This window comes from Tahibacter amnicola (assembly GCF_025398735.1).
In the GTDB taxonomy this organism is placed as follows: domain Bacteria; phylum Pseudomonadota; class Gammaproteobacteria; order Xanthomonadales; family Rhodanobacteraceae; genus Tahibacter; species Tahibacter amnicola.
Genome location: NZ_CP104694.1, coordinates 1,722,711 through 1,779,616 on the forward strand (window position 1 = coordinate 1,722,711; position 56,906 = coordinate 1,779,616).

Here is a 56,906-nt window from a genome sequence, read left to right on the forward strand (position 1 = left end):
AGAAGGGATTGGTGGACAACCCGGCCACCTGTGTGCCCCAGCGTGCCTGCCCGGCCTGGTCGGCGTAACCGGCGGTTTCCAGGGCGAAGAGGAATTGTGCGGGAATGCCGATCGACGTGGGTGCGTACTCCATGCCCTCCTGTGGCAGACCGCCGCGGCTGTCGTGGCGCAGAAGGTAATCCTGTACGAATAGCCAGCCGCCGAGCACGTCAGTGAGCAGTCCGCGCAACGCGCCGGGCCCGGATTCCAAGGGCACTTCGACGATGTTCCCGGCGCCATTCCGGCGCAGGTAGGTGGCCGGCGTCAATGCATCGGGCACATCGTCCGCAGGATCGATCGCGATCGCCCGCAAGCCCATGTTGCGCATGTGGCCGGCGAAATAATTGTTGCCGGCAAAACGCAGGCGATGCCGGCGCAGGTCTGTTCCCAGGCGCAGCAGCGGCTCGCCGATCGTGCCGACGGGCAGGCTGAACTCGGGCGGATTGTTGTAGGGATTGGGATAGGCCTCCAGGCTCAGTCGCGACCACACCAGGAACACCCGGCGCAGTGTGGCCCGGTCGGCGGCGCTGAGTACGGGTTGTCCGCCCGCGGTTGTCGCGGCCTGCAGCCAGTCAGCCGCGAGCGGGAAGGCGGCACCCGTCCAGCGTGAGCGATCTGAGACGCTGAACGCGATGGTGCAGAATGCGCCGCTTTGTGTCGGCGGTGTCGCGCGCATGCAGGTATCGGCGCGGCCAATGGCATGGAGGAGCAAGGTGCGACCGCGCTGGGCCCACTGCGGCCGCGCGGCGGGATCCGGGTCGACCAGGGCCATGAACGCGAACAGTGCGGCGTATTCCTCGGTGTTGATGGCGCTCCAGGTCGAACCGCCGTTGTCGTCGTCGGGAATGTCGTGGTTGTCCATGGCCTGCGCCGCCCACGTCGCGAGCTGGCGCAATCCTTGCGTATACACCGGATTCTGGGGCGAAGCCCATTGCCGAAGGCGCGGCAGGTCCTCGCTGGTGATCCATAATCGCGGATGCGTCGACAGCGGTTCGGCCGCGAGGCGCAGCCCGGGCAGGCATGCCAACAGGACAACCGTGCACAGCATCCACCACCGCTTCATGAGGCGCGTTCCGAGAAGCCATCGATGGACACGGGTACGCTGGTCGCGGCGCGCATCCGCCACGGCGCCGACGAACGGCGCGATTGCCCGTGCCGATGGGGGGCGTGTGCCGCCGGTCGGGCGGTGGCACCCACGAATCGGCCGGTGCTGGGAAGCGCGTGGTGACGTCGCTACCGTGCGACGCCGCAGTTGTTGGGGGAGTGATGGAACCTGGTGAATTCACCCAGACCTTGGCGCGCTGCCGCGAAGGCGATACACAGGCGCAGCAGCGCCTGATCGAGCTGGTCTACGCGGATCTCAAGCAGGTGGCGCGCCGGCATCTGGGCCGCAATCGCTGGATCGGCACGCTCGATACCACGGCGTTGCTGCATGAGTCCTACCTGCGCATCGCGGGCGACACGCCAGACGTCGCCAATCGGGCGCACTTCCTGAATCTCGCCTCGCGCATCATGCGCCAGGTGATCTGCGACCACGCGCGCAAGCGCCTGCGCCAGCGCGCCCATGCCGAAGTCACGCCGATGGATGAGCTCAGCCTCGCTGTCGCGCGCGAGGCCCGCGAAGTGGTTGCCGTGGACGACGCACTGGCTGACCTCGCCCGGACCGAGCCGCGCCAGGCCCAGGTGGTGGAATGCCGCTTCTTCGGCGGCCTGTCGGTCGAGGAGACTGCCCAGGCGCTGTCGATCTCGGTGCGCACGGTGGAGCGGGACTGGACCCAGGCACGCCAGTGGCTGGCGGAACACCTGGTGATCGACTGACTCCGCAGAAAACCGGCCCGGACTGCGTACTGCAGGATGGTTTCGCGGAACGGGGTCTTGTCATGTGGATCGGTGGAATCGTGCTGCTGGGCAGTGCCTTCGCCATGGCCGGCGCCGGCGAGGGGCGCTATGACAATGCAGTCGGGATAGTCGAGGTGACGCAGGTCAGCAGGGATGGGTTCCATTTCCACGTCAACACCGTGGTCGACGTCTATCCCTGCGACGTCGAAGGATTCGCCACCGGGTCAGCCAGCGCGCACGCGCGCTTCCACATCGAAGAAGGCGCGCTCTCGTGCACCATGGAATTTTCCTTCCACGATGACCAGCTGACGCTGGACACCCGCGGTTGCGACGGCTATTGCGGGATGCGCGCAGCAGGTTCGATGGACGGCACCTACCGGCGTGGCAGCGCCGCGGCTACTTCTTCTCGGGACGGTGAATGGGCAGATGCACCGTGAACTGGGTGCCGCGGCCCAGCGCGCTCTGCACCTCGATCGTGCCACCGTGTTTCTGCACGATGCCATAGGAAACGGATAACCCCAGGCCGGTTCCCTTGCCGACAGGCTTGGTGGTGAAGAATGGCTCGAAGATCCGGTGCATGTGCGCCTCGCTGATGCCCTTGCCGTTGTCGGCGATGCTCACGCGCACTTCGTGTTCATCGGCCTCCGTGTGAATGCGGATCTCGCCCTGGTCTTCCATGGCCTGCGCCGCATTGACCAGCAGGTTCATGAAAACCTGGTTGAGCTGGAAGGGCAGGCATTCGATCTTGGGAACCGGCGAATATTCCTTGATCAGTTTCGCCTTGTACTTGATCTCGTGCGCGACGACGTTCAGCGTGCTCTCCAGGCAATCGTGGACGTCGGCCATCTGCCATTCGGCTTCGCCGACATGGGAGAAGTCCTTCAGGTCGCGAACGATCTTCTCGACGCGCGCAATGCCGTGCAGTGATTCGCTGAGCAGGTTGCCGATGTCCTCGCGGAGGAATTCAAGCTGGATGCGCTTGCGGTGCGATGCCAGCTCGGCTGAGATGCTGGCCTGGGCGCCGGGCTCGGCGCCCTCGTACTCTTCGTAGTAGTCCAGCAGTTCCATGATGTCGCGCACGTAACGCTCAAGGCTGTTGAGATTGGAGTGCACGTAACCGATCGGATTGTTGATCTCGTGGGCGACGCCGGCGGCCAGCTGGCCCACCGATGCCATCTTTTCGGACTGGATCAGCTGGTTCTGCGTGCCCTCGAGTTTGTGATTGAGTGCCAGCAGGTCGTTGTTGCGGCTCTGCAGGGCGCGCTCGGCGGCCAGGCGTTCCTCGATCTGGGTCGCCAGTTGCGTATTGGAATCATGCAGCGCCTGGTTGGCCTGGCTCTGGCGCACGTTTGCTTCAAGCAGCTCACGCGTCCGCGCCTGCACCAGGGCCTGCAGGTGCATGTCACGCTTGCGATAGCGCTCGCGCAGCACGAGCGGCACGGCGGCGGCGAGCAACAGCAGCAGCACCACCGCGGCGCCCTGGACGCTGCGCCGCTCGAACCAGCGTGGCACGAAGTCGAAGTCCATGCTCGACTTCGCGCCCGACCCGCCAGTGCCAAAGCGCGAGCGCGCATTGCCGGTGCGTGCCTCGACCCGGAACGTGTAGTGCCCGGGCGGCAGGTTGGTGTAGTAGGCGGACCGGCGATTGCCGACGTCGTGCCATTCATTGTCGTAACCATCGAGGCGGTAACGGAACAGCACGTTGCGCGGTTCGCGAAAGCTGAGCGCGGTGAATTGCACCTCGATGTCGCGGCGCGGACTGTCGATACTGACGATATCGCCCGGCTGGTAGGTGCGATCGCCGTGGCGCAACCGTTCGACCACGACCACCGGCTCAAGCGGCGGCGGGGCAATGGTACGCGTCTCTACCCGCACTGCGCCGTGTATGGCAGGCAGCCAGACGCTGGTGCCGTCAGCCACGATGCGCGCCCGCGCGCCGCCGTTGCAGCAATGGATGTGCTGCATGCTGGTGGAACGGCCGAGTACCCGCTCAGGCGCGAGTGTGGTATGTTCGCCGGGGGCGATCGGATCGGGCAGCTCGCTGATCGGAACACGCCAGACGCCCTCGATGCTGGTGGCGTACAGATAACCGTTGAGGACCAGCATGGCCCAGCTGTTATTGGTTGGCAGGCCATTGCGGTCGTCGAGCAACAGCAGTTTTTCGTCGCTCATCAGGCCGATGCCGGCGTCGCGCGTGGTGATGCCGAGCAGGCCCGGGCGAATCGTCGTGATGGACGATACGAACAGCCCTTCCAGCGGCTTGGCCCAGGCGGGTGCCACCAGCTTGCCGTCTTCGAGGCGCCGCACGCCGTTCTCGGTCGCAATCAATACCGTGCCGTTGGCGCCAATGTGGATATTGCGCACGGAAGCGGGCATCACGCCGGCGGCGTAGTCGATGCGGCGCAACTCGGCGTCATCATAGCGATAGAGTCCATCCTGCGTGCCGAGCCAGATGGTGTTTTCCGAGTGCGGGACGATGGCATTGATCTGGTAGCGCGACAGTTCCTGGAATACGGGCGGCGTGACGACCTTGCCGTTGTCGAACACCGCCAGTCCCGAGCGCGTGCCGACCCAGAGGCGGCCGCGCTGGTCGTAGTTGAGTTCGTACGCGGCGGAGTTGTGAATGTCGGTCGGCCTGACGATTTCCTGCAATGCGCCATCGGTCAGGCGCATCACGTTGGAATTGGAGCCGAACACCACATTGCCGGACGGATCGCGGATCACGCTCCAGATCACCGGGTCGATCAATCCTTCGCGCACGCCCAGCCGGGATGCCCAGCCATTCCAGAGCCGGAACAGGCCTTCCGTGCGGCTGCCCAGCCAGAGGTTGCCTTCACGGTCTTCGAAGGAGCTGACGACGTACGGGTTGCGGACGAAGTCCTCCGGCCGGATCTTTTCGACGCTGCCATCAGCGCGGCGGCGATAGAGTATCGGCGGCGTGCTGATCCATACACTCTGGTCGCGGTCCACGTACAAGTGCTCGACACGGACCGCCAGCGGGCTTCCGTCCGGGCTGGCGTCCACATGGATCGGCACGATGGCTTCACCCTTGCGGGGCAGGAGGTACAACCCCGCGCCGGTTCCGATCCACAGGCCGTCGGGCGAAACCGCCAGGTGGTTCACCTGGTGCGACACTCCGCCGGGCAAGTCAAAGCGCTTGTCACCGGTCAGGGCGTGTCGCGTGACCTGGCCGGCCCCGCCGATCCACAGGTCCGCGTCGTCTCTCACCAGGCTGAAGGCCGGCCCCGCCACGCCTGCGGCGACCATCGAATGGCCGTCGTAGCGGAGCGGCCCTTTGGCGGTGGCGACCCACACGTCACCGTCGAGGGTTTCCACGATATCGATCACCGCAGTACCCGACAACGCGGAAGGAATCGTGCGGAAGCGGCCGTTCTCGTGCACGACGACGCCGGTCGGTGTTCCGAACCACAGGCGTCCGTGGCGATCGGTGAGGCTGGCGCTGGCATTGGATGGGTCGGCGCCATCGCTGTTGCGCCGGTCGAACACTTCAAAGCGCAAGCCGTCGAAGCGGGCCAGGCCATTCTGCGTGCCCACCCAGATGAACCCGGTTGGATCCTGCGTGATGCTGATGATCGACACCTGCGGCAGGCCCGAGTCGACGTTCCAGTTGTCGATGGCGTAGTCGCCGAAGCGCGACGTTGGCTCCAGGGCGTGGAGCGGGTGACAGGCGATGAGGAACAGGAGCGCCAGCAGACGCGGCAGCCATGACGCCGAAGTACGGGTGTTGCGATCGTGTCCGATGCCCGGCGTCCTACCCACGGCGGCCTCGAAAATGCCCATAAGCGCTGGCGTTGATCTTAGTCGACCAGTACAGCCACGCAACCGCCGTGCCACGGTGGAGTGGTGCGCATCAGGTGTCTCCGCATGATGGTTGGAATGGCTGGCTTTTGACGCAGCGAACGGTGAACGTGCTGTGCTGAGCGGTCCAGAAAAAAACCGGGCCGGCAGTGCCGGCCCGGACGACGGGGCGCAGGGATGACCCGTCGTGTGCTTCGCCGTCCCGGCGATTGCCGCTCCCTGGTACATCGTTCCGTCGATGACTCTGCGTCCTGAGTGAGACGGGGCAATCCGCGTGCCAACGCGGCGAGTAGGGCAAATGGGGCGGTTTCCCACGCGTACGAGGCGTCGCGGCATGCGGAATGCCCGACCCGTCGGCGTCGGCCCGACAACTCGCATGACGGTCGGGGCCGACGTGCCGTGGGTGGGGGCGTTAGTGCGTGGTTTCCGGCGTGACGTGCGCGGCGCGGGCTGCGTCTGCGGCCAGCGGGCCCGTGGCCGTCACCTCGCAAACCAGGGGGCGTGCCGGCATGGTCAGATCCACCTTGCACTCGATGCGGTTGTTGCCGGGGCTCGGCGTGCCGACAATGCGCGCGCCGTTGCGGGCCATCTGGTCGAGCAGGCGTTGCAGGTGGGCGTGATGTTCCTTCGCGAACAGCCAGATGCCACCGGAACTCAGTTCGTTGCGTGTCGGAATGGCATTGCCGATGGGGTCGCGGAAACTGTCCTTGCGGAACTGCAGTGCGCCGTGCAGCGACAGGTTGTACTGGACGCTGGACCCGTCATCGAGGATGACGCGGTAGTTGCTGCTCAGTTTCGGCGTATAGGCGCGCGCGTCGGCGGCGTGAGCCAGGGCATGGGCCCAGGCCTTTGCGAGCGGGTCGTCGCTATTGGCGAGTGCGTCAGGGCGACGGATATGGTCTTCCAGCTCTTTGCGAAGGGTCTCGTCGCGAATGAGGTCGTAGACCGTCGCCGAATGCGCGGCGTAACCGGACCACGACTGCGCACCGACGGGCACGTCCAGCTGGAAGGACATCGCCTTGCCGACCAGGATAGTGCTCAGCGCGCGCGTGAGTGCGGCATGGTGCGCAGGCAGGGGTTCCTCGGTGCTCTGCCATTGGGCGCAGAGCGGGCCTGCGTGCGGTTCCGGTGCCGGAAGCTCACTGTTGCTGGCGTTCTTGATGCAGGCGACACGGTAGCGATGGACGTCGCCCGAGAGCGGGTCCCAGACATGTACGAGCCCTGGCCCGCTGGTGCGCGCCGTGAAACTCATTTTCTCGGGGGCGCAGGCCATGCAGGCGGCAACGCGATAGTCCGGCGCGGTGTTGCCATCGAGGCTCACGGCCAGGCCCAGGCAGAGGAGGAGCGTGCGAAGTGTGTCGAGGGGATTGGGACGCATGGAAGTTCCGGAGGTGATGGCCCGAGGACGTGATCGGTGGGGTCTACAAAGCGCCGCGTCAGATCCTTCGTGCGAGCAGGATCGATCGAAGGGCGATGTCGCCGACAGCGACGCTCGGGAAACAGAATGACGCGCGGCTGGTTCCACAGAATCGGAACGTACGCGCCGGGTGATCAGGGGCCCCGCTGTTGGTGACCATTCGTTCGGCCGTGCCGGTAGCCGGGCGTGTGCCGCGGATGCGGCACACGCCATCGGATTACGGTCCGATCGTGCAGATCAATGTGTTGGAGGCGGGTGTCCAACGGCAGCGGACCGTGCCGCTATTGCCGCCGTTGTACTGGCCGGTGATGGGGATGCCCAGTGATCCCAGCTGGTTGAGCAGTTGTCCGAGGCTGCCGGCCGGGCTGTTGCTGGAGTAGACCCAATGCCCTTCGCCGCCGGCTGAATTGGAGAGTGGAATCGGGTGGCCGGTCGAGTCTTTCGCCGTGTTCATCTGGATCTCCACGGGCAGGTCGAAATCCTGCGTGGCGGTGACTGACGAGCCATCGGCGAAGTACACGGTGAACGTGGCGTGGACGCCATCGGAGTACCCCATTGCGGCGTCTGCATGGCTGAGTGCCAGGTGGAAAGCCGAGGCCAACGGGCTGCGCACCAGACTCCACAGGCTGTCACTGTTGTTGAGCAGTGAATTGATGCGGCTCTGCAGCGGCATGTCGTGGACGAAGTCGTAGATCGACGGTGGTCGCGGCGAATAGCCATCGAATGTCTGGCCCGTGAGATCAACGTCGAATGTCGTGCGGTAGCTGCCATTGGTGGCGCGGTAGATCTCGCTCAGTGCGCGGGTGACCTGGTGGTGAACCGGCTCGAGGGTGATCTCATCGGTCAACAGGGCAGGGCAGCTTCCGCGTACGCCATCCGGGCCCACGTCGAAGGCCTTGTCGGCGGCCTCGCCGGGACGCGGATTGCCGCATTGCGAACGGTACTTGTGCACGTCGCCGTTCACGGGATTCCACACGGTGACGGTGCCCTGGCCGTAGGAACGGGCCATTGCGCGCATCTGCGATTCAGTGCAATTGAGGCATTGTTTTGCCCGTGCGGCCGAGGCGGCCGGGGCGAACAGTGATGTGGCCAGCAGAACGGCCGGCACAATCCATTTCCTGACGAACTCCATTTCCACTCCTGGTGATGATCGCGCCGGCGACGTCGCCGCCGGGCACGTTGCGTTTTGCTTTCCCTGGTTGCAAGTCTAAACAAAGGAAAGTTGGAAAATGAAATACGTGGGCGAATGTCCGGAGCGGGCGGCGGTGGTCCAGGCCGTTCGTCGGTCGGGCGGCGTCAGTGCGACGCTCACCCACGTGGCGGCGTCTGTAGTCGGGAGTGCGACGCGGCGTTACCGGCCTGGTCTGGTGCCGCTGCGGCAGGGCGTACGCGAATGCCTGGGGAAAGTCTGAGCAAGGGGCCGTTTTCGGAGCCCCGTGAGTCGAGGGAACCGGCAACGTGTGCAGATCTTCCCGAGTATCCACCGACGTGATCCGGAGTGCGTCCATGAACCGTCTGAATGCCTTTGTGTGGCCACTGCTGGCGATTGCCAGCGGCGCAACATCCGCAGCCGACATCGTTCCACCCGTGCCGGCGCCGTTCGAGCGCGTCAATCTGCGAATGACCGTGGATTCCTGCGTCTTCAATGACGAAAGCGTGCGTGTCGAGTTCGTCGGCGGTGTGATCCGCGTGGCGCAGCAGCCCAACGCCTGTTTTGTCCCCGGACCGCCGGAGGTTGTGGATATCCAGCTCGGCGCTTTCCCGGCCGGGCAATACACCGTGGCCTATTACGAATCACTGCAACCCACGGCGGAACCCGTCGGGCGTTGGCAATTCCAGGTGGTCTCACCGTTCGCCGTCGCCTTCGTGCCGCCTCAGCCACGGCCCAATACCGACTATGCCGGGCTGTGGTGGAGTCCCACCCAGAGCGGCTGGGGTCTTTCGATCCTCCAGGGCACGATGCATTCGCTGTTCGGTGCGCTGTATGTGCACGGCGCCGGCCACCAGCCCGAATGGTTCACCATACAAAATGGAAAATGGACCAGTGAGACAAAGTGGGAGGGCGTCGTCGTCAGGACGGTCGGACCCCTGTGGTCTGCGCCGCAATACGACGTGAATCTCGTCAGCTCGACCATCGTCGGAACCGCCACGCTGGATTTCACCCAGACCCCGTCCCGCACCGGCGTGGCACGCTTCAGCTACACCATTGACGGCAAGAGCGTCTCGGCCGACATCGTGCGGATCTCGCTGCTGTAGCGGCACCGCAACCGGGCGGCCGCGCGCCCTGTAGGCGGCAAACCTGAAGGGTGGCCGGTGGTGCATTTGCTACGTCGTCGCGATCCGTGCGACCGGGCCCGGCTATCATTCTTTCGTCACGGGCAGAGCCTGTCCTGCGACAACCCCCGCTGGGGCCGCCGTGCCACATCCGTTTGTACTGTGGAACGGGATGTGTAAAATGCGCGGCCGCAGCGGGGGCTGCATCAGCGACTGATGGCGAGCGATTCCTTCGCCTGCCATCCAGTCGTGCATTCAAACGACTTGCTCTTGGTGTGACGGCAACAGACCGTCGAAGCCAGTATCCCCGTGCCCCAGGTGTAGAAGTGCCGTGCCGAAGAATATCCTCCTGGTATCAATTACCGTTGCCGCTCTGGCGCTCGGTTTCCTTGCTGGCCGGTCGGATCTCGCTGACCTCAATGGCGTAGATGCGAAAGCGCCTGGCGGCACTGCCAGCACTGGCCGCGATCGCAGCGACAAGCCGGACACTCAAGCGACAGCCGAGCTGCCGCAGAAGGTGACGAAGTCGGCGCCTGGTGTCGCGCCAAAGGGGATGCGTCTGGTCGGCGGCGCGTATCCAAACGCATTCGAGTACGGCGATCAAACTCAGGCGCCGACTGGTCCTGTGGAAGACGCCTGGACGAGACTTGAGCCTTTGGCCAGGGCTGGCGATCCAGACGCAGCGCTTCAGCTGCATGCGGCGCTCTACCGCTGCCTCAATGCGGCGGACTCGGCCAACATGATCGAGTCCGTCAACGACGCTGTGCTCGCCAGCATTGAGCAGGATCTGCGCGATTGCAAAGGGGTCGACAAGCAGAAGATTGCCACCGCCTTCGACTGGCTGCTGCGCGCCGCGAACGCCGGGAGCATCGAAGCGGCAATCCGCTACGCGTACATCGGCGACGAGTCTCTCGGTTCCAAGGCCGAGATGATTGCAAATCCCGAGGCCACCATTCGCTATAGGGAAAACGCGCTCCGCCTTCTGCAGTCGAGCGCTGCACAGGGTAGCGTGGAGGCACTTAGCATGCTATCGGATGAGTATCGTAGCGGCGGGCTCGTCAAGCAGAATCCGGTGCTGGCATATGCCTACAAGTACGCGCAGTCGTTAGTTTCTCTTCCAAACGCAGCACGCGAAGAAATTCTTGCGAACCTCGGTCAGGGGCTGAGTACTTCGGAGATCGAACTGGCCCGCGATAAGGGCCGCCAAATCGCTGAGCGCTGCTGCCGCTGACGCTTAGCGCATCCAATTTCTCCATAACAGGAAGTTACAATGAGAAACCTATATTTGGCAGCGGCCGCGCTGCTGACGGTGGTCTGCGCCTCCTCGAACGTCCAGGCGCGCGATCTTGGCGGGCTTACTTGCGATATTCATCGCTGTACCGGCCCGATGGGGCATCCGCTTCCAGGCCCCACTGTCATTGAGCTTCTGAATCAATCTGAGGCAGAAATCGCCGGCGAATATGAGCCTGGTGATGTCGTGCTTGTGTGCGCTGTTGCGACTGCCACATGCATTACTTACAAGCGGAGCCACAATGGGAGATGGACAGCCCAGGGAGCTGAGTTTCCATACCGTCCAGGTGCAGGGGGCAACGGCGACTTTGGCGGGGCCGCCAACGCCGGCGGCGGTCCGGGTGGACGGTGGACACCAGTTTCCGGCGGAGGTGGTCTCTGGCGCTGTGGACGGGTCCAGGGCGGCAATGGATCGAGCGTTCGCTGCCTGATCGTCTGAAGCAGCTGCGTTGAACAAGAACGGCGCGGGCCAGCGATGGTGCCGCGCCGTTTTTGTGTCAGGTCTCCGTAGCGCTACCCAGAACAGACAAGGTTGCTGCCCGGCCTCAAATCGAGAGAGTGAAAAACTGCAATTCCTCTCCACCGAACCCCGGGAAACGAAATCGGCGAGGTGCTCCGGCCACGCGTTCCTCTTCCTCAAAGACGAAGCGGTAGCCACAATCAGGGCACGGGAGATATACGCTGCCTCTATCGTCCTGCATCAACTCGGAAAACCCGAGTCGGCTGGCAAACAGTACGCGTTTTGAGCACCGGCCGTTCATGAGGCTCAATTCTTGGCCGCATTTACACTTTCCACGAACGTCGCGCGGACCAGAGCACGCCACGCTGACGCCGAACCAGTTCAATGCGCCCGCCCATACTTCGCCGACGTTGTCAGGTAGCGGCTCATCAGGGAAGTCGATCTCGAACTCCGGCATCGGATTGTCGATCACCGCATCGTGCTGGAATTCAAGCCCAAACTCGCCGCAGAACCGATGCACTGCGTTGAGCGCATCAGTGGCGGCATCATTGGTCGACAGGAAGCCGCGTGGTGTGGAGTTGTCCCGCTCAAGGACGTAGTGGACCTTCATGGCCATCTCCGCGCGCGCCGGGATAGGCGCCGGGCCAACATACTGATCGACTTTTCGCTGTCAATAAGGGATAGGTGGAGACGTATAACCGCTGTGTAATTCCTGTGTAACTCTGCCGGCAAAACCCGGCGATCTGGTGCTACGCCGTACTACGACGTGTGCAACCAAAAGCGAGGAAATACAAGGGGAAATGGTGGCCGGGGACGGAATCGAACCGCCGACACGGGGATTTTCAATCCCCTGCTCTACCAACTGAGCTACCCGGCCAGAGAACGTGCTGTGCGGTTTCTGATGAACCGCAGCGCGAAGGTCGCGTATTAAATCGACTGAGGCGGTCGGAGTCAAGCGGAATGTTCAGGCTGCTTGCACTGGGTGTCGCAAGGGCCTTCCATGACTTTCAGCCCGTTGCGCGCCCGTACCGCGTTTACTACAACTGTAGTACGACAGCTGTAGAGACGTGGCATGGCCGGGAAAAAGCGGGACATCGCGCTGAGTGAGTTGCAGTGCGCGGTGATGCGGGTGCTGTGGCAGCGCGGCGAGGCGAGCACGGCCGAAGTGGCCGACGTGCTGCAGGCCGAGCGGGGCCTCAAGCACACGACGGTGGCCACGTTGTTGACCCGGCTGGAGAAGCGGGGGGTCGTGGAAAGTCGGCGTGATGCCCGGCAGCTGCATTACCGGGCCACCGTGACGGAGCCGCAGGTGCGCCGGTCCATGGTGGCGGGATTGCTGCAGTCGTTGTTTGGCGGTGATGCGAAGGCACTGGTGTCGCATCTGGTAGATGAATCGGCGATTGAGTCCGGCGACCTGGATCGTTTGCGTCGGCGCTTGAAAGGAGGGAAGGACCATGTCTGAACCCTGGACTGCCGCCGCGCTGTTCGGCGCGACAGTACTCCTGCATGGCGCTGTGTTGCTGGTCGTGGTGTGGGCGCTGGCGCGGCTGGGCGTTATTGGTCGCGATGGTACTGCCGAGCGCCTGTGGCGAGCCGCGGTGTTTGGTGGCGTCGTCACGGCGACGCTGCAGACCCTGCTGCCCCAGGCGCCGCTGCTGGGCCAGTGGACGGTGCCGGCGACGCCCGTGGCGGCACCGCACACGTCGCCGGGAGCCGTGGACGAGCGCGCGGCGGTTGTGCTGGAGCTGCCAGTCGCGTCGGTTGCCACCGTGGTGCCTGCTGCGCAGTCGATAGCGGTGTCCGCACCGTCGCGTGCGGACGGGCCGGAGCGCTGGTCGACCGTGGACCTGCTGCAGGGGCTGCTGGCGCTCTGGGCGCTGGTTGCCCTTATGCGCATCGGCGGCCTGCTGCGCAGCCTGCGCGCGGTCAGGCGTCTACAGGCATCGGCGGTTCCGGTGACAGACGCCGCGGTGCTGGATGAGGTTTCGCGGCTGGCCGGCGACCTCGGTGTCGCGCCGGTGCGTATCGGCCTGGCCGCTGGCATTGGCAGCCCGCTGGCTGTTCCCGGCGGATGCATCCTGCTGCCGGACTGGGCGCTTTGCGCGCCGGTGCCCGAACGCCGCGCCATGCTGGCCCATGAGCTGGCACATATCGCGCGGCGTGATCCGCAGTGGCGCCTGGCCATGCAGGCCTGGCGCGCGCTGGCCTGGCCCTTGCCGCTGCTGCCGATGGCACAGCGCGAGCTGGATGTGATCGCCGAGTTCGACTGTGACGCAACCGCGGCGCGCCTGGTCGGCGACGGTCGTGCACTGGCGCAGAGTCTGGCGCGCGCGCTGGAGCAACGCACCGCATTTCCCTTGCCGGCCCTGGCACTGGCCATGGCCGCCGAACCTTCCCCTGTACTGCAACGCGCTGAGCGCCTGCTCGAAGGAGTTCCGATGACTGCCCCGAAGCGTTCACTTCTCATCCGCCTGTTGCCAATCGCGGCGCTGGTGGCGGCGACGTTCGGACTGCCGGCGCTGATCGCCCGGTCGATCGGCGAAGAATTGCGTTCCAGCAGCGAATGCACTGGCAGCGGGGCCTGCACGGTGACCCAGGTGCGCCGCACCGGCAACGTGCTGACGGCGCACCTGGAGCGCGATGGTCGCGAACTGACCTACCAATCCACCGGCGAAGTGCGGTTTGCGGACGATGAATCCGACATTGCCTCGCTCGCCAGCGGCACCGCGTGGATTGAAGAGGTCCACAAGGGGGTGAAGCGCCGCATGGAATACACCGCGGGATCGGGCGCGCCGGCACGTCGCTATCTGCGCGATGGCAATGAAGCCCCCATCGACGCGGACGCGCGCGCCTGGCTGGCGGCTGCCATTCCCTTCGTGCTGCGCGAGGCCGGCATTGATGCGAAGGCGCGCGCCGCCCGCATCTATGCCCGGGGTGGCGCACGCGCCGTGTTCGACGAAGTGGCACTGATCCACTCGGAGCACTCGCGCACCGAATACCTGCTGCACCTGGCCGATCATCCCGACCTCAAGCCGGCAGAGCTCGACGCCGTGCTCGCGGCGGCCAAGGCCATCGAATCGGAGTACGAGCAGCGCAACCTGCTGTCTGTGGTCATTCAGAGGCCGTCGATTTCGGATGAACAGCTCGCAGCAGCGATCGGGGTGGCGGCTGAGATGGATTCGTCCTATGAGCGACGCGAACTCCTGGCGTTGGTCGCGCCCCGCGTGGCGAACCAGCCGCGGCTGCGTACGGCCTGGCTGGCCGCTACCGCGTCGATGGATTCGGATTTTGAGCGTCGCACGGCGCTGGAGGCCCTCGTCTCCGCCATCAAAGGGGATGCGGCGCTCGCGGATGTGCTGGCGACCCTCAAATCTTTCGATGCGGATTTCGAGAAGCGCGAGGTGCTGACGGACATCGCGAAGAAGGTGCAGGACGTGGACGGTATCGCACCGGCTTATGCGGAAGCCGCGCGCACGATCGAGTCGGCCTTCGAGCGGCGCGAGGCCATCACCGCACTGCTGCGCCCGACCGCGCTCAAGGCACCGGCCGTAATGGCCCTGCTCGACGCCACGGCCGACATCGATTCGGATTTCGAACAGGTCGAAGTGCTGGTGAAGCTGGCCCGCGTCATGCCTGACGATGAGGCGGTGCGCCGTCGCTATCTGGAAGTCGCTTCGAAGCTGTCGGATTTTCAGCGCGAAGAGGCCGAGGCGGCTGTCGGGGTGCGGCGCGAATAGGTCTGTCCAGGGCGCTGAGCGGACCGCCTGCACGCTGTCGAAACGATCGGCTGCCGCTGCGGAGGCGGGTGTGCGACCCTGGTCGGGTCGCGATCGTCCCCTGACTATCGACCGCTTCGGGAGCACGCCGATGTTTCGTCCATTGTTCGCTGGAATTGCCGCTGCCATGGCGTTGTGCCTGGCGCTGCCGGCCCAGGCCATCACGGATCGCGAAGCGGCGCGGTTGGCCGAATACGAGCGATTTGCCGGCGATCCCGTCCAGGACATGCCGTACTGGCGCCTGCAGGGCTACGAGTCGCTGGGCGATGAGGCGGTGGTGGTCTGGACGGCCGTGAACAAGGCCTGGCTGATCAAGGTGCGGCCACCGTGTACGGAACTGGCCTGGTCGCATTCGATCGGCCTGACCTCTTCCCTGCACAAGGTCAGTGCGAAGTTCGATCATGTCCTGGCCGGGCGTGACCGCTGTTTCATCGCCTCGATCCAGCCGGTCGATTACAAATCACTCCGGGCCGAGCGCAAGCGCCTGCGCGCCGAGGCCAGGTCAACGCGTTGAGGTGCCCGCGTCACGCTGCCGCGGCGACACGGCCCGGCAGCGACGCTACAGTCACCGGGCCGCGCGCACCGTCTGCGCGTGCAGCCGGGGGGCTGATTGGATATCGCCATCGTGGGTTATGGCACGGCGGGGCAGGCCGTTTCGCTGTTCCTCGCGCAGCAGGGGCATCGGCTGGAAATCTTCGAGCGGGCGCCCGAGCCGGGGCCGGTCGGCGCCGGCGTGCTGCTGCAGCCGACGGGTCTTTCGGTTCTGGCGCAACTGGGACGGTTCGAGGCCGCCATCGCCTGCGGCGAGCGCATCCACCGGCTGTGTGGCGAAACAAGCGGTGGCCGTCGCATCCTCGACATGGCCTATGCGGGGCTGGATCCGGCCTGGTTTGGTCTTGGCATCCAGCGCGGCGCGCTGTTCGAGCTGTTGCGGGATCCCTCGCTGACGCCCGCACTGCGTGCGGGAACCCGCATCGAACGCGTCGATTCGTCAAGTGGCCTGTTATGGGACGACGCCGGTCGGAAACACGGCCCCTACGACCTCGTGATCGTGGCTGGCGGCGCCGCATCGACGTTGCGATCCGGCGCGGTTGTCCGGCGCGACCGGCCGTATCGGTGGGGCGCCTTGTGGGGCTTGTGCGTCGACGCGGAACGCCGCTTCCATGGCCGCTTGCAGCAACGCTACGCGGCAGCGCGGCGAATGGCGGGCGTGCTGCCGGTGGGCCGCCTTCCGGGTGAACCGGAATCCGCGCGCCGCGTGGCGCTTTTCTGGAGCCTGCCGGAAGACGCGATTCCGGCGGCGATGGCCCGGGATGTGTCGCTGTGGCGCCACGAGGTCACGCAGCTGTGGCCCGAAGCACGGCCATTGGCGGATTCCATCGGTGACATGCGCCAGCTGGCGCCCGGCTGCTACCGCGACACGGTGCTCGCGCGTTATTACGAAGGACGTGTGGCGTGGCTCGGTGACGCGGCTCACTCCATGAGCCCACAGCTGGGCCAGGGCGCCAACCTGGCCCTGCTCGACGCGGCGGCCCTGGCGCGCTGCCTGGCCGGCACGCCGAACCGGGCCTCGGCACTGGCGGCGTTCGATCGCGAGCGCCGCAGCCACGTGTGGATCTACCAGTTCATCAGCCGCTGGCTGACGCCGCTGTTCCAGTCCGACCTCGACCGGGCAGCGGCCTTGCGCGACCGGTTCTTCGACCCGCTGGCGCGAATGCCCTTCCTGCGGACGGAAATGCTCAAGGTGCTCGCGGGCGTCAAGCGCGGCCTGTTCGGCACGACGGGCGTGCCGCCGCTGCCCGCGACGTCGGCCGAGCTTCAATCCCCGGTTGAATCGGGCGCCACGTAGCCGGCCGGCTTCTGCGAGCCTTCTCCAAAAAAATACTTTTCCATTTCTCCCTGGAGAAAGGCGCGGTGCGCCGGATCCAGCGGCGAAAGACGGTTCTCATTGATCAGCATGGTCTGGTGCGCCAGCCACGCAGACCAGGCCTCCTTCGACACCGATTCAAACACGCGCCTGCCCAGTTCGCCTGGCCATGGCGCAAACCCGAGTCCTTCGGCTTCGCGTTGCAGCTTCACGCAGAAAACGGTGCGGGGCATGTCGGCGCTCCTTGTCGAAAACAGCGATTATGCCCCGTCCGTGGGATTCACAAATTCCGGAACGCCTATTCGGCGATGTAGCGCCACGGCGAGGCGGAGTCTGCGCGGCGCCAGATGGTGAAGAACGGGATCGGCTGCCGGTTGCCGTCCGGCGCGGCCTGATTCGGTTTCAGGTAGCCAATGGTGACGCCCAGGTCGCCGCTGCCTGAAACGATGACGCGATCCGGAGCCCACGTGACGGGGCTGGTGTTGGGCGGCAGTCCTTCGCCGACCAGCTTTCCGATCTCCTGCGCGCCGACGACGAACGTGGCGTTTTTCGGTCCGCCCAGGTTGATGGCGTCGTCGCTGCCGTATTTGACGAAGGCGGGGCCAAGGCCGATCTTCTGCGCCTCGTCCGAGAAGGCACGTTCGATCGCATCCAGGCTTTCCCGGTATGTCTCGAGCTGGCTCGCGTCAGCCGTCGCCACGCTCTTCTCCGGCGCCAGGCTGGCCGGCAATGGTGCGCTGATATCGCCGGCCGGGCGCTTGCCGCGCTTGTAGACGGCGACGCGCCAGCCGGACGGGCCGTGCACCCAGTAGGCGAGATACTTGAGGGGAACAGCCTCCGCGCCATCTCGGTGCAGTGTCATGTAGCCGAACGTGAATCCGTGCTGCCCGTCCGCTGACACCACGCCGCGCGCCGGTGTCCAGGACAAATGCCCCTTGGCGTTGTCCGGGTTGGCCTTGAGTGCTTCGAGCACGGCAGCCTTGCCGTCGACGAAGCCCTTGCCCGGGACCGGCATGGCGACATCGTCCGCGAAGAGCGGTGCGAGGCCGTCAACGACGTCGTGCGACTTCGCGGACTCACCCAGCTTCTTGTCGGTGGCCAGCAGCGCTTCCAGTGCGGCCTTGGTGGAAGGTGCCGAGGCATCGACTGGTGAAGATCCCACGATCGAGGCGCAGGCGGCCAGTGTCAGCAAGACCGCACCCAGGAATTGTCGGGCCATGTGATTCCCCTTTGGCGCCAGCCGTTGGCGCATCGCCGGCTATATAGCAGGCGAGGTGTCGGAGCGTCGGCAAGACCTGTCCAACGCGCCGGGCCGGCAACGTGGAAGTGCTACAGGTACAGGGACGCCTTTGCGCGGCTTCCGCCAGACTCAGTCGGCGAACAGGCGCAGCGGTTCGCCCAGGGGCTGGCCCTCGACCAGCACGCCGCTGTCTCCGAGGGTGATGCGACCGGCGGCGATCTGGGCGACACAGTGGCAGAGCAGCCGGTGCTCGTGCCGCAGCAGGCGCTCGGCCAGGGCATCGGGTGTATCGCCAGGCAGGATGGGCAACTCCACCTGGGCGATGACGGGCCCGCCGTCGAGCTCGGCCGTCACGAAGTGAACACTTGCGCCATGCACGGTGTCGCCCGCGGCGATCGCACGCTGGTGCGTCTTGAGGCCGGGGTACTTGGGCAGCAGCGACGGGTGGATGTTGATCATCCGGCCGTGCCAGCCGGCGACGGCGGCCGGGTCGATGATCCGCATGAAGCCGGCCAGGACGATCAGGTCCGGCCCGCTCGCGGCCACCCGGCTGAAGAGGGCATGGTCGTAGCTTGCCCGGTCCGGATATACGGCCGGATCGAGGGCCAAAGTCGGGATGCCGGCCGCCTCGGCCTTGCGCAGGCCTTCGGCCGTGGCCTTGTTGCTGGCTACCAGGAGGATTTCCACCGGCAGTGCGCCCGCCTGCTGCGCATCGATCAGCGCCTGCAGGTTGCTGCCGCGGCCGGAGATCAGGACAGCGATGCGAAACGGTGCGCTCACGGGCAGGTCCGATGAATCAGAGCGGGAAGTCAGCAGGCAGGCGGACGGGCCGCGCGCCATTGGACGAATGACGGACAGCGCCGCGCGGCCCGGTCGGCACGGCGCCGTCGCATCGGGTCAGGCGATCTGGACGCGGTCGTCGCCGGCCGCGGGCACGATCTGGCCGATCTGCCGGGCGTCCAGGCCCAGCGCCGCCAGGGCGCCCAGCACGGCCGCGACATCCTCGCGCGACACGATCACCGTGTAGCCGATGCCGCAATTGAACGTGCGCCACATCTCTTCCCGCGGCACCGCGCCTTCGCGCATGAGCCAGTCGAACAGCGGCGGCAGGGTCCAGCTGCGGCTGTCGAGCGTGATGCCGAGGCTGTCAGGCACCACGCGGATGATGTTTTCCTTCAGTCCGCCGCCGGTGATATGGGCCATGCCCTTGATCGGCTGTTCGGCCAGGAGCGTGAGGATGGGCTTGACGTAGATGGTGGTGGGCGCCATCAGTGCGTCGGCGAGCGTGACGCCACCGATGTCCAGGTCGAACGGGTTGCCGGCGCGGGCGACGATGCGCCGGATCAGGGAATACCCGTTGGAATGGGCGCCACTGGAGGCGATGCCGATGATGGCGTCGCCGGCGCGCAGATTCTCGCCGTCGATGAGCCTGGCCTTTTCCACCGCGCCGACGCAGAAGCCAGCCAGGTCGTATTCGCCGGGCGGGTACATGTCGGGCATTTCAGCCGTTTCGCCGCCGATCAGCGCGCAGCCGGCCAGTTCGCAGCCCTTCGCGATGCCGCCGACCACGGCCACCGTGGTGTCGACGTGGAGTTTGCCAGTGGCGAAATAGTCCAGGAAAAACAGGGGCTCGGCGCCCTGGACGAGCACGTCGTTGACGCACATGCCGACCAGGTCGATGCCGATGGTGTCGTGGCGGTTGAGGATCTGGGCCAGCTTCAGCTTGGTGCCGACGCCGTCGGTGCCGGATACCAGGACCGGATCCTTGTACCGGCCGGCCAGCTCAAACAGGGCGCCGAAGCCGCCGAGGCCCGCCATCACCTCCTTGCGGAAGGTGCGCGCGACCAGCGGCTTGATACGTTCGACCACTTCATTGCCGGCGTCGATGTCGACTCCCGCGTCGCGGTAGGTGAGGGCTTGCTTGTCGGCGGACATGGGGCAACCGGGACGGAAAAAAGGGGCGCAATGATAGCAGCCGCGAAGGCCGGCCGGCTGGCGGCGCATGGACGCCGCCGCAGGGTTTGGGCAGACTTGAGGCCGATATTGGGCCATGTGCTGCCCGCCGACCAGGGAATGTCCGTGCGTTACGCCCGATTGTTCGCCCGTCTCGCTGCCGTTCTTCTCGCCCTCGCCAGCGGGCTTGCCATGGCCCAGTCGCCCGCCCTGAGCCTGTACGCCGGCGAGGTGCCCGTTCCCGACCAGTCCGACGAACAGCGTGTGGAAGCCCTGCGCAACGCGCTGGCCCAGGTGGTCGTGAAGCTGACCGGCGACAAGAGCGTCCTGGCGAACGAGTCGGTTGCCAAGGCAGTGGCAGACGCCGAGCGCTATGTTCAGCGGTACCAGTACCAGCAGGAAGTCGTGACCGAAGGCGACCAGCCGGTCGCCCGCCTGTCCCTCATCGCCACCTTCGACCGCGCCGCGGTTGACCGTCTCGTGCGCGAACGCGGGCTGCGTGTCTGGGCCCCGGCGGCGCGCGCGCCGCTGCTGGCCTGGGTGGCGATTGACGACGGGGCAGGGCCCCGCCTCCTGGCCGGTGGCGACGCCGGCGCGCAATCGATGCAGCATTCTGCCCAGATGCGTGGGTTGGGGCTGGCCTGGCCGGCCCGCGGCGACGCGGACTGGGAGGCCCTGGCGCTGCAGTCCGTGTGGAGCGGCGACCTCGCCGCACTGAGCGCTGATGCGGCGCGCTACCAGACCGACAGCCTCTTCGTCGCGCAGCTGCGCCGCATCGGCGACAGCTGGAGCGGCCGCTGGACGCTCGTGCAGGGTGGCCAGGTCGTCGGCACCTGGGATACCAAGGACGGCGACATGGCCGGCCTCCTGGCGGCCGCCGTGGACGAGGCGGCCAACCGGATCGGTACGCGCAGCGCGCAGGTGCCGGAAGAGCGCCGGATCACCTCGGCCCGCGTCTGGATCAGCGGCATCGCATCGGCGTCGGACTACGCCCGTGTCTTCGACGTGCTTGGCCACAACAACCTGGTCCGCGATTTCACCCCCGAGCAGGCGCGCGGAGACGGCGTGCTGATGAAGCTCACCCTGAATCTGGCCCTGGACCGCTGGCTGGCCTATCTGCCGCCGGAAGGCGATCTGCGTCTGGTCAATGCGGCGCCGCCGCTGGAAGGCGTCGAAGCGACGCTGGCCCTGACGCACTGACCGATGCTGCGGCACATACCCAACGTTCTGACCATCCTGCGCATGTTGCTGACCGTGCCGCTGGCATGGATGCTGCGCAATGGACGCTACGACGCGGCGCTGCTGCTCGCCCTGGTGGCCGGAGCCAGCGACGCGTTGGACGGGTACCTGGCCAAGCGGTTTAACTGGCAGAGCTGGCTGGGCGGCGTGCTCGATCCGATCGCCGACAAGCTGATGCTCATGATCTGTTACATCTGCCTGGCGATGGCGGGGGCGTTGCCACCCTGGCTGGCCTGGCTGGTCGTGGGCCGCGACCTGGTGATCGTCGCGGGCGCGGTCGCGTACCACAACCTGGTCGGTCCGCTGACCGCCAGTCCCACCACGATCAGCAAGGCGACCACCTGCCTGCAGATCGGGCTGGTCCTTGCCACGCTGCTGCACCTGTCGCGCTTCGCCGAATGGCCCGACTGGATCAACGCGACGCTTTTCGCGATCGTGGCCGTCGCCACGGTGGCCAGTGGGCTGGACTACGTCCTGCGCTGGTCGATCAAGGCCTGGCGTGAAACGCATACGAAGAACGGAGCTGCGTCACCATGACGACGACCCAACGGTGGCAATGGCTGGCGCTGGTGCTGATCATCGGCGCGTTGCTGTACATCCTTGCGCCGGCACTGACCCCTTTCGCGGTGGCAGCGTTGTTTGCCTACCTCTGGGATCCGGTGGTCGACCGGCTCGAACGCCTGCGCGTGTCCCGCGGGCTGGCAGTCACGGTCGTGTTTTTCGTGATCTCGGTCCTGATCGTCGGCGTGGTGTTGCTGCTGATTCCCTACCTGGAGCAGCAGATCGCGACGTTCCTGGATCGGCTGCCCTCCTGGATCAAATGGGCGCAGGACGAAGCGCAGCCCTGGCTGGCGCAACAATTCGGGCTGCAGATGGATTTTGCCGATCCGCAGAAACTGGTCGACATGCTGAAGGATCACTGGCGCGAGGCTGGCGGCGTCGCCACGTCCGTGCTGGCGAAGGTTTCCAAGTCCGGCTTGACGGTCATCGGCTGGATCGCCCAGCTCGTGCTCATTCCGGTCGTCACGTTCTACCTGCTGCGCGACTGGGACATCCTCGTCGGGCGCGTTCACGAGCTGATTCCGCGTTCGATCGAGCCGACGGTCGCGCGACTGGCGCGCGAGTCCGACGAGGTGCTCGGCGCATTCCTGCGCGGCCAGTTGAGCGTGATGTTCTGCATGGGCGTGCTCTATGCCATCGGCCTGTGGGCCATCGGCATCGAGGTCGGGCCCCTGATCGGCATGATTGCCGGATTGATCAGTTTCGTGCCGTACCTGGGTGCGATCATCGGCGTGGCCATGGCTGTCGTCGCGGCGCTGGTGCAGTTCGGAGACTGGGCGTATGTCCTGGCAGTACTGGCATTGTTCGCTGTTGGCCAGACGCTGGAGGGCTATGTCCTGGTGCCCAAGCTCGTGGGCGACAAGATCGGACTTCACCCGGTTGCGGTGATTTTTGCCATACTCGCCGGCGGCGAACTCTTCGGGTTCCTGGGTGTGCTGCTGGCGTTGCCCGCGGCCGCCGTCGTGATGGTCCTCCTGCGCTACGTCCACGAGCGCTACACCGCCAGCCGTCTCTACCAGGCATCGGCCGCCGCGTCCCCGGGGACCGGCGTGGTCGAAGTCGTCGCCGTTGATGTCACGGCGGCCGCGGTAGTGGCGGCGTCGGGCGAAGTGGCAGTACAGGAGACATCACCGCGGGAGCCGACGCCGCGTGACTCCTCACCACCGGTTTGATCGTGATCGTGCAACAACTTCCCCTGGGCTGGCGCTGGCCAGCGCAACAACGCTTTGAAACGTTCTTCGTCGGCACCAACGGGGCTGCCGTCGCTGCCGTGCAGGGCGCCGCGACCGGCGCCGACACCGCGTGGGTATTCCTGCACGGCGCTGAAGGCAGCGGACGGACCCACCTGTTGATCGCCGCCTGTCATGCGGCGAGCGAGGCCGGGCTTTCTGCCCAGTACCTGCCACTGAGCGCGCTCGCCGCGCCGCGGGAGCAGGCGATCCGTGGTTTCGGTGGCAGCGATGTGCTGGCCGTCGACGATGTCCATGCGATCGCTGGCGAACGCGAAGCCGAGCACGCGCTGTTCGACCTGTATAACCGGTGCCGCGCGGAAGGCAGCACGCTGCTGTTCGCAGCGAGTGCGGCGCCCGGACAGATCGGCATTGGTCTGCCGGACCTGATCTCGCGCCTTTCCAGCTGCACCCAGGCCACCCTGCAGACGCTGGACGATGACGCCCGCCGCGACATTCTGCGCGCACGCGCCGAGGCCCGCGGCATGGTGCTGGATGACGCGGTCCTCGATTTCCTCTTCAGCCGCTATGCGCGCGACCTGGGCAGCCTGGGCAGCCTGCTCGACCGGCTCGATCGCGAATCGCTCGCCGCGCAACGACGCATCACCGTGCCGTTCCTGCGGCAGTTGCTCGCTCGGCCGGAAAACGACTGATTCTGCGGGCGGTCCAGTGGCGCTGCCGATGGCGTAGCAGCGGCGGCCAGCGGCCACCGCTGCCGTGCTGCCTCAGAATCCGCCGGCGTTCAGGCGCCCGCCCGTAACGACCTTGCCGGCCAGTGACGCCGTCGGAACGGCGCTGGAGAGGATCGCCGACTTGATCTGCGCCGCCGTTGCGCCGGGGTGAGTCGCCTTGTACAGCGCGGCGGCCCCGGTGACGTGCGGCGTCGCCATCGACGTTCCGCTGTAACTGGCGTAGCCGGAGACGATCTGCCCCTTCGCACTCTTGGGCACGGTCGAGTAGATGGCCGACCCGGGCGCACCGATGTCGACGGATGTCGGGCCCCATTGCGAGAACCCGGACATCGCGCCCGTGGATGTGATCGAGGCCACGGCGATGATGTTGCTGTTGGGATAGCTGGACGGATAGCTCGGCGTCGCATCATTGTTGTAGGCGTCGTTGCCCGCTGCGGCGATAAACAGGATGCCGGCCGTGTTGGCGCGTTCAATAGCGTTCTGCAGGCTCTGCGAGAAGCCGCCGCCGCCCCAGGAGTTGTTGCTGGCCACCAGGTTGAGGCCGTGGCGGGTCTTCAGATCCGTCAGATAGTCGACCGCGCGGATCGCATTGGCGGTGGTGCCGCCGCGGCGCCCGAGGAACTTCGCGCTGATCAGTTTGACCTGCCAGCACACGCCGGCCACACCTTTGCCATTGCCACCGACGGCGCCGATGGTGCCCGCGACGTGAGTGCCGTGATCGTCCGTGGTGCCGTCGAAGGTGGTGTTGTCGTCCTTGTCGAAATCCCAGCCGGTGACGTCGTCGACGTAGCCGTTGCCGTCATCGTCGATACCGTTGCCGGCGACTTCGCCCGGATTCGTGCCGGCATTGGCCGCAAGATCTTCGTGCTGGAAGTAGTAGCCCTCGTCGATGATTCCGACCCACACGCTGCTGCAATCGGTGTGGCCGGCGCCCCAGGCTTCACCCGCCTGCGAGCCGAAGCTGTTGGCGGGAGAGGTGCCGTCGCCATACATGCCCCACAGGGAACCGTTCGTGTAGTACGGATCGTTTGACACCGCCTGGTGGTAGTACGTCCAGTTCGGCTCCGCAAACTCGATGCGTGCGACGCCCTGCAATCCGCGCACGGCGGCGGCGACGTCCAGTCCGGGCGGCAGGTGCAGCAGTTCGAGCTGGCCCTCGCCGTTGTGGCCGTGTGTCCGCACCACGTCGAGAAGGCGGGCGTCCAGTCCCTCGCGCACCGCCTGCCGGTCCGCGTCGTCCGCGGCGGCGGCAAACTGCACGAGCAATTCGCCGGGATTGTGCTGGGCCCGGCCTGCAGCGAGGTCGGACAGCACCAGGTCTGGCCGGCCGCCGGCCGTGGCGATGCCAGCCATGCCGAGGCTGCTGACGACGGCAGCGGCCAGATGGGTGATGCGGAAGCAGTGATTCACGATGGCTCCTCCCCGGGTGATGGACGAAACCGGCTGCGTTCTGGTTGTCGGCGGGACGGCTGGCGCGTCGCGATGAGATGCCGCGTTGCCGTCGGGCGATCTCCCTCATCAAGTGGTTGTCATCCGTGGCGCGCAGTCGGCTCCAAAAAACGGGCCCGCCCTCCGGGCGGGCCCGTGGCACCGTCGCGTAATCCGTGACGGTGAACCTGACAACTGACCATCCGTGGTTTTCACGCTGTCCGCTGGCGCGTGAGCGTTCGGTGATGCCGCACCATGGCGGCGTCGGCGTCCTGTCGGGACTTCTCTGCATTCCCAAACGCGTCGGCGGCGTGACACCGAACGACTTCGCGAGCGCCGATTCTCATGACGTCATCGTCGATGAAGCGTGAGAGACGTGGGGGTTTTCGATACGCGCAGGAATGTTACGCCTGGCGGGCGGCGGGCGGGTGCCCGCCGCCGAGGAACGCCGGCGTCAGCCGGCGGATTTCTTCGCCGCCGGTTTTGCGGCCGTGCCGTCGATGACGATCAGATCGCGGTTGTTCTCCAGGGTCTTGTCGCCGATTCCTTTGACTTCGGACAGCTCCTCGACGCTCTTGAAGGCGCCGTTCTTCTCGCGGTAGGCGACGATGGCCTCGGCCTTGGACTGGCCCACACCCTTGAGGCTTTCGGCAATCGTGGCCGCGTCGGCGGCATTGATGTTGACTGGCTGGGCGGCAAAGCCGGGCAGGCTGAAGGCCAGGCACAGGGCGAGAGACTGGAACAGCTTGTTCATGGTGTTCTCCTTGAGTAGGCCGCGCCGGGAGTGGCGTCGACGGGGAGAACGATACGCAGCGGGGCCCGGCGGCACCTCGGTGGAATGGCGCGCAAAATCCTGCGAATTGCGCCATTCTCGCGTCGGAATTTTCCGAGGAGGCCCGCGCCGGACGCACAGCGCCGGCCCGCGGGGGTAGAATGCCCGTTTTTGGCAGTCCCTGGATTTCGAATGAACGTCGAGCAGCTGAGCACTTTCGTGGCGGCCAAGTGGGACGCGGAGATCGTCCCGCGCCTGATGGACTACATCCGCATTCCCAACAAGTCGCCGATGTTCGATGCCGACTGGGCCAGTCATGGCTACATGGACCAGGCGGTCGAGCTGCTCGCCGGCTGGGCCAGGCAGCAGACGATCGAGGGCATGACCGTCGAGGTGGTGCGCCTGGATGGCCGCACGCCGCTGATCTTCATCGACGTGCCGGGCGAAGGCGATGACTGCATCGTGCTTTACGGCCACCTCGACAAGCAGCCCGAGATGACGGGCTGGGCCGACGACCTGGGCCCCTGGAAGCCGGTGATCAAGGGCGATCGCCTGTACGGTCGCGGTGGCGCCGACGATGGTTACGCCCTGTTCGGTTCGCTCGCCGCCATCCTCGCGCTGCGTGACCAGGGCATCGCCCATTCGCGCTGCGTGGTGATGATCGAGGCTTGCGAAGAGTCAGGCAGCTACGACCTGCCCTACTACGTCGACCATCTCGCCGCGCGCATTGGCAAGCCGTCGCTGGTGGTCTGCCTGGATTCGGGCTGCGGTAACTACGACCAGCTCTGGCTGACCACCAGCCTGCGTGGCCTCACCGGCGGCAACCTCTCGGTCAAGGTGCTCGAAGAAGGGGTCCACTCGGGTGATGCCTCGGGTGTGGTGGCGTCCAGCTTCCGCGTGCTGCGCCAGCTCCTGTCGCGCCTGGAGGACGAAACCACGGGCCGGATCAAGTCCGACGCCCTGTTCGTCGAGATTCCCGAGCAGCGCAAGGCACAGGCCCGGAAGTCGGCCGATGTGCTGGGTGATGCGGTGTATTCCAAGTTTCCCTTCGTGAACGGCATGGCGCCGATGCACGAAGACCGTACCGAACTGGTGCTCAACCGCACCTGGCGCCCGGCCTTGTCGGTGACGGGCGTTGCCGGCATGCCGCCGCTGGATTCGGCGGGCAATGTGCTGCGCCCCTTCACTGCCGTGAAACTCAGTTTGCGTTTGCCGCCAACGCTTGATGGCGCCTCCGCGGGTGAAACCGTCAAGGCCCTGCTCGAACGCGACCCGCCCTACGGCAGCGAGGTGAGTTTCGAGCTGGAGAAGGCGTCGACGGGCTGGAACGCACCGCAGCTTTCCGAGTGGCTGGAAACGTCGGTCGACCAGGCCTCGCGTACCTTTTTTGGCGAGGAACCGGCTTACATGGGCGAGGGCGGCACGATCCCGTTCATGGGCATGCTGGGTGAGAAATTCCCCGGTGCGCAGTTCCTCATCACCGGTGTGCTGGGCCCGCATTCCAATGCGCATGGTCCGAATGAGTTCCTGCACATTCCGACCGGCAAGCGCGTGACCATGTGCGTGGCGCGGGTGATTGCAGACCACTTCGTCGCCAGCCAGGCTGGCCTTACCACCGGCGTCGCGGCCAGTGGTGCGCACACGCACCACGGCGACCACGGCTGCTGCTGACGAACCCGCGCGTCCGCCGCGGCGGACGCGCGATCCGGGAACGGGCATGGACAACTCCGCCGACGCACCCTCGCAAGGCCGCCGACTCTGGCGCTGGTCACGCTGGCAGGTGATCGGCATCGCCGCGCTGGCCCTGCTGGCGTTGGCGATCTCCTCGCTCTTCGCCGACGACGGCGCTCACACGCTCGATCGCGGCCTCATGCTCGCCCTGCGAACTCCGGGTACGACGGACGATCCGCTCGGACCCAAGTGGTTCGAGGACGTCATGCGCGACATGACGGCGCTGGGCGGCATTGGCGTGGTGATCGGCAGCACGCTGGTGCTGTGCGGGTGGTTCATGCTGCGACGGCGCCTGGGCGACATCGCCATCCTGGCCGGCAGCCTGGTCGGTGCGCAGGTGCTCAGCGCGATCGCCAAGTTTTTCATCTCGCGCCCGCGACCGGATCTGGTGTCCTACGAAGCGGAGATCTACAGCGCCAGCTTTCCCAGCGGACATACGCTGATGGCGACGGTCGCCTATGTCACCTTCGCCATGCTGCTGGCCGCCGACGTCGGCGACCGCCGTTCGCGGGAATTCCTGCTGGGCGTGGCCTGGGTGGCCGCGATTGCCGTAGGCGTCAGCCGCATTTACCTGGGCGTGCACTGGCCCAGCGACGTGCTGGCGGGGTGGGCGATTGGCGCGCTGTGGATGATCGCCATGAGCCGGCTGATCCCCCGCCTGCAATGGCGGCACGGCTGAAGACGCCGCGCAGCCGCGGCACGACGATCCACGGAGTGGCAGGCATCACGCACGGGCTTGCGCCGTGCGCGCGGTACGCGTCGCTCAGCTCTTCACACCTGTGCGCCAGGCATAGACGGCTGCCTGCGTGCGGTCCTGCAGCTCCAGCTTGGCCAGCACGTTGCTCACGTGAGTCTTCACGGTTTTCTCGCCGATGCCCATGCGCGTGGCGATCACCTGGTTTGACAGACCGTCGGCCATCAGCTCCAGCACCTCGCGCTCGCGCTGGCTGAGACGGTCCAGCGCCGTGGGTGTCGCATCGGCGGCCGGCGTGCGCACGGCCTGGATCAGGCGCGTGGCGATGCGCGGGTGCAGGATGGCTTCGCCCCGGGCGGTGCGGCGGACCGCATCGGCCAGCGTATCGGCATCGGCGTCCTTGAGCAGATACGACAGCGCCCCGGCCTGGACGGCCTGGACGATCTGGCTGTCGTCTTCGTAGCTGGTGAGGATCAGGACCTGCGTACCGGCGCTGCCGGCGCGGATCATTCGGGTGGCCTCGACCCCGCCGCCGGGCATGACCAGGTCGACCAGGGCGACATCCGGCGCGAGCTGTTCGCACAGTTGCGCGGCGCTGCTGGCGCTGTCGGCCTCACCGACGATGGAAAGGTCGTCACAGGTGTCCAGGAAGGCACGGATGCCCTGCCGGACGAGAACGTGATCGTCGGCGATGACGACGCGAATCGGTGGTGTCATACGGGTGCTGCTCCGCTCTTGCACGTAACGCGGACCTCGGTGCCGGCACCGGGCGCGCTGGTCAGTTCAAATCGGCCTTCCGGCAACCGCTCTGCGCGTTCACGCATGTTTCCGAGCCCCATCCCGGATCCGCCGTCGGCGCCTCCGATCCCATTATCAGCGATGCGCAAGGTGATCTGGTCGGCCTGTCGACGGAGGTCCACTACGACTTTCGTGGCTCCGCTGTGGCGCAGGACATTCGAAAGGGCCTCTTCCGCGATGCGAAGCAGCGCCTCGCCGCGCACTGCGTCATCGGGGACGTGCTCGTCGAGCTGGATCTCCACCTCCAGCCCGTTCATGCGCGCCCAGCGTTCCGCCAGCTCGCGCAGACGTGGCGCGAGGAACCCGCCGGGCGGGCGTTCCTCCCGGAGCTCGTCGAGCACCTGCGCCAGTTCGCGCTGGATGTCGCTGATCAGCCGGGCCGATTCATCCAGGCGCAGCACGGCGGGGTGGTCTGGCCGGCCCAGCAGGCGCCGTGCGGCGCCGATCTGCAGGTTCAGGGCGAACGCTTTCTGCTTGACCGTGTCATGCAGGTCGCGCGCGATGCGCTGGCGCTCCTGCAGGCTGGCGAGGTCGGCCTGGGTGCGCATCAGTGTCTTGAGCTGCTGCGCCATGCGGTTGAGGTCGAAGGACAGCCGGCCCAGCTCGTCCTTCGAGTCATCCGGAATCAGGGTGGAAAAATCGCCGTCGCTCCAGGCGTGCGCCGCGCGCGCAATGATGTTGAGCCGGCGGGTGACCCAGCGGACCAGGAAGAAGGCGGATGCCAGGCTGAAGACCAGCAGGTAGGTGAAGAGGATGGGCCATTCATAGCTGACCTCCCCGAGCAGGCGGCGCCAGGGTTGTGGTACCCGCAACTCGATCAAGAGGAAGCCCTTTACCACGCCGGCCGTATCCGGCACGGGCACCAGCAATCGGCGAACTCTTTCGGGTGTTTCGCTGCCGGGCAGCACCTGGGTGATACCGGATGCGGCCCGTTCCCAGGCCGGATCGGCCGGTGCCGGCGGCTGCGCCTGCCAGCTCTCCGCGGGCGCCCTGGCAAGCAGTTGCTGCCCGCGGTCGTACACGCTGACGGCCAGTGGCGACGAGCTCAGTTCCAGCATGACGTAGGACGCTTCAGGCGCGAGGCCGCCCTGCGGCCGCTCCAGCTGCAACACCAGTGCTTCGCCGCGCGTCGCCAGCTCATTGGCCGAGGGCGGTGGATCGCGCCAGTGCTTGCCGATGTCCTTGGCCGCATGTTCCGCCATGGTGGCCAGGCGACCGGCGTCCACCGCCGCAAACAGCTCGCGGAACTCGAACGCGACGATGGTCAGCTCGATCAGCACGAGTGCGGGTAACGACAGCGCGATGTAGAACACCGCGAGCTTGAAGGTCAGTCCGCGTAGCGGAGGAGGGCGATGGGGCATCGGGGTGGCGACGGTGGGAGAACGGTCAGTTTGCCGGCTGTGACCATTAAGGGCCAGCGACGACGCGCCACGTCAGTCGCTTTGCGGCGGGGTGCGGCTGCTTCTCCATCCGAGGGGCTGCGGCCTGCGGCGGCCTGGCAAGCCAGCATTTCCCCGGTCGCTCCGCGCGCACGGGGCAAACAACCCCTCACCGGCACGGCGTGATACCGCCGGGGCTGTCCGCACCGGCACTGCCAGAGAAATGCGCAGGGGTGGCGTGCGACCGGGATATTCGTCGGTGAGCGGGATGCGATGGTATGCCCTTATCTGCTATTGGCCGTGTAGCAAGACAGGGGCGCGTGGGGCTTACAACGTCGTGACAGCCTGAAAAAGAACAAGTACCGCAGACAGCCGGGTAACTGGCGCTCATACCCCAGCGGTTGACTCCGTGACCCGGACACAAAAACGGCCCGCATGCGGGCCGTTTTTTCGTCGCGTGGAACGCCAGGGCGTCAGGGCGCCATGCTGTCCGGATCCTGCGCCGGCAGCGCATTGGCCTCTTCCGGGAAGTTTCCGACCAGCTGGATGCCTTCGCCGTGCAGGGCGCCGTTGCCGACGTTGACCACGGCGTGGGCGCGCGTGGTGTCGATGGGTTCGGCGACGGCGCTGTTGCCTTCGATCTTCACATCACGGAAAGAGGCGTCGCCCAGGTTGAGCATGGCCGATGCTGTCATCACCGAGCCGCGACGGCCCGTGACGGTATTGCCGGCCATGCGCGAGCGCGCCAGCTCCAGGCGTCCATAGTTGACCAGGATGCCGGCGTCGCGCTGGGCCGCCAGTACGGCGTTGAAACTGATTTCGCTGTCGGCGCCGCGCAGCGTGCCGTAGTTGGTGACGATGGCGTTGGCGCCGTCGGCCGTGCTGTCTGTCACGCGGACGCGGTCCAGGTGCAGCACGCCGCGATTGACGATGGCGCCGCGGCCGGCTTCGGCAAGGCCAATGTTCTCCAGCGCAAGCTTGCCGGTGGAGGCGACGCCCACGAGGGCAAATTCCTGGTCGGAATAGCGGCGGATCTCGGCGCCGTTGCCGACGATGGTGATTGCCGTGCGCACATAGGGCAGCGCCAGGGCACGGTCGCGGTCGGACGCACTGCGGAAGACGTAGAGACCGTCGGGGGCCAGTTCGATGCGATCGGGTTCACGGGTGGACTCCGCCTTCTCGATGGCGGCGACGAGTGCGGCAGCGTCGCGGTCGGGAATACGGAAGGTTTCGGCGTGGGACGTCGTTGCCGCCAGGCCGACGGCGAGTGCCGTCAGAAGAATTCGATGCATGCGGGACCCCTGGGAGTGCGAAAGCAAGGCAAAGCTGCGACAGGCGCCTAGAGCTAACGACCTAATTGACGCAGGGACTGTGACTGGCGTCCCAGATTGTATGGAGGTGCGATTCTGGCCGGGCGCCATGCGTGCGCCTGCGTCATACAAGTAAATTATGTGCTGTTGTTGCTTTATGTGCAGCGCCGCGGGCGTCAGGATGAGGCCTTAGGTACGTCCCACGGATTGTCCAGGGCGATCAGCCACCGGCCGTCGGACTGGCGGCGCACCACGTCGGCTGTGCGGCCCGACAACCGCACCGGTGCGCCGTCCACGGCCGTCCCTTCCAGCTGCCAGTCCGACCAGAGTATTGCCAGGTCATCGCCGGGGAGGAGATCACGCCGGCTGAAGCTGAACCTGCCGCGTAGCGCCAGGAACCCGCCCATTGCATCGCGGATGGCATCGAGACCCTGTACGGTCGTGCCGGGCTGGGCAATCAGACGGGCGCGCGGCTCGAACAGGGCCATGAGCCCGTCCAGGTCGCCGGCATTGAAGCGTTGCTCGAACAGGGTATGGACATCTTCGGCGCTATGCGGATACATCGCGGTTCCTCCCGTCGGTCATGACGCTTGTACGGCCGAGCCCGCATTGGCGGATGCACGCCCGTCCTGCCCACCTTTTACCGGCGCGACCGGAGTTGGCACAATGCCCGACCCCCGTTGCCCGAGTGCTCCATGTCGCGTCGTATTGCTGCCCGTCGTTCGCCCATCCACGGCAATGGTGTTTTTGCCGTCACCGATATCCCCGAAGGCGTGACGGTCGTACGTTACCGCGGCCGCCTGCTGACCCATGCCCAGGCGAACAAGGCGCATCCGGAGAACACCGAAAACGGGCATACGTTTCTCTTCACGCTCAATGAACGTTATGTGCTGGACGCCAGCGTGGAAGGCAACATCGCCCGCTGGATCAACCACAGCTGCGATCCGAATTGCCGCGCCGTGCATGAGGAAGACCCGGACGGTGACAAGAAGAAGGACCGCATCCTGATCGAGTCCATACGTCCGATTCGCGCGGGCGAGGAACTCAGCTACGACTACGGCATCACTCTGGGCGAGCGCCAGACCAGGCGGCTCAAGCAGATCTGGGCCTGCCGGTGCGGGGCGCCGAACTGCACCGGTACCATGCTCAAGCCGAAGAAGCGGGGCGCGTAGCAGCGCCTGGCGTGGCGCCTCACCCCTTTCAGGGGGCGCCGTTCCGGTCGCGCGACGTGTACGGTTCCCGCTGCCGGGCGGCGTGCACAAACGGAATTTTTTGGCGCAGCGGACGGGGCGCGCTGAATCCGCCGCCCGTGGGTCGATGTGCCGGCCGTCGGCGCGGGCGGGTTCCCGTCTGGCGGCTTGTGCATACCTTCCTTAGAATGCCGACGCATCGGGTGCCCAAGGCAGTGAATCCATGCGTGGTCATAAGAATCTTGTCGTGGTGGGGCTTTCCGACGAAGACACGGCGCACCTGCGGCTCCTGATGCGCAAGGCAGGTGACGACCTGCACCATCGCTGGCGCTGGGGCACCGAGGAAGGGTCTGATCTGGTTATCGTGGATCCCTCCGTATTTGCCGGCCAGATGGCGCGCAGCCGTTCCCTGGCCGCCGGATTGCGCGTCGCCCTGGTGGTCGGGCAGAAGCCGGCAGACGTCGGTCGCGAGCTGATCATGTACCGGCCGCTACGTCTGGAGAACGTCGTCGAGGTGCTCAACCAGGCCGGTGGTGATCTGGTCGCGCCGCCGCCGATCGACATGGGGCATCCGGTGCTGTTCGACGAACCCGCATCCGGTGCGACGATCATCGATGACTCCGACTACTTCACCCGGATGCTGGAAGAAGAGGCCACGGGACACCACCTCAAGCCGCGCTCGACCGAGCCGCCGGCCGTCGGGGTGGACGAGCTCTTCAAGCGCGACGAGGCGGCGCACAAGCCGCAATTCAACGTCACCGTCACCCTCGACGACGACACGCTGATCGAAGGATTCCGCGCCACGCCGAGCAAGCGGGCCGAGTCGCGCATGAGTGACCAGCCTGAGGCGATGGCGCGTCGCAGTTCCGCGCCCGGCCCCAACATGACGGTGCCGTCGCGGCGTTCCCCCGATACGGGCCGCCACGCGATGCGCACCTACCTCGACGGCAACCTGCTCGGCGGTCCTTCCCAGATCAAGCTGGACCAGGTGCCGGCATTGACCCTCGATCCGAAGCACTCGGAGTTCTATACCTCGGCCACTTCTGCGCAATTGCAGCCTTATTTCCGCCAGCCCCTGGCGGTCGCCGAATGGCGCGCGCTGACGACGGCCGAGTTCGGCCAGGTGCGCGAAACGCTCAAACCCCAGTCTTGCCGGCGTCTGACCTGGCTGGATGTGCTGTTCAATTCGGAAGGACGCTTGTCACCGCAACTGGATCCGGGCGGAAGCTATCGCCTGCGCGGCCACGGCGACATGGCCGAGGATATTCCTAATCACCGCAAGATCTGCGATGCGCTGCAGGTGTCTGCACCGCTCAACCAGATCGCGCAGACCGCCGGTGCCTCGATGGCCGAGGTATTCAGCATGGTCAGCGCCTATCACGCCATCGGGATGATCGAATGCACGCCGCGTGCATCGCTGCGGACGGCGCCGAAAACACCGGAGAGCAAGCCCAACCTGCTTTCGCGCCTGAAGCGTCCGTTCGGCAAGTCCTGATCACCTTAGCGGCGCAGATCGACCACGACGGGACGATGGTCCGAACCGATGTCCGGGCCGACGACATAGCGCGTGGCCTGCCAGTGGTGACTGACCATGACGTGGTCCAGCGGCAGCGAGAGAATGGGGCGCAGCCAACCCGGTGGGCCCCAGGTCGGTCGTGGTCCGAAACCCGTATCGGCGTGGCGCAGACCGCTCGCTGATTCCAGCTGCGCGAACGCGGCTGACCATGGCGTGGCGTTGAGATCGCCTGCCAGGATGGCGGGCTGCGCAGACTGCCGCACCAGGGTGGCCAAATCCTCAAGCACCGCGTTGCGCCAGGCCGTACCGGTAGCGCCGACGGGCGGAAACGGGTGGGAAAGCCACAGCCGTGCCGGCGAACGGGCTTCATCGAAACGCAGCTCCAGGGTCACGGAGGGGGTATCACCGTGAGTGCGTTCGACGATGCGCGACTCCGGCAGGCGCGACCACAGTCCGATACCGAAATTCGCCGTGCCGGGCAGGGCAGTCCGCGTGGGATAGGCAGTATCGAGTGACCGGAACATTTCAGCGGCGTGGGGGCTCAGTTCGAGAACGCCGACGATGTCCGGGTCTTCCTGGGCAATCCATGCCAGCAACCGCTCCGGTGCCGGGTTTGCCGTGTGGATATTGGCGATGAGAACGCGCAGCCGCGTGCCCGTCGACACGGTCGTTGTACCGGAGCGCAGCATCGGAGCGGCGAGCAGGGCAAGATTGCCCAGCAGCACCAGACCGAACACGATGCTGCCCGCCCAGCGACGCGTCAGCAGCGCCGTCACCAGGGCGAGACCGCCGGCTGCCAGGTACTGCCAGCGAAAATGGCTGAAGAGATCCAGGAACCAGTGCCAGCGCCCCATCAGACCGGCGAGGCTGGCCAGCACCACCATCCAGCCGATCCCGACGACCGGGCGGCTGAGGACCGCGGTGAGCCCCAGCGGCGTGCGCGCGGACGGGGCGGGCGGCGTTGTCGTGGTCATGCGGCGATGTCGCTCCGGCGGGCCTGGCGGCCCGGACCTCCGGGCGCCACCGTAGTCTGGCGCGTGGCATCAGTCCAATCCCAGGGCAAAGCAGGCCAGGGCAACGATCAACCCCAGCGTGGGCACTGCCATCGTCATGGCGGCCATGGGCCAGTAGGCGGCCTGGTGCGTGTCACCGCAGATGGCGCGGATGGTGGTGACGATGTAGCCGTTGTGCGGCATCGCATCGAGCGCGCCGGATGCCAGCGCAACGCTGCGGTGCAACTGGCCCGGGTCGACCCCTTGCGCCAGGTACAGCGGTGCCAGGATGGGCAGCGCGATGGCTTGCCCGCCGGACGCGCTGCCGGTCATCGCAGCGATGAGGCTGACGGCGATGGCGGCATTGACGATGCCGCCGCCGGGAAGATGGGTGATCCACGTGACCGTTTCGGCGAAGGCCGGCGCGGCCTTTGCCACCGCACCGAATCCCACCACGGCCGCGGTATTGCCGATGGCGATCAGGGCGCCGGTGCTGCCTTCGGCCAGGGCGTGGCCTGGCTGGGCCAGGTACCGCCATCCCAATGCCGCAGTTGCGACGCAGCCGGCGAACAGCGCAATGATCAGGGCGCCCGTGTGGTAGCGCTCGTGCAGCAGGAAACTCAGCGCCAGCACAACCAGCAGCGGTACCAGTGACAGCAGCGGCGAGGGCAGATGGCTGCGGCTGGATACCGGGTCGTTTTCGCGCGTTTCGAAACGTTCGCCACGCGCTTTCGCGCGGCGGATCATCGAATTGAGCCACCATTGGCCGAGCGCGGCCATCACGATTGCCGCCACCAGGCTGGCCTGCCAGCCGGCCCACGGCGAGGTATGCAGGAATTTTATCGGAATCCAATTCTGGATTTCTGGCGAACCCGCGGCCGTCATGGTGATGGTGATCGAGCCGAAGCCCAGCGCAGCCGGAATGAACCGTCGCGGCAGGTCGGCTGCGCGAAACAGGCTCAGTGCCGTCGGATACACGGAGAACGCCACCACGAACAGGCTGACGCCGCCGTAGGTGAGCACCACGCAGGCGGCAACCACCGCAAAGGCGGCATGACGCACACCGATGCGATCGACCACCCAGCGCGCCACGCTCTCGGCGGCACCGGTGTCTTCCATCAGCTTGCCGAAGATCGACCCGAGCAGGAACATGAAGAACCAGCTCGACACGAATCCGGCAAACCCCTGCATGTACGTGCTGACCAGGTCGGTCGCGGATTGACCTTCCACCGGCAGCAGCGGCAGCCCGCTGGTGAGCGCGACGATGGCTGCGCACAGCGGCGTGGCGATAAACAGGTTCACCCCGCGCATCGCCAGCACGATCAACAACGCCAGGCCGCAACCCAGGCCGACCAGACTCAGCATGTTCCACTCCTGTCCGCGATGGCGGCGAGTATCGGCAGGCCGGTGAACCGCTCCCACTGGACCAAGGTACAAGTGTGGACCCGGGGCACGCGCACTAGCCTTCGGGCGGTCATCCGTCGTCCTGCCCGAGGGAATCATGAAGCGCACGCCGTTGTGTCTTGCCATCGCCAGCCTGATGGCCTTGTCGGTCGTCCAGGCCACTGAATCTCCCGCGGATGACGCGCAGACGGCCCAGGCACGGGATGACGCCGGCGGTATCGACCCCGCGCGTCTGGACGAGGTCACCGTCACGGCGCGCAAGCGCGAGGAAACCCTGCAGGACGTACCGATCTCCGTCACCGCCTTCACCGCCCAGGCGCTGGAAAAGCTCAACGTTTCCGATATCAGCGACCTTGCGGGAAAAGTCCCCAACCTCACCATCTACGCCGCACGCGGATCGAACTCGACACTGACCGCCTATATCCGCGGTATCGGGCAATCCGATCCCCTGTGGGGCTTTGAGCCCGGCGTCGGCATCTACCTCGATGACGTGTACATCGCGCGTCCGCAGGGCGCTCTGCTGGACGTGTTCGATGTGGAGCGCATCGAAGTGCTGCGCGGGCCCCAGGGCACGCTGTACGGCAAGAACACCGTCGGCGGTGCCCTCAAGTACATCTCCCGACCATTGCCGGCGGAGACGGAAGGTTTCGCATCCGTCACGGTGGGCAACTACGCCCAGCGCGATATCAAGGCGGCCATCGGTGGCGGCAGCGACGATGCACGCTGGCGCGGTCGGATTGCATTGGCCTCGCTCGATCGCGATGGTTTTGGCGAAAACCGGGTCACTGGCGAGGACGTCAGCGACAAGGACACCGTTGCGCTGCGCGGGAGCATCGGCTTCTTTCCCAATGACCATTTCAATGCCCAGCTCGCGTTCGATGGCGTGAACGATCACTCGAACGTGCGCGGCGCGAAACGGCTGGCCGTCAACCGGTTCGACCCCTCCGCGACGCCGCCCAATGCCAGCAACTACGACGTGCAGAGCGGCATGCCCAATGTCAACGAAACCGAGACGCGCGGACAATCCCTGACGCTCAACCTCGTGCCGGGCGGTGATTTCACCTTCAAGTCGGTGACGGCATACCGGAAATCCGACACGGCGACCAATATCGACTTCGACACGCTGCAGGCCAGGATCACCGACGTCAGGGCCTACTACGACGATGATCAGCTCACCCAGGAGTTCCAGCTCAACTACGATGCGGCGGGCGCTTTTCACGGCGTAGCGGGTCTGTTCCTGTTCCGTGGCGAAGCCAGTGGCCTGGTTCTCAACAATTTCCTCAATGCCTCGTTCGGCTCCACCTCCGGTACGGTCGAGACGGACAGCCTCGCGCTCTACGCCGATGGCACCTATCAGTTCAACGAGGCCTTCAGCGTGAGCGGCGGCATCCGCTACACCCGCGAGGAAAAGACCGCCGACGTGCTCAATCGCACCTTCACCGATGCCACCTTCGCCACGCCAGTGGCGACGACGGCGGATTTCAAGGATTCGGTCAGCACGAACAACGTGTCGCCAAGGATCTCGCTCGACTATCACGTCACGCCGGATGTCCTGCTGTATGCCTCGGCGTCGCGCGGCTTCAAATCCGGCGGCTTCAATATCCGCGCCAATGTTGCTGCTGCGCCGGACTCGGCACGCCCGTTCAAGGACGAGCAGGTCGATGCCTTCGAGATCGGCAACAAGCTGGCGCTGATGGACGGCCGTTTCCATGTCAACACCGCGCTGTTCCACAACACGTACCGGGACATCCAGCTGTCGGTGTTCACCTCCTACACCCTGCCCAACGGTACCCAGGGATTTTTCGGCGATTTCACCAATGCCGGGCGCGCCACCGTGAACGGTGCAGAAGTGGAATTCGCCTTCAAGCCCGATGTGCACTGGACCTTCAGCGGCAACCTGGCCTTCCTTGATCCCGAGTACGACGAGTACATCGACCGCGGGGTCAACATTGCCTCGCGGCAGCGCTTCACGAATGCACCGGCTTTCCAGGGCGGGCTTAACGTCGAGTACACCACGGACTTGGGCGCCGGCGCATTGACCGCGCGCGTGGGCTACCGCCACCAGACCAAGGTGGTTCCGACGACCGATCTGTCGACGGCGATCGCCCAGGACGAGTACGGCCTGCTCGACGCGGCGATCGTATGGGACACCGGCACGGCGTGGAATCTCGCCCTGCGCGGCACGAACCTGACAGATCGCTCCTACCGTACGACGGGATACAACATTCCGGCGCTGGGTATCCTGACCGGCTTCTACGGGCCGCCGCGGCAGGTTTCTGTGACGGCGACCTACGCGTTCTGAGGGGCGGACCGGTGATCCGGTTCAAGGGGGATATTCGGTATGCTGCGTCACGGAGTTCCCTCTGCAACCGAAGTCCGGATGTGCCTGCCATGGCCAGCATTACACGACGGATGCCCTTGCTGCGTACCTTGTCCGGGTGATGCCCTCTAAAGCGATCGTCATCGCCGCCGGCCTGATCTGGCTCGGCGGCCTCTTCGCCGTTGCGCTCTGGGGCGAGCGGCGCGGCGATCGGTTATCGCGCCAGTGGCCCTGGATCTACGGATTGTCCCTGGCGGTGTACTGCACCTCGTGGACGTTCTACGGCACCGTCACGCAGGCGGCGCAGTCCGGCTGGTGGCTGCCGCCGACCTTTGTGGGTTCGATCCTGCTCTACGTGTTCGCGATCGGCGTGCTGGAAAAGCTGGTCGCGATCGCGCGCGAGTACAACGCCAGCTCCATTGCCGACCTCGTGGCCGCGCGGCTGGGACGCAGCAGCAGCGTGGCGGCGATCGTCACGGCGGTGGCGGTGCTGGGCATCGTTCCCTACATCGCCCTGCAGCTCAAAGCCGTGGCCATGAGCTATTCCATCCTGACCCAGGGCGGCGCGCCGCCTGGCCCCGCCTGGCAGGACAGCGCGCTGTGGGTGGCGCTGGTGATGGCGCTGTTCGCGATCCTGTTTGGCACGCGTCGTGTCTCGGCGGCGGAACACAATCGCGGGCTGGTTCTGGCGATGGCCTTCGAGGCCGTGCTCAAGCTGGTGGCGATGCTGGCGCTGTTGTGGGTGATTCCGCAGGTGCCCGCAGCCAGCGGCGTGGCACCCGGCACGCAGGGGGACGGCAGCCTGGTGGGGCTGGTCATTCTGGGGGCGCTGGCCATGTTCACGCTGCCGCACCAGTTCCACGTCGGCGTGGTGGAGTGCCGCCAGGTACAGCACCTGGCGACGGCACGCTGGCTGTTTCCGCTGTACATGGTGCTGATCGCCGTGCCGATCCTGCCGTTGGCCCGGGCCGGCGAATCACTGCTGGCTGCGCGCGGCGTGCCGTCTGACCTGTATGTTCTGGCCCTGCCGATGGCGACCGGCCACGACAGCCTGGCCCTGCTGGCCTTCCTCGGCGGATTGTCTGCGGCGACGGGCATGGTGATCCTGGCGACGCTCAGTCTGAGCCTGATGATCGGCAATCATTGGCTGGCGCCGTTGTGGGTCCGTGGCGGCTGGGCCTACGGCCGTGGCGGCGATCTGCGCGGGGCCGTGCTGCTGCAGCGACGGGTCGGCGTGGTGGCCATCGTGCTGCTGGCCTGGATCTACAGCCGTGCGGTCAGCGCCGGCGACGCGCTGGCGGATATTGGCGCCATCTCGTTCTCGGTGCTGGGGACCCTGGCCCCGGCCGTCCTTGTCGCGGTGTACCGGCCGGGCATCGGCCCGCGCGTGGTCGCCGCCGGAATCGCGGCCGGTGTGGCAGTGTGGATCTATGTACTTTTGCTTCCCTCGCTGCTCGACGCGCAGGGCGCATCGCCCGCCTGGCTGACGCAGGGGCCGTGGGGGGCGTCCTGGCTGGCACCCGAGTCGCTGTTCGGACTGGGCGGGTGGGAACGTCTGAACCGGGCGGTGATTCTGTCGCTGGGCATCGAGATTGCCGTGATCGTGCTGCTCACGCCGCGTGCCGGCCGCCGCGCAGGGCGCGAGCGGCTGGCGGTGGTGCCCGTCGAGCTGCAGCGCATTGCGCGCAGATTTCTGAGTGAGGAGCGCGTGGCGGCCCTGTTCGCCGACAGCGCGCAGCAGCCTGTGATGACGGAGACCGACGTCGCCCGCGTCGAGCATGAACTGGCGGCCGTGATCGGGACGGCCTCGGCGCGGTTGCTGGTGGACACGGTACGGCGTGAGGCGGGCCCGCAGCTGGACCAGGTGGCGAGCATCGTCACCGAGGCCTCGGCGGACCTGCGCTTCAACCAGCGCGTCCTGGAAGCGGCCCTGCAGAACATGAGCCAGGGCATGTGCGTGGTCGGGCCTGACCTGTGCCTGGTCGCCTGGAACCGGCGCTATGCGGAGATGTTTGGTTTTCCGCCGGAGATGCTGCACGTGGGACGCCCGATTGCCGACCTGCTGCGCCACAGCCTGGCGCAGGCGGTACTGGGTGATGCCGACATCGATGCCGCGGTGCAGCGGCGCCTGTTCCACCTGCGTGCCGGAACGGCCTACGTGGCCGAGCGGCGGTTGTCCGACGACACGATCATCCAGATCCGGCGCAATCCGATGCCTGGCGGCGGGTTCGTCGCGACGTTCACCGACGTGACGGTGTTTCGCCACAACGAAGCAGCGTTGCGGCGCGCGAACGAAACCCTGGAAACGCGCGTGATCGAACGCACGGCCGAACTGGAGGCTGCCACGCGCGAAGCGCAGCGGGCGCATGCGGCCAAGAGCCGTTCGCTCGCCGCGGTGAGCCACGACCTGGCGCAGCCGCTCAATGCCGCGCATCTGTTCACTCACGCGCTGTCGCAACAGCTGCGTCACCCGCAGTACCGCGAGGCGGTCGACAACATCGACGGTGCGCTCAATTCGGCCGAAGCGCTGCTGGGGGGATTGCTCGAAGTCGCGCGGCTGGACGCCGGCGGCCTCAAGCCGCAACCGGGCCCGGTGCGCATCGATGACCTGCTGCAGCACCTGGCCGCCGAGTTCCGCGTGCTCGCCGCAGAGAAGGGCCTGGCCCTGCACGGCGTGGCGACACGTGCGTGGGTCCTGACGGATGCGCCGCTGCTGCGTCGCGTGCTGCAGAACTTTCTCGCCAACGCGGTGCGCTACACCGCCACCGGACGCATTCTTGTGGGGTGCCGGCGCCAGCGAGGGATGCTGTGGATCCAGGTGTGGGACAGTGGCGTCGGTATTGCGCCGGATGACCAGAAAGTCATTTTTGAAGAATTCCGACGCCTTGATCGCGGCGGCAGCGGGCTGGGAATTGGTCTTTCGATCGCGCAGCGCATCGCCGACCTGCTGGACCATCCGATTGCCGTGCGATCGTGGCCGGGACGCGGCAGCTGCTTCAGTGTCGGCGTACCGCTGACCACGGCGACCGCACCGGCGTCGACAGAAATGGCTGCGCCGGCGGTACGTACGCCGCGGCGGCGGGTACTGGTGATCGACAACGACGCGGCAGTGCGCAAGGCGATGCAGGCGCTGTTGTCGGGCTGGCACTGCGACGTGTCGTGCGCCGCGGATTGCGCCCAGGCCCTCGCGGCCGTCGTTGCATCCCGGCCAGACCTGGTGCTGCTCGACTTCCATCTCGATGGCGAGGTGACCGGCGATGCGGTACTGCATCGTCTGCGAGCCGAAGCCGGCGAGATTCCCTGCGTCTTCATCACCGCCGATCGCGGCGAAGCTGTCCGCACGGCTTGCGAAGATCTCGGGTGCCCGGTGCTGTACAAGCCGCTCAAGCCGCTGGCACTAAAGTCGGTGATGACGCGGCTGGCAGGCAGCGACAACGCCGCGCCGGCGTGACGACGACGTTGACCGGGCATTGCGATGGCAATGCGGCGCGCAGAGTCGCTATGCTCGGCCTCCAAAGTCCGAACGCGAGGGAAGGCGATGACGGTCAACGAGTGCCTGGGAACGTTCTACGGCAAGCCGGTCCGCGAGTTCCGCCACGGCGACGCGATCACGCCGGGCGATGTCGTCTACCGGCTCACGCAGGACTACGATGATGAGGAAAGCCAGGAGGAACTACTGGCGGACTTCCTCGGCAAGGTCGACGCCTCGCAGCTCCAGGCGCTGGTCATCGGCGCCTGGTCCGAGGCGACGGACCGCTCGCCGGATGGCTTCCTCAACGCCCTGATCGCCCGTCGCGCGCAGTTGCCCCGGTTGGCCGCCCTCTTTGTCGGCGACATGACCTACGAGGAGTGCGAGATCTCCTGGATCATCCAGACCGGCTATTCGGCATTGCTGGAGGCGTTTCCGGCGCTGGAGCTGCTGCGGGTCCGCGGCAGCACCGATCTCTCATTCCAGCCTGTCCACCATGCCGGCCTGCGCGAGCTGGCGATCGAATGCGGGGGGCTGCCATCGTCCGTCGTCAACGCCATCGCCGCCTCCCGGCTACCGTCGCTGCGGCGCCTGGAGTTGTGGCTGGGCGACGACAACTACGGCTTCGACGGCGACCTGGACACCTATGTCCGCCTCATCGAGGCGATCGAGCCCGAACGGCTGGAATACCTGGGATTGCGCAATGCGATGATCAGCGATGCGCTCGCGGCGTGGCTGGCAAAGCAGTCGTGGTTGCCGAAGATCGGACACCTGGATCTGTCCATGGGGACGATCGGCGACGAAGGGGCCCAGGCCCTGCTCGACAGCCCCTACGTCGCGCAGCTCCGGACGCTGGACGTGAGTCATCACTACATTTCGGCGCCCCTGGCGGCGCGTCTGCAGGCGCTGCCCGTGAAAGTCATCCTCGATGATGCCCAGGACGACGACGAACGCTACGTTGAAGTCGCCGAGTAGGAACCTGCTGCTCGTCGGACGCGCGGCCTCGCGCCGCACGCTGCTGCTGCGCGAGGCGCTCGAGCGGCGCGGTATCGCGTTGCAGGTGATCGAATGGCGGGATCTCGCGGTGCGGCCATCGGTCCTGGCCACTGCGCTCGCGCGGCACCACCCGTTGGCTTGCAAGATCGATTCGCCCGGCGAAGATGCGGCGACCACGGACCGCCTGATCACGCTCGGCTGGCAGCGCCGCGGCGAACCCGGTGTCCGCCCGCACCCGCTGCAGCACGGTGAATTGTCGTTCCGTCACTGGTGGTACGCGGGTTTTGCCCACGTGCTGGCCGGCGTGTCGCAGGCGCTGCGGGGCTCCGCGCCGGTACCGCCACTGGTGAATTCGGTCGACGGCATTCTGGCAATGACCGACAAATGGCGCTGCCAGCAGCGACTGGCAGAAGCGGGTGTCCCGGTGCCGCCGCTCGCGGGACGGGTCGTGTCGTTCGACCAGCTGGAAAGTGACTACCCGGCCACGCGATGGCCGCGGTTGTTCATCAAGGCGCGCTACGGGTCGTCGGCGGCGGGCGTAGTGGCCCTGCAGCGACGTCCCGACGGGCGTGTGTCGGCCATGAGTGCAACCCGCTTGGGCCCGCACGGCAGGCTGTTCAATCATCTGCGTCCGGCGCTGTATCGCCGTCGGGCCGATATTGCGGCGCTGGTCGACCGGCTCGCCGCGCAGGAGGCCTATGCCGAAGCGTGGATCACCAAGCCGCGTACGCCGGATGCCGCGGGAAGTCACTACGACCTGCGCGCTGTCGTGTTCGGCGGCCGCGTGCGCCAGCGCGTGGCGCGGCTGAGCCGCGGTGCCGTTACGAACCTGCACCTGGGCAACGCGCGTGCGGCGCCCGACTGGTTGTGCGCAGGGCGTGAAGCGCGCATGGCGCGCGCGGGCGAGCAGGCGGCGTCCGCGTTTCCGGCCTGCCATTCGATCGGCCTCGACCTGATCGTGGACCATCGCGGTGCACACGTGCTGGAGGCGAATGCCTTCGGCGACCTCCTGCCGGGCCTGTGCTACGAAGGCAATAGCACCTATGACGACCAGGCAGCGTGGATGACGGCCCATGGTTGATCCCATTCCCGACATGAATCAGATCGTCGGCAGTCACGACATCGTGCTGCTGACGCTCGACACGCTGCGCTATGACGTGGCCCAGCAGGAATTCCTGGCCGGCCGGCTGCCCCACCTGGGTGCCTTCCTGCCCGCGGATGGTTGGGAGAAGCGGCATACGCCCGGCAGCTTCACCTATGCCGCGCACCGGGCATTCTTCGCCGGATTTCTGCCGACACCGGCCGAGCCCGGCCTGCATCCACGCCTTTTCGCGCTGTATTTTCCAGGTAGTGAAACCACCCACGAACACACCGCGGTGTTTCACAGTGGCGACAATATTGCCGCGGCGCTGGCGCACCTGGGGTATCACACGGTCTGCATCGGCGGGGTCGGCTTTTTCAATCCCTACACGCCGCTGGGACGCGATTTGCCAGGATTGTTCGACGAAGCGCACTGGCGTCCCGCGTTTTCCGTCGTCGCACCCGATTCCACGGCAGCCCAGGTGACGCTGGCCTGCCGGCGCCTGAGCGATCCGGATTTCGCGCGCCGGAAGCTGTTCCTCTTCATGAATATCTCGGCGTTGCACCAACCGAATCATCACTACCTGGCTGGTTGCGAGGTCGACGACATCCATAGCCACGCGGCCGCGCTGCGCTATGTCGATGAGGCCCTTGCACCCCTGTGGCGCACGCTGCGGCGGCGCGGGCCGGCCTTCGTCATCGTCTGCTCGGACCACGGCACGGCCTATGGCGAAGACGGCTACACCGGACACCGGCATGCGCACGAGGTCGTCATGACCGTGCCCTACGCGCACTTCCAGCTCCCCCGAATGACCGGCAGCCCCAATGACTGACCTGCTTGAACGCCTGGCGGCGTCGCCGTTCGAGGCCTACGCCTATTCGTATCCGCACAAGACCGCGTACCGGGCGCTGGCAGAAGCGGTGCCCCTGGCAGGCGCGTGGCAGGCTGAGGATCGCTCCCGGCTTTTTGCCTATTTCCACATTCCCTTCTGCACCTACCGCTGTGGCTTCTGCAACCTGTTCGCCATTGGCCAGCCCGGTGATGACCTGGTGGATCGCTATCTCGACCAGATGCAGCGGCAGATGACCATCGTTGCCGGACAGCTGGGCGATCACCGCATTGCGCAGGTGGTACTGGGCGGTGGAACGCCCAGCTATCTGACGGCCGCCCAGCTGGCGACGCTTTTCGAGGTCATCGGCCGGCGCTTCACGGTGGACCTTGGAAAGGCACCCGTCGGCATGGAGGTCAGTCCGGAAACGGCGACCCATGACCGTCTTTCCGTGTGCCGCTCGGCGGGCGTCGACCGGATCAGCATGGGCGTGCAGAGTTTCAGCGAGTCCGAGCTGTCAGCCCTGGTGCGGCCGGCGTCGGTGCGGGCCGTGCTGGATGCCGTCGACGTGATCCGCCGGCTGGATTTCCCCACGCTCAATCTCGATCTGATCTATGGCATTCCCGGCCAGACGCCTGCCTCGTTCGTGCAGTCGCTGCGCCAGCTGCTCGCGCTGCAGCCGGAGGAGATCTACCTCTACCCGTTGTACGTGCGGCCGCAGACCGGAATGGATCGCCTGGCCCGCCAGCCCGCCGACGCCGCGCGACGGCAGTTGTACGAGGTCGGCCGCGATCACCTTCTGGCCTCCGGCTATCACCAGGTGTCAATGCGGTTGTTCCGCACGACGCCGCTCACGGCCGCCCCGGCGACGGCCTACCGTTGCCAGGATGACGGCATGGTCGGCATCGGCTGCGGCGCGCGGTCCTATACCCGCGCGCTGCACTATTCCGACGACTACGCCGTGGCGCGTTCGGGCATCCATGCGATTCTGCGCCGTTACGTCGAACTGGCGCCGGAAGCATTCGCACAGGCGCGGCACGGTTTTGTGCTCAATGACGAGGAGCAGCGCCGCCGTTATCTGATCCAGTCGCTGCTGACCTGGCCGGGACTGGGCATCGCGGATTACGCGACGCGGTTCGGGGAAACGCCGCAGCACGACTTTCCCGAGATCGACGCCCTGCAGGCGGCGGGGCTCGCGCGAGCCGATGCCGCGCATATCGCGCTGACGCCGGAGGGCATGGCGTATGCGGATGCGATCGGGCCCTGGCTCAATTCCGCGCCGGTGCAGCAGCGCATGGCCGAGTACGCGCATGCGGTCTGAATCCGTGCTACGGCTTCTGTATCGCGGGCGCCTGTCCAGTTGCAACTACGACTGCGGCTACTGCCCGTTCGCCAAGCGGCGCGACAGCCGCGAGACACTCCGGCGCGATGCGGCGGACCTTGCGCGGTTTGTCGAATGGGCACAGGCAGCGCCGGAGTCCCTGGCTATCCTGTTTACGCCCTGGGGCGAGGGGCTGGTGCGCCGACACTACGTCGAGGCACTGGTGCGCCTCAGCCACGCTCCGCGCGTGCGCCGTGTTGCCATCCAGACCAACCTGAGCAGCAACCTGCGCTGGCTTGAACGCGCCGATCCCGCAACGCTGGCGTTGTGGTGCACCTACCATCCTTCGCAGATCACGCGGGAACGGTTTCTCGCACGGGTTTCCCGCCTGCACGATGCGGGCATCCGCTTCAGTGTCGGCATGGTTGGCCGGCGCGAGGACCTGCCGGAAATCGAAGCGATGCGTCACGCACTGGCGCCGTCGGTGTATCTGTGGATCAACGCCTTCGATCCGCTACCGCGGGACTACTATTCGGCCGACGAGATTGAGCGCCTGGGCCGGATCGACCCGCATTTTCCGGTCAATCTCGCGCCGCCGCCCAGTCGCGGCGCCGATTGCCGGGCGGGAGACTCGGCATTCTCCGTCGACGGTGATGGCGCGGTGCGTCCCTGCCATTTCGTGCAGCGCGACCTGGGCAACCTCTACGACGGCAGTTTCCGGCAGCGGCGCGGTGTGCAGCGGTGTCCCAATGCCACATGCGATTGCTACATCGGTTACATGCACCGGCGCGACCTGCCTGCCATGCGCGCGTTCGGAGACGGTGTACTGGAGCGCGTGCTGGCGCTGCGTGAGGTGCCGCTGTCAGCGTAGGAAGCGCGAAGCGCGCGCCTTGAGCAGGGCGACGAGCGCCTCGTCCATGTAAGGAAACACATCCGGGATATCCAGGCAGACGAGGCGCTTGCCCTTCAGCTGGGAGCGGAACCGCTGGTGCAGGCGCAGCCGATGCGCATTCTCCATCACGACGACCACATCGGCCCAGGCGAGCAGGTCCGGGCACACCGGACTGGCGCAGGTCGGGTCGGTGCCCGCGGATGCGGTCTCGATGCCGGGGTAGTGCGCGAACACCTGCTCGGCCGTCGGGCTGCGCAGGCGATTCTGGCTGCACACGAACAGGATGTTCATGCGCCGGGTGCGGCAATGCTGCCGGACATCTGCGGCGGCGTTTTTCCACGGCCGGCGATCCAGCGCAGTACGCACACCTGGCGCGTCCACGGCACTACGCGCACCGGCAGGCCCAGTGCGCGTTCCGCGCAGGCCAGGGCGTCTTCGAGCAGGGCATCGTGCAGGGGGCGGAAGAACAGCGGCCAGCTCAGGCGCGCAAGTCCCTGCGGGCGCATTTGCAACACGTGGCGCAGGCGCGTGGCCGTGGCGTTGATCGCGGCGACGTCGAGGCCATGCCAGCCGTCGAATCCGCGGGGCCCTTCGAAGCGGAAGCGCACCGCCCTGGACGGTTCGTAGTGCTCGACCCGGTAGCGCACCGGGCCATGCCCCCCGGCCGCGCCCTCGCCCAGCGGCGCGGACAGGCGCATCGGCATCCACTGCGCCCGCGGCCACAGGCGATCGTCGGCGCTGGCAAGTGTGTCGATCAGGCCGCCGACGGCATCCAGCGGTGCCGCAAGAACCCGCTCGTGAACATTGATCACCGGCATGTCGGTGTTTCCCCGGAGTGCGCGCTGTGGCCCGGAATGGTAACCGGCGCGGTGGGAAGATCCTGCTGCTGCGACATCGTGAAGCGCACGGGTAAGGTCTGGGCCAGTTGGTCCAGACCTTCCCTCGACGTCACATGCTCCGCCGGATGGCCGAAGGCGGTGGGGCGACCGGGCGTTTCTCCGTATAGTCGACGATTCAATTCATTGTCCGGGAGGTAGCCGTGAAGCGTTCCCCTGTCGCTCCGCCACGCCGTTGGCGTGTATCGCCCCTGGTGCTGGCCTGCCTTGCGGGCATTGCCGGCGCCCAGACCTCCTCGAAGATCGAGCCGGCCCTGCGTTCGCTCGCGCAGCAGGGTGAGCCGGTCGAGGCGCTGGTCACGGTCGCGGGGCGGGCCGATCCGCGCCTGCTCGATCCGAACGCGGATCACCTCTCCCGGCGCCGCGCCTGGGTGGAAACCCTCCAGGCCACGGCCCGCGAGCGCCAGGGTGACCTGGTCGACTTCCTCGCTGCCCGCGGCGTGGAGTACCGCTCTTTCTGGATCAACAACACGATCTGGATCAAGGCGGATGCCGCGACGCTCGAGCTGCTGGCGCAGCGCGCGGACGTCACTCACCTCCACGCCAATCCGTCGGTGAGCAACCGGGTGCCGCAGCCGGTGGCCGAACGGAACGCACAGCCGGTGCCAACGGGCATTGCGTGGGGCGTGAGCAAGATCCGCGCGCCGCTGGTGTGGGCCGAAGGCGTCAACGGCGCGGGCGTCGTGGTGGCCGGCCAGGACACGGGCTACCGCTGGGATCATCCGGCCATCAAGGGCAAGTACCGGGGCTGGGACGGTATGGCGGCGGCCCATGCCTACAACTGGCACGACGCGATTCACAGCAATGGCGGCACGAGCTGCCCGTCGGATTCGCCGGCAGCCTGCGACGGCCAGTCGCACGGTACCCACACCATGGGCACTATCGTTGGCGATGACGGCGGTACCAACCAGATCGGCGTGGCGCCCGGCGCGCGCTGGATCGGCTGCCGCAACATGGACGGTGACGGCTACGGCTCGCCGGCCACCTACACCGAATGCATGCAGTGGCTGCTGGCGCCGACAGACCTCGCCGGCGCCAATCCCAACCCGGATCTCGCACCGGACGTGATCAACAATTCCTGGGGTTGCCCGGAAGAGGAAGGCTGCACGACGGGGCAGGAAATCAAGCAGGCGGTCGACAACCTCGTTGCCGGCGGCATCGTGTTTGTCGCGTCCGCCGGCAATGGTGGCACTACGTGCGGCGGCATGACCATGCCGCCGGCCATCTATGACTCGGCTTTCGCCGTTGGTGCGACCGACAGCAGCGACCGCCTTGCCAGCCTGTCGCTGCGCGGCCCGGTCGCGGGATCGAACCTGATCCGTCCGGATCTGTCCGCGCCCGGCATCCAGGTGCCCTCGGCCGTCCCGCCGGCGGGTTATGCCAACCTGAGCGGTACCAGCATGGCGGGCCCGCACGCGGCCGGCGTGGTGGCGCTGATGATGTCGGCCAACCCCGCGCTCAAGGGTGATGTGGCCCGCGTAGCGCAGATCCTGCGCGAGACGACGATCACGGCCGGCATCACCAATACCAATGGCCTGACGCAGAGCTGCGGCGGTACCGCCATCACCACCTGGCCGAACAATATGGTCGGCTATGGCCGCCTGGACGCCTGGAACGCATTCCGCCGTGCCGAGTCCATCTTCGCGACCGGCCACGAGTGATGTCACGGAGCCTGCCCCGCCGTGCGGGGCAGGCTAAACTTGCGTGCAATGACCACCGCCATCCGCCAAGACACCGTTGACGACCGCCTCGTCGTCGCCATTTCCTCCCGTGCGCTGTTCGACCTGAGCGAAAGCCATGCGCTGTATGAGCGCGAAGGGCTCGATGCGTATCGCCGCTACCAGATGGACCACGAGGATGAACTCCTCGCGCCGGGTATCGCATTTCCACTCGTACAGAAATTGCTTCGGCTGAACGGGTCGGGTGCGAAGGTGCCGCGGGTCGAGGTGATCCTGCTGTCGCGCAACTCGGCCGACACCGGCCTGCGCATTTTCAATTCAATCGAACACTACGGGCTGGGCATCGAACGCGCCGCCTTCACCAACGGCGCGCCGACGCATAACTACGTGCAGCCCTTCCAGGCCGACGTCTTCCTCTCGGCGCATTCGGACGACGTCAGCCACGCTCTGGCGGCGGGTGTCGCTGCTGCGACCATCCTGCCTTCCAAGGCGCCGACGCTGGCCTCGGAGCAGCTGCGCATCGCGTTCGACGGCGACGCCGTGCTGTTTGGCGATGAGTCCGAGCGGGTGTCCCAGGAACAGGGGCTCGATGCCTTCCACCGGCACGAAACCGAGCACGCCGCGCGGCCGTTGAGCGGCGGCCCGTTCCGCGGCTTTCTCGATGCCCTGCATCGCATCCAGAGCGCGTTTCCGCTGGAGCAGTCGCCGATCCGCACCGCGCTGGTCACGGCGCGTTCGGCGCCGGCGCACAAGCGGGTGATCCTGACCCTGCGCTCCTGGGGCGTGCGCATCGATGAAGCCCTGTTTCTGGGGGGGCGCGACAAGGGGCCGTTCCTGGAAGCCTTCGGGGCCGACATTTTCTTCGACGACTCCCGCAACAATGTCGAGTCGGCGCGCCGTCATGTCGCGACGGGGCATGTCCCGCACGGTGTATCGAACCAGGCACGGTGACGGCGTCCGCGCCGGCGCCCGTGGCGGATCCGCTATGATGTCCGGCCATTTCCGCTGTCAGCCTGCCGCGTGATCGATCACCTCAAACGCCAGTTCGCCGATGCCTGGCACTTCGTCATCGCGCCGGGTGTTGCGGCCCTGATGCCGTGGCGACTGGCGTGGCGCTGGCTGTGCTGGTTGTCCCGGCGTTCCTTCGGTGCCTTCGACGAGGCAGCACGCGCGGCGCAGCTGCATGCTCCCAACTACCTGCCGATCGCAGACCCCGTCGCGTTCGGCGCGCGCGTGCGGCTGCACTGGCTGATCGATACCTGCGACCTGTACCTGTCGTTGCTGCGCCGGCGTCGCGACGTGCTGCCCTGGCACGTCGAGCAGGTGGGGCAGTGGCCGCGTGACGGTCATTTCGTGGTGGCCGGTTTTCATCACGGCAACGGCCTGTGGGTCTTCCGCACGCTCGCGGCGGCGGGCTACCAGGCCGCACTGGTCTCGGCGCGCTGGGACAAGGCCGATTACCCGGGCTTGCCGGTGCGTTACTGGTATGGCCGCGTCCGTGGCGGCGAAGTGGCACGGATCAGCCAGCGGCCGGTGATCTACCGGCCGGGGGCCAAGGCACGCCTGGCCCAGGCGCTGGAGGAGGGTGCTGCCGTGGTGAGCGTGCTGGACATGCCGCCACGCCTTGCGCCGCGCGGCCAGAAGCCGGTGCGCCTGCTCGGCGCCGATGCCTGCTTTCCCGACGGCACGCTGGAACTGGCGCGGGGCGCCGGCGTGCCGGTCGTACCGTACTGGATGGAATACGACCTTGATCGCGGCATCCGCCGTTTCGTGATCGGCGAGCCCATGGATCCGCACGCGCCCGACACGCTGCAGCGCCTGGCGGACCTGCTCGACACGGCCATTCGCCGTACGCCGTCGGCGTGGTTTTTCTGGCCTGAGTGGTCGGCCTGGTTGGCTGACACGCCCGCCGCCATCGCGGCGCCGGCCGCAGCCGCCGGGGTATCCGAGAGGAGTGAATGAATGGATATATCTGATTTTATCTTTGTGACGGAAGTGGATGACGGCCCGGCCTTTGCCGACGATCTGTTCCGGCGCAAGTTCGGCCAGGGCGTGCCGACGTTCCGTCACCACTTCGTGAGCCTCTATCGCAAGGCCTGGGATCACTTCATGCCGGCCTGCTACGTGCACATGACCGATTGCCAGGATATTGCCCTCATCGGCGGCGCCTGCACCGACGGCCGCACCGTCGCGGCCATGGACGAGGCGCAGCGTGACTGCGTGCGCCAGTCCGGCGGTATCTACCTGCACGCGCTGCGCCACATATTCTGCCGTCACCACGACGACTACGATGCCTTTTTCGGCGTGTGCGGTGATCCGCGCGCCTACGAGGTGGACCGCCAGGCCGGTTTCGTCGACACGCCGATTGCGCAGCTGATCGTGTACACGCCGCGGCCCCTGCGCGCGGCGCGCCTGGCGGAGCTGACCGCCAAGGCGAAGTCCTTCATGCCCTTCTGACTATTGCGGGGAATCGCCCACCATGAGCCAGGACGTACCGCCTTTCCTTTACCTGACCGAGGTGGACGATGCCGCACCGCTGGTCGGTGCCGTGTTCGAGCGCAAGTTCGGCCACGCGTTTCCCGAGTGGAAACACCATCTCATCGCGTTCTACCGCCGCGATGACGGCGCGCTGGTGCCGCTGTCGTACGTGAAGTTCTTCTTCCTGGGCAGCGTGATGCTGGTGGGTGGCGCCTTTACCGACGGTCGCGGTTTCGCCGCGATGTCACAGGAACAGCGCGATGCGGTGACGGCCAGCGGTGGCGTCATGGTGCATCTGCTGCGTTACGGATTCCGCCATTTTGCGGACCGCTGTGATGCCTACTTCGGCTATTGCGGCGATGCCCGGGCCTGGGAGGTCGACCTGGCGGCCGGTTTCGAGCCGGTCGGTCCGGAGCGCCTGCTCGCGCACTGGCACAAGCCGCTCCACGCGAACACGCGCAAGGCCTATATCGCGATGGCCGAGGCACTCGGCGCGTTCTAGCGGCTTAGGCGGCCTGGTCGAGGATCGCCGCCAGTTCCGCCGGCGACTTCCAGTGCCAGCCGCAGATGTAGCGTGGGATATTCCAGCGATGGCTCTGCGTGGTCGCCGGTTGTGCACCATCGCCGAACGCAGCGGCCAGCCCGATCGCTTCGCCGTTGCGCGGCAGCCAGTCGTCGGCGAGAAACGCGTTCACGTGCCCGAACGGATAACAGAACAGGCTCGGCCGGTGTGGCGCCAGGCGCGCGGCGAGGTAGTCCTGTGCCTGGCGGATTTCGTGGTCGGCCTTGGCATCTGTCGTGACGTCATGGAAATCGCCGCGCACCAGGCCGGCCGGCCCAGGGTTGGCCAGACAGGGATGGTTGTGATCCCAGCTGTGGTTCTCGATCGCCACCAGGCCGCTGCTTTGGGCGGCGCGCCACCAGTGTTCCTGCATCCAGTCGTGGCCGATCAGGCAGGCGCGGTCCATTGCGGTGCGCGCCGAGGGATCGGCGATGGCGAATACGGTGAGGTGCAGGTCGGGCTGCGCCGCACGGCCATGGCGGGCGCGGAAATCAAGCAGGAGGTTGTACAGGCTGCGCTGTCGCCCGTGCTGCGGGTGATCCAGGTCGTGGTAGTCGAAGTCGCTGCCGTCGTCGCAGGTCAGCGCGACGCAGCGGCGCAGGTCCCTGTCAGCCTTGCCCAGCCGTTGCTCGACGATCCAGTGCAGCGGGACGATGCGCCAGCCGGTGGCATGCAGCATTTCCAGATCGGCGGCGAAGGCCACGTGGTCGTTGCTGGCGTAGTCGTTCCCGGCGATGTTGACCGCGTGATAGGTGAGAATCGGAACCCGCATCGTCGACTGTTTCCCCGGTGGTTCTGGCGCTGGCAGAATGGTTGCCGGTATCACCCGCGCCGGTGAGGTCCGTGGTGCCAATCGGCCGGCACCCGGACACGCAAGTGTCTGATTTTCGGTGCCTGCGCGCCAGCATGGCCTGCGCGAAACGACGCGCAGTGGCTCCTGCCTCTTTCGCAAGGGCCTGCTAGAATAGCGGGCTCCTTTGTTGCAGTGCAAAAAAACCGGAATCCCACGCCATGGCCGCCAGCACGCTCAACCCGTATGACCTCTACGACGTCCGTTCCCTTCTTTCCGAAGAAGAGGTCATGGTGCAGGACACCGTCGCACGCTTCACGGACGAACGCGTCCTGCCGATCATCGGCGAATGTTTCGATAAGGGCATCTTCCCGCAGGACCTGATCCCGGAGATGGCCGAACTGGGCCTGCTGGGTTCGTCCCTGCCCACGGAATACGGCTGCGCCGGCATGAACGGCGTGAGCTACGGCCTGATCTGCCAGGAGCTGGAGCGCGGCGATTCGGGTATCCGCAGCTTTGCCTCCGTGCAGTCGTCGCTGTGCATGTATCCCATCTACGCCTACGGTTCGGAAGAGCAGCGCCAGCGCTGGCTGCCGCAGATGGCCGCGGGCAAGGTCATCGGCTGCTTCGGCCTGACCGAGCCGCATGGCGGCTCGGATCCGGCCAACATGAAGACCCACGCCAAGCGCGACGGCGGTGACTGGGTCATCAACGGCGCCAAGATGTGGATCACCAATGGCAATCTTGCCCATATCGCCATCGTCTGGGCGCAGACCGACGAAGGTATCCAGGGCTTCATCGTCGAAAAGGGCATGCCGGGCTTCGCCGCCCAGGAAGTCCACCGCAAGATGAGCCTGCGCGCCTCGGTCACCTCGGCCCTGTTCTTCGACAACGTGCGCGTTCCCGAAGCCAATCGCCTGCCGAACGTGAAGGGTCTGAAGGGGCCGCTGGGCTGTTTGACCCAGGCCCGCTACGGCATCACCTGGGGCCCGATCGGCGCCGCCATCGCCTGCCTGCACGAAGCCACCGAGTATTCCAAGACGCGTGTCCTGTTCAATCGCCCGATCGCGGCGACGCAGAGCGTGCAGATGAAGCTGGCCGACATGGCCCGTCGCATCACCCAGGCGCAGCTGCTGTCGCTGCAGCTGGGCCGCCTCAAGGATGCGGGCAAGATGCAGCCGACCCAGGTGAGCCTGGCCAAATGGAACAACGTGCGCATGGCGCTGGATATCGCCCGCGAAGCGCGCGACATCCTGGGTGGCGCCGGCATCACCACTGAATACAGCCCGATCCGCCACGCGCTGAACCTGGAATCGGTGATCACCTATGAAGGCACCGAAACCGTTCACCAGCTGGTGGTCGGTCGCGAGCTCACGGGTATCAACGCGTTCTGATGCATACCCGCGGTTGCGTGCCGCCGCAGCCTGAGCGCTGCGGCCGGCCGCGCCGCCAGCGGCGGGAGCGCCGCCGCGATCTGGCCCTCAACGCCCATTGGCATCGAATCCTCGGATCTGACATGTCTCCGCGCCTTGAAACCGAACGCCTCATCCTTCGCACCACCCAGCGCGAAGATTTCGACATGTGGGCCGATCTGATGGGCGATGAGGTTTCCGCCCGTTTCATCGGCGGCAAGCAGCCCCGCGCTGCCGCGTGGCGCGGCTTTCTGACGATGGCAGGCGCCTGGCAGATCCAGGGCTTTGCGATGTTCACGGTGATCGAGAAAGCCACCGGACGCCCGGTCGGGCGGCTGGGACCGTGGCAGCCGGAAGGCTGGCCGGGCACGGAAGTCGGTTGGGGTATCGCCCGCGAGTTCTGGGGCAAGGGCTACGCGACCGAAGGGGCCGCGGCCGCGATCGACTGGGCCTTCGACAACCTGGGCTGGACCGAGGTCATCCACTGCATCGATCCGGAGAACATCCCCTCGCAGCAGGTGGCGCGCAAGCTGGGGTCCCGCCTGCTCGGTTCGACGGTCCTGCCGCCGCCGTTCGAAAACCTGCCAGTCCAGAAATGGGGCCAGACGCGCGAGGAATGGCGCGCGCGGCGATGATATTCCGCTGATCCCCCGCCGCACTTCGTCGAGGTTTCAATGCTGACCGTCCATGGCATGAAAGCATCGGGCAATTGCTACAAAGTGCAATTGTTGCTAGAGCTGCTCGGCCAGCCCTTCCGCTGGAATGAGATCGATACGCTGGCCGGCGAAACCCGTACGCCGCAATTCCTGAGCAAGAATGCCAACGGCAAGGTGCCGTTGCTGGAACTGGCAGACGGCCGCTGCCTGCCCGAATCCAACGCGATCCTCTGCTATCTCGCCGAAGGTTCGCCGTTCCTGCCGGACGACCGCTGGGAACGCGCACAGGCGCTGCAATGGATGTTCTTCGAGCAATACAGCCACGAGCCGTACGTCGCCGTCGCGCGCTACATCTGCAAGTTCCTGCCGGCCGATCACGCGCGCCGCGCCGATCTGGACCGGCTGCGCGAGCGGGGATACCAGGCACTGGACGTGATGGAACGCCATCTTGCGGCGCAACCGTATTTTGCCGGTGGACGGTTCACGGTCGCCGACATCGCCTTGTACGCCTATACGCATGCCGCCGCGGACGGCGGATTCGACCTTGCCCGCTACGCCGCGATCGGGCAGTGGCTGCAGCGCGTAAGCGCGCAGCCACGCTTCGTCCCACAGGGCG

Annotated in this window: 52 protein-coding genes and 1 tRNA gene (2 of these 53 cut by a window edge); 32 read left to right on the forward strand and 21 right to left on the reverse strand. The window is 66.4% G+C overall.

The genetic code is table 11. The annotated features are described in order from the left end of the window. Positions 1 to 1,102: the beginning of a choice-of-anchor D domain-containing protein gene (locus N4264_RS07155; RefSeq protein WP_261696375.1), read on the reverse strand. Its footprint begins 1,892 nt before the window's first position; only the first 1,102 of its 2,994 coding nucleotides appear in the window; its start codon is at positions 1,100 to 1,102; its stop codon lies beyond the left edge, outside the window. 203 nt (positions 1,103 to 1,305) lie between these two features. Here N4264_RS07155 and N4264_RS07160 point away from each other — a divergent pair, with 203 nt between their 5' ends. Continuing rightward, positions 1,306 to 1,857, forward strand: coding sequence for an ECF-type sigma factor (locus N4264_RS07160; RefSeq protein ID WP_261696376.1), 552 nt, complete (start codon positions 1,306 to 1,308; stop codon positions 1,855 to 1,857). A 62-nt stretch (positions 1,858 to 1,919) separates the two neighbouring features. After that, positions 1,920 to 2,315, forward strand: a complete 396-nt coding sequence (locus N4264_RS07165) for a hypothetical protein (RefSeq protein WP_261696377.1) — start codon at positions 1,920 to 1,922, stop codon at positions 2,313 to 2,315. On the opposite strand, the gene N4264_RS07170 is transcribed toward N4264_RS07165, so the two are convergent. The 3 genes from N4264_RS07170 to N4264_RS07180 form a co-directional block, all read right to left on the reverse strand. Then, positions 2,275 to 5,658 (reverse strand): ATP-binding protein, encoded by a 3,384-nt coding sequence (locus N4264_RS07170; protein WP_261696378.1) that lies wholly within the window; start codon positions 5,656 to 5,658, stop codon positions 2,275 to 2,277. The genes N4264_RS07165 and N4264_RS07170 overlap by 41 nt on opposite strands. Before the next feature lie 451 nt (positions 5,659 to 6,109). Continuing rightward, complete coding sequence (locus tag N4264_RS07175) at positions 6,110 to 7,075, reverse strand: hypothetical protein (protein ID WP_261696379.1); 966 nt, start codon at positions 7,073 to 7,075, stop codon at positions 6,110 to 6,112. A 256-nt stretch (positions 7,076 to 7,331) separates the two neighbouring features. Continuing rightward, entirely contained in the window at positions 7,332 to 8,123 is a 792-nt protein-coding gene (locus N4264_RS07180; protein WP_261696380.1) for a hypothetical protein, read from the reverse strand. A 497-nt stretch (positions 8,124 to 8,620) separates the two neighbouring features. On the opposite strand from N4264_RS07180, the gene N4264_RS07185 reads away from it, so the two are divergent. Both N4264_RS07185 and N4264_RS07190 read left to right on the forward strand, forming a co-directional pair. Beyond that, complete coding sequence (locus tag N4264_RS07185; RefSeq protein WP_261696381.1) at positions 8,621 to 9,370, forward strand: hypothetical protein; 750 nt, start codon at positions 8,621 to 8,623, stop codon at positions 9,368 to 9,370. 349 nt (positions 9,371 to 9,719) lie between these two features. Then, positions 9,720 to 10,619, forward strand: coding sequence for an SEL1-like repeat protein (locus N4264_RS07190; protein ID WP_261696382.1), 900 nt, complete (start codon positions 9,720 to 9,722; stop codon positions 10,617 to 10,619). 604 nt (positions 10,620 to 11,223) lie between these two features. Here N4264_RS07190 and N4264_RS07195 read toward each other — a convergent pair. Both N4264_RS07195 and N4264_RS07200 read right to left on the reverse strand, forming a co-directional pair. Continuing rightward, positions 11,224 to 11,748 (reverse strand): hypothetical protein, encoded by a 525-nt coding sequence (locus tag N4264_RS07195; RefSeq protein ID WP_261696383.1) that lies wholly within the window; start codon positions 11,746 to 11,748, stop codon positions 11,224 to 11,226. A gap of 191 nt (positions 11,749 to 11,939) precedes the next feature. Continuing rightward, positions 11,940 to 12,015 (reverse strand) — tRNA-Phe (locus N4264_RS07200). A 195-nt stretch (positions 12,016 to 12,210) separates the two neighbouring features. Here N4264_RS07200 and N4264_RS07205 point away from each other — a divergent pair. The 4 genes from N4264_RS07205 (at position 12,211) to N4264_RS07220 (ending at position 16,763) form a co-directional block, all read left to right on the forward strand. Further along, entirely contained in the window at positions 12,211 to 12,600 is a 390-nt protein-coding gene (locus N4264_RS07205) for a BlaI/MecI/CopY family transcriptional regulator (protein ID WP_261696384.1), read from the forward strand. Then, positions 12,593 to 14,875, forward strand: coding sequence for a M56 family metallopeptidase (locus tag N4264_RS07210; protein WP_261696385.1), 2,283 nt, complete (start codon positions 12,593 to 12,595; stop codon positions 14,873 to 14,875). The genes N4264_RS07205 and N4264_RS07210 overlap by 8 nt, the downstream gene beginning before the upstream one ends. Before the next feature lie 130 nt (positions 14,876 to 15,005). Continuing rightward, positions 15,006 to 15,428 carry a DUF6491 family protein gene (locus N4264_RS07215; protein WP_261696386.1) on the forward strand — a complete coding sequence of 141 codons (423 nt, stop codon included), beginning with the start codon at positions 15,006 to 15,008 and terminating at the stop codon, positions 15,426 to 15,428. A gap of 96 nt (positions 15,429 to 15,524) precedes the next feature. Beyond that, positions 15,525 to 16,763, forward strand: a complete 1,239-nt coding sequence (locus tag N4264_RS07220) for an FAD-dependent oxidoreductase (protein WP_261696387.1) — start codon at positions 15,525 to 15,527, stop codon at positions 16,761 to 16,763. Here N4264_RS07220 and N4264_RS07225 read toward each other — a convergent pair. The 4 genes from N4264_RS07225 to purM all read right to left on the reverse strand — a co-directional run bounded on the left by N4264_RS07225 (position 16,733) and on the right by purM (position 19,956). Further along, the gene (locus N4264_RS07225) at positions 16,733 to 17,014 is read right to left on the reverse strand and encodes an oxidative damage protection protein (protein ID WP_261696388.1); all 282 of its coding nucleotides are present in this window, start codon (positions 17,012 to 17,014) and stop codon (positions 16,733 to 16,735) included. The two genes, N4264_RS07220 and N4264_RS07225, sit on opposite strands and share 31 nt — an antisense overlap. 65 nt (positions 17,015 to 17,079) lie before the next feature. After that, complete coding sequence (locus N4264_RS07230; RefSeq protein WP_261696389.1) at positions 17,080 to 18,000, reverse strand: Cif family virulence factor; 921 nt, start codon at positions 17,998 to 18,000, stop codon at positions 17,080 to 17,082. 150 nt (positions 18,001 to 18,150) lie between these two features. Beyond that, on the reverse strand, positions 18,151 to 18,801 hold the full coding sequence (gene purN / locus N4264_RS07235; protein ID WP_261696390.1) for a phosphoribosylglycinamide formyltransferase: 651 nt from the start codon (positions 18,799 to 18,801) through the stop codon (positions 18,151 to 18,153). Between the two features lie 117 nt (positions 18,802 to 18,918). After that, a complete protein-coding gene (gene purM / locus N4264_RS07240) occupies positions 18,919 to 19,956 on the reverse strand; it encodes a phosphoribosylformylglycinamidine cyclo-ligase (RefSeq protein ID WP_261696391.1) in 1,038 nt (345 codons plus the stop codon). Between the two features lie 144 nt (positions 19,957 to 20,100). Between purM and N4264_RS07245 the strand changes: the two genes are divergently transcribed. Genes N4264_RS07245 through hda form a run of 4 tightly spaced genes read left to right on the forward strand, consistent with a single transcriptional unit; the run spans position 20,101 to position 23,656 of the window. Next, complete coding sequence (locus tag N4264_RS07245; RefSeq protein WP_261696392.1) at positions 20,101 to 21,174, forward strand: DUF2066 domain-containing protein; 1,074 nt, start codon at positions 20,101 to 20,103, stop codon at positions 21,172 to 21,174. A gap of 3 nt (positions 21,175 to 21,177) precedes the next feature. Next, positions 21,178 to 21,750 (forward strand): CDP-alcohol phosphatidyltransferase family protein, encoded by a 573-nt coding sequence (locus N4264_RS07250; RefSeq protein ID WP_261696393.1) that lies wholly within the window; start codon positions 21,178 to 21,180, stop codon positions 21,748 to 21,750. Continuing rightward, a complete protein-coding gene (locus tag N4264_RS07255; RefSeq protein WP_261696394.1) occupies positions 21,747 to 22,946 on the forward strand; it encodes an AI-2E family transporter in 1,200 nt (399 codons plus the stop codon). The genes N4264_RS07250 and N4264_RS07255 overlap by 4 nt, the downstream gene beginning before the upstream one ends. A gap of 5 nt (positions 22,947 to 22,951) precedes the next feature. Continuing rightward, positions 22,952 to 23,656: a DnaA regulatory inactivator Hda gene (gene hda, locus N4264_RS07260; protein WP_261697588.1), complete on the forward strand. Its 705-nt coding sequence runs from the start codon at positions 22,952 to 22,954 to the stop codon at positions 23,654 to 23,656. A gap of 72 nt (positions 23,657 to 23,728) precedes the next feature. On the opposite strand, the gene N4264_RS07265 is transcribed toward hda, so the two are convergent. Then, positions 23,729 to 25,105 (reverse strand): S8 family peptidase, encoded by a 1,377-nt coding sequence (locus tag N4264_RS07265; RefSeq protein WP_261696395.1) that lies wholly within the window; start codon positions 25,103 to 25,105, stop codon positions 23,729 to 23,731. A gap of 194 nt (positions 25,106 to 25,299) precedes the next feature. On the opposite strand from N4264_RS07265, the gene N4264_RS07270 reads away from it, so the two are divergent. After that, positions 25,300 to 25,494: a hypothetical protein gene (locus N4264_RS07270; RefSeq protein ID WP_261696396.1), complete on the forward strand. Its 195-nt coding sequence runs from the start codon at positions 25,300 to 25,302 to the stop codon at positions 25,492 to 25,494. Between the two features lie 83 nt (positions 25,495 to 25,577). Here N4264_RS07270 and N4264_RS07275 read toward each other — a convergent pair whose 3' ends face one another. Further along, positions 25,578 to 25,877, reverse strand: coding sequence for a ComEA family DNA-binding protein (locus N4264_RS07275; RefSeq protein WP_261696397.1), 300 nt, complete (start codon positions 25,875 to 25,877; stop codon positions 25,578 to 25,580). 210 nt (positions 25,878 to 26,087) lie between these two features. Between N4264_RS07275 and N4264_RS07280 the strand changes: the two genes are divergently transcribed. Together N4264_RS07280 and N4264_RS07285 are read left to right on the forward strand one after the other, a co-directional pair. After that, positions 26,088 to 27,566 carry a M20 family metallopeptidase gene (locus N4264_RS07280; RefSeq protein WP_261696398.1) on the forward strand — a complete coding sequence of 493 codons (1,479 nt, stop codon included), beginning with the start codon at positions 26,088 to 26,090 and terminating at the stop codon, positions 27,564 to 27,566. Positions 27,567 to 27,612: 46 nt separating this feature from the next. Continuing rightward, the gene (locus tag N4264_RS07285; RefSeq protein ID WP_261696399.1) at positions 27,613 to 28,305 is read left to right on the forward strand and encodes a phosphatase PAP2 family protein; all 693 of its coding nucleotides are present in this window, start codon (positions 27,613 to 27,615) and stop codon (positions 28,303 to 28,305) included. 84 nt (positions 28,306 to 28,389) lie between these two features. Here the strand turns inward: N4264_RS07285 and N4264_RS07290 are convergent, their stop codons facing one another. The 4 genes from N4264_RS07290 to N4264_RS07305 form a co-directional block, all read right to left on the reverse strand. Next, positions 28,390 to 29,037 (reverse strand): response regulator, encoded by a 648-nt coding sequence (locus N4264_RS07290; RefSeq protein ID WP_261696400.1) that lies wholly within the window; start codon positions 29,035 to 29,037, stop codon positions 28,390 to 28,392. Beyond that, entirely contained in the window at positions 29,034 to 30,479 is a 1,446-nt protein-coding gene (locus N4264_RS07295) for a HAMP domain-containing sensor histidine kinase (protein ID WP_261696401.1), read from the reverse strand. Before N4264_RS07295 ends, N4264_RS07290 begins: the two co-directional genes overlap by 4 nt. A 491-nt stretch (positions 30,480 to 30,970) precedes the next feature. Further along, positions 30,971 to 31,789, reverse strand: a complete 819-nt coding sequence (locus tag N4264_RS07300) for a hypothetical protein (RefSeq protein ID WP_261696402.1) — start codon at positions 31,787 to 31,789, stop codon at positions 30,971 to 30,973. 194 nt (positions 31,790 to 31,983) lie between these two features. After that, complete coding sequence (locus N4264_RS07305) at positions 31,984 to 32,370, reverse strand: YybH family protein (RefSeq protein WP_261696403.1); 387 nt, start codon at positions 32,368 to 32,370, stop codon at positions 31,984 to 31,986. 132 nt (positions 32,371 to 32,502) lie between these two features. Between N4264_RS07305 and N4264_RS07310 the strand changes: the two genes are divergently transcribed. Together N4264_RS07310 and N4264_RS07315 are read left to right on the forward strand one after the other, a co-directional pair. Beyond that, positions 32,503 to 32,979: an SET domain-containing protein gene (locus N4264_RS07310; RefSeq protein WP_261696404.1), complete on the forward strand. Its 477-nt coding sequence runs from the start codon at positions 32,503 to 32,505 to the stop codon at positions 32,977 to 32,979. A gap of 241 nt (positions 32,980 to 33,220) precedes the next feature. Beyond that, entirely contained in the window at positions 33,221 to 34,492 is a 1,272-nt protein-coding gene (locus N4264_RS07315) for a hypothetical protein (protein WP_261696405.1), read from the forward strand. Positions 34,493 to 34,497: 5 nt separating this feature from the next. On the opposite strand, the gene N4264_RS07320 is transcribed toward N4264_RS07315, so the two are convergent. Continuing rightward, a complete protein-coding gene (locus N4264_RS07320; RefSeq protein ID WP_261696406.1) occupies positions 34,498 to 35,487 on the reverse strand; it encodes an endonuclease/exonuclease/phosphatase family protein in 990 nt (329 codons plus the stop codon). 69 nt (positions 35,488 to 35,556) lie between these two features. Further along, positions 35,557 to 36,870, reverse strand: a complete 1,314-nt coding sequence (locus tag N4264_RS07325; protein ID WP_261696407.1) for a GntP family permease — start codon at positions 36,868 to 36,870, stop codon at positions 35,557 to 35,559. A gap of 136 nt (positions 36,871 to 37,006) precedes the next feature. Between N4264_RS07325 and N4264_RS07330 the strand changes: the two genes are divergently transcribed. From N4264_RS07330 to N4264_RS07360, 7 genes are all read left to right on the forward strand, one after another. Continuing rightward, the gene (locus N4264_RS07330) at positions 37,007 to 39,211 is read left to right on the forward strand and encodes a TonB-dependent receptor (RefSeq protein ID WP_261696408.1); all 2,205 of its coding nucleotides are present in this window, start codon (positions 37,007 to 37,009) and stop codon (positions 39,209 to 39,211) included. A gap of 139 nt (positions 39,212 to 39,350) precedes the next feature. Then, on the forward strand, positions 39,351 to 42,680 hold the full coding sequence (locus N4264_RS07335; RefSeq protein ID WP_261696409.1) for a hybrid sensor histidine kinase/response regulator: 3,330 nt from the start codon (positions 39,351 to 39,353) through the stop codon (positions 42,678 to 42,680). Positions 42,681 to 42,767: 87 nt separating this feature from the next. Continuing rightward, positions 42,768 to 43,673: an STM4015 family protein gene (locus N4264_RS07340; protein ID WP_261696410.1), complete on the forward strand. Its 906-nt coding sequence runs from the start codon at positions 42,768 to 42,770 to the stop codon at positions 43,671 to 43,673. Beyond that, positions 43,657 to 44,775: an STM4014 family protein gene (locus N4264_RS07345; protein WP_261696411.1), complete on the forward strand. Its 1,119-nt coding sequence runs from the start codon at positions 43,657 to 43,659 to the stop codon at positions 44,773 to 44,775. The genes N4264_RS07340 and N4264_RS07345 overlap by 17 nt, the downstream gene beginning before the upstream one ends. Further along, positions 44,768 to 45,607: an STM4013/SEN3800 family hydrolase gene (locus tag N4264_RS07350; RefSeq protein WP_261696412.1), complete on the forward strand. Its 840-nt coding sequence runs from the start codon at positions 44,768 to 44,770 to the stop codon at positions 45,605 to 45,607. The genes N4264_RS07345 and N4264_RS07350 overlap by 8 nt, the downstream gene beginning before the upstream one ends. After that, entirely contained in the window at positions 45,600 to 46,925 is a 1,326-nt protein-coding gene (locus N4264_RS07355) for an STM4012 family radical SAM protein (RefSeq protein WP_261696413.1), read from the forward strand. Before N4264_RS07350 ends, N4264_RS07355 begins: the two co-directional genes overlap by 8 nt. Continuing rightward, positions 46,915 to 47,796, forward strand: coding sequence for an STM4011 family radical SAM protein (locus N4264_RS07360; RefSeq protein WP_261696414.1), 882 nt, complete (start codon positions 46,915 to 46,917; stop codon positions 47,794 to 47,796). Before N4264_RS07355 ends, N4264_RS07360 begins: the two co-directional genes overlap by 11 nt. On the opposite strand, the gene N4264_RS07365 is transcribed toward N4264_RS07360, so the two are convergent. Beyond that, positions 47,788 to 48,108, reverse strand: a complete 321-nt coding sequence (locus N4264_RS07365) for a low molecular weight protein tyrosine phosphatase family protein (protein WP_261696415.1) — start codon at positions 48,106 to 48,108, stop codon at positions 47,788 to 47,790. The genes N4264_RS07360 and N4264_RS07365 overlap by 9 nt on opposite strands. Then, positions 48,105 to 48,635 carry an SRPBCC family protein gene (locus N4264_RS07370; protein ID WP_261696416.1) on the reverse strand — a complete coding sequence of 177 codons (531 nt, stop codon included), beginning with the start codon at positions 48,633 to 48,635 and terminating at the stop codon, positions 48,105 to 48,107. The genes N4264_RS07365 and N4264_RS07370 overlap by 4 nt, the downstream gene beginning before the upstream one ends. 221 nt (positions 48,636 to 48,856) lie before the next feature. On the opposite strand from N4264_RS07370, the gene N4264_RS07375 reads away from it, so the two are divergent. The 5 genes from N4264_RS07375 to N4264_RS07395 all read left to right on the forward strand — a co-directional run bounded on the left by N4264_RS07375 (position 48,857) and on the right by N4264_RS07395 (position 53,372). Then, on the forward strand, positions 48,857 to 50,374 hold the full coding sequence (locus tag N4264_RS07375; RefSeq protein ID WP_261696417.1) for a S8 family serine peptidase: 1,518 nt from the start codon (positions 48,857 to 48,859) through the stop codon (positions 50,372 to 50,374). Between the two features lie 48 nt (positions 50,375 to 50,422). After that, positions 50,423 to 51,343: a 5'-nucleotidase gene (locus tag N4264_RS07380; protein ID WP_261696418.1), complete on the forward strand. Its 921-nt coding sequence runs from the start codon at positions 50,423 to 50,425 to the stop codon at positions 51,341 to 51,343. 69 nt (positions 51,344 to 51,412) lie between these two features. Continuing rightward, a complete protein-coding gene (locus tag N4264_RS07385; protein ID WP_261696419.1) occupies positions 51,413 to 52,354 on the forward strand; it encodes a lysophospholipid acyltransferase family protein in 942 nt (313 codons plus the stop codon). Then, positions 52,355 to 52,849 (forward strand): hypothetical protein, encoded by a 495-nt coding sequence (locus tag N4264_RS07390; protein WP_261696420.1) that lies wholly within the window; start codon positions 52,355 to 52,357, stop codon positions 52,847 to 52,849. Positions 52,850 to 52,871: 22 nt separating this feature from the next. Then, positions 52,872 to 53,372 carry a hypothetical protein gene (locus N4264_RS07395; protein ID WP_261696421.1) on the forward strand — a complete coding sequence of 167 codons (501 nt, stop codon included), beginning with the start codon at positions 52,872 to 52,874 and terminating at the stop codon, positions 53,370 to 53,372. A 4-nt stretch (positions 53,373 to 53,376) separates the two neighbouring features. Here the strand turns inward: N4264_RS07395 and N4264_RS07400 are convergent, their stop codons facing one another. Beyond that, entirely contained in the window at positions 53,377 to 54,204 is an 828-nt protein-coding gene (locus N4264_RS07400; protein ID WP_261696422.1) for a polysaccharide deacetylase family protein, read from the reverse strand. Between the two features lie 239 nt (positions 54,205 to 54,443). On the opposite strand from N4264_RS07400, the gene N4264_RS07405 reads away from it, so the two are divergent. The 3 genes from N4264_RS07405 to N4264_RS07415 all read left to right on the forward strand — a co-directional run. Then, complete coding sequence (locus N4264_RS07405) at positions 54,444 to 55,616, forward strand: acyl-CoA dehydrogenase family protein (RefSeq protein ID WP_261696423.1); 1,173 nt, start codon at positions 54,444 to 54,446, stop codon at positions 55,614 to 55,616. 122 nt (positions 55,617 to 55,738) lie between these two features. Beyond that, on the forward strand, positions 55,739 to 56,269 hold the full coding sequence (locus tag N4264_RS07410; RefSeq protein ID WP_261696424.1) for a GNAT family N-acetyltransferase: 531 nt from the start codon (positions 55,739 to 55,741) through the stop codon (positions 56,267 to 56,269). Between the two features lie 39 nt (positions 56,270 to 56,308). Then, positions 56,309 to 56,906 carry the 5' portion of a glutathione S-transferase family protein gene (locus N4264_RS07415; protein ID WP_261696425.1) on the forward strand. 5 nt of this gene lie beyond the right edge of the window, so the window shows 598 of its 603 coding nt (coding positions 1-598); its start codon is at positions 56,309 to 56,311; the stop codon falls past the right edge of the window.

Bases quoted from the DNA above. Each gene is read 5' to 3' on its own strand.
- N4264_RS07160 (WP_261696376.1), top strand. From the start codon at position 1,306: ATGGAACCTGGTGAATTCACCCAGACCTTGGCGCGCTGCCGCGAAGGC.
- N4264_RS07165 (WP_261696377.1), top strand. From the start codon at position 1,920: ATGTGGATCGGTGGAATCGTGCTGCTGGGCAGTGCCTTCGCCATGGCC.
- N4264_RS07175 (WP_261696379.1), bottom strand. From the start codon at position 7,075: ATGCGTCCCAATCCCCTCGACACACTTCGCACGCTCCTCCTCTGCCTG.
- N4264_RS07180 (WP_261696380.1), bottom strand. From the start codon at position 8,123: ATGGCCCGTTCCTACGGCCAGGGCACCGTCACCGTGTGGAATCCCGTG.
- N4264_RS07185 (WP_261696381.1), top strand. From the start codon at position 8,621: ATGAACCGTCTGAATGCCTTTGTGTGGCCACTGCTGGCGATTGCCAGC.
- N4264_RS07195 (WP_261696383.1), bottom strand. From the start codon at position 11,748: ATGAAGGTCCACTACGTCCTTGAGCGGGACAACTCCACACCACGCGGC.
- N4264_RS07205 (WP_261696384.1), top strand. From the start codon at position 12,211: ATGGCCGGGAAAAAGCGGGACATCGCGCTGAGTGAGTTGCAGTGCGCG.
- N4264_RS07210 (WP_261696385.1), top strand. From the start codon at position 12,593: ATGTCTGAACCCTGGACTGCCGCCGCGCTGTTCGGCGCGACAGTACTC.
- N4264_RS07215 (WP_261696386.1), top strand. From the start codon at position 15,006: ATGTTTCGTCCATTGTTCGCTGGAATTGCCGCTGCCATGGCGTTGTGC.
- N4264_RS07225 (WP_261696388.1), bottom strand. From the start codon at position 17,014: ATGCCCCGCACCGTTTTCTGCGTGAAGCTGCAACGCGAAGCCGAAGGA.
- N4264_RS07230 (WP_261696389.1), bottom strand. From the start codon at position 18,000: ATGGCCCGACAATTCCTGGGTGCGGTCTTGCTGACACTGGCCGCCTGC.
- purM (WP_261696391.1), bottom strand. From the start codon at position 19,956: ATGTCCGCCGACAAGCAAGCCCTCACCTACCGCGACGCGGGAGTCGAC.
- N4264_RS07250 (WP_261696393.1), top strand. From the start codon at position 21,178: ATGCTGCGGCACATACCCAACGTTCTGACCATCCTGCGCATGTTGCTG.
- N4264_RS07255 (WP_261696394.1), top strand. From the start codon at position 21,747: ATGACGACGACCCAACGGTGGCAATGGCTGGCGCTGGTGCTGATCATC.
- N4264_RS07275 (WP_261696397.1), bottom strand. From the start codon at position 25,877: ATGAACAAGCTGTTCCAGTCTCTCGCCCTGTGCCTGGCCTTCAGCCTG.
- N4264_RS07280 (WP_261696398.1), top strand. From the start codon at position 26,088: ATGAACGTCGAGCAGCTGAGCACTTTCGTGGCGGCCAAGTGGGACGCG.
- N4264_RS07285 (WP_261696399.1), top strand. From the start codon at position 27,613: ATGGACAACTCCGCCGACGCACCCTCGCAAGGCCGCCGACTCTGGCGC.
- N4264_RS07290 (WP_261696400.1), bottom strand. From the start codon at position 29,037: ATGACACCACCGATTCGCGTCGTCATCGCCGACGATCACGTTCTCGTC.
- N4264_RS07295 (WP_261696401.1), bottom strand. From the start codon at position 30,479: ATGCCCCATCGCCCTCCTCCGCTACGCGGACTGACCTTCAAGCTCGCG.
- N4264_RS07300 (WP_261696402.1), bottom strand. From the start codon at position 31,789: ATGCATCGAATTCTTCTGACGGCACTCGCCGTCGGCCTGGCGGCAACG.
- N4264_RS07305 (WP_261696403.1), bottom strand. From the start codon at position 32,370: ATGTATCCGCATAGCGCCGAAGATGTCCATACCCTGTTCGAGCAACGC.
- N4264_RS07310 (WP_261696404.1), top strand. From the start codon at position 32,503: ATGTCGCGTCGTATTGCTGCCCGTCGTTCGCCCATCCACGGCAATGGT.
- N4264_RS07315 (WP_261696405.1), top strand. From the start codon at position 33,221: ATGCGTGGTCATAAGAATCTTGTCGTGGTGGGGCTTTCCGACGAAGAC.
- N4264_RS07320 (WP_261696406.1), bottom strand. From the start codon at position 35,487: ATGACCACGACAACGCCGCCCGCCCCGTCCGCGCGCACGCCGCTGGGG.
- N4264_RS07325 (WP_261696407.1), bottom strand. From the start codon at position 36,870: ATGCTGAGTCTGGTCGGCCTGGGTTGCGGCCTGGCGTTGTTGATCGTG.
- N4264_RS07330 (WP_261696408.1), top strand. From the start codon at position 37,007: ATGAAGCGCACGCCGTTGTGTCTTGCCATCGCCAGCCTGATGGCCTTG.
- N4264_RS07335 (WP_261696409.1), top strand. From the start codon at position 39,351: ATGCCCTCTAAAGCGATCGTCATCGCCGCCGGCCTGATCTGGCTCGGC.
- N4264_RS07340 (WP_261696410.1), top strand. From the start codon at position 42,768: ATGACGGTCAACGAGTGCCTGGGAACGTTCTACGGCAAGCCGGTCCGC.
- N4264_RS07350 (WP_261696412.1), top strand. From the start codon at position 44,768: ATGGTTGATCCCATTCCCGACATGAATCAGATCGTCGGCAGTCACGAC.
- N4264_RS07355 (WP_261696413.1), top strand. From the start codon at position 45,600: ATGACTGACCTGCTTGAACGCCTGGCGGCGTCGCCGTTCGAGGCCTAC.
- N4264_RS07360 (WP_261696414.1), top strand. From the start codon at position 46,915: ATGCGGTCTGAATCCGTGCTACGGCTTCTGTATCGCGGGCGCCTGTCC.
- N4264_RS07365 (WP_261696415.1), bottom strand. From the start codon at position 48,108: ATGAACATCCTGTTCGTGTGCAGCCAGAATCGCCTGCGCAGCCCGACG.
- N4264_RS07370 (WP_261696416.1), bottom strand. From the start codon at position 48,635: ATGCCGGTGATCAATGTTCACGAGCGGGTTCTTGCGGCACCGCTGGAT.
- N4264_RS07380 (WP_261696418.1), top strand. From the start codon at position 50,423: ATGACCACCGCCATCCGCCAAGACACCGTTGACGACCGCCTCGTCGTC.
- N4264_RS07390 (WP_261696420.1), top strand. From the start codon at position 52,355: ATGGATATATCTGATTTTATCTTTGTGACGGAAGTGGATGACGGCCCG.
- N4264_RS07395 (WP_261696421.1), top strand. From the start codon at position 52,872: ATGAGCCAGGACGTACCGCCTTTCCTTTACCTGACCGAGGTGGACGAT.
- N4264_RS07400 (WP_261696422.1), bottom strand. From the start codon at position 54,204: ATGCGGGTTCCGATTCTCACCTATCACGCGGTCAACATCGCCGGGAAC.
- N4264_RS07405 (WP_261696423.1), top strand. From the start codon at position 54,444: ATGGCCGCCAGCACGCTCAACCCGTATGACCTCTACGACGTCCGTTCC.
- N4264_RS07410 (WP_261696424.1), top strand. From the start codon at position 55,739: ATGTCTCCGCGCCTTGAAACCGAACGCCTCATCCTTCGCACCACCCAG.